The 41780-nt window shown below is 70.4% G+C and carries 31 protein-coding genes, 6 tRNA genes and 1 riboswitch; of the genes, 18 read left to right on the forward strand and 19 right to left on the reverse strand.

All coding sequences use genetic code 11. From position 1 onward, the window contains the following. Positions 1 to 448: 448 nt before the first annotated feature. A complete protein-coding gene (locus ACWD3I_RS05935; protein WP_365412369.1) occupies positions 449 to 2548 on the reverse strand; it encodes an asparagine synthase-related protein in 2100 nt (699 codons plus the stop codon). 683 nt (positions 2549 to 3231) lie between these two features. Between ACWD3I_RS05935 and ACWD3I_RS05940 the strand changes: the two genes are divergently transcribed. From ACWD3I_RS05940 to ACWD3I_RS05955, 4 genes are all read left to right on the forward strand, one after another. Further along, on the forward strand, positions 3232 to 4656 hold the full coding sequence (locus ACWD3I_RS05940; RefSeq protein ID WP_266890456.1) for an MFS transporter: 1425 nt from the start codon (positions 3232 to 3234) through the stop codon (positions 4654 to 4656). 53 nt (positions 4657 to 4709) lie between these two features. Further along, positions 4710 to 5951, forward strand: coding sequence for an L-2-hydroxyglutarate oxidase (lhgO, locus tag ACWD3I_RS05945; RefSeq protein ID WP_451084037.1), 1242 nt, complete (start codon positions 4710 to 4712; stop codon positions 5949 to 5951). 215 nt (positions 5952 to 6166) lie between these two features. Further along, positions 6167 to 6979, forward strand: a complete 813-nt coding sequence (gene trmB, locus ACWD3I_RS05950) for a tRNA (guanosine(46)-N7)-methyltransferase TrmB (RefSeq protein ID WP_365408997.1) — start codon at positions 6167 to 6169, stop codon at positions 6977 to 6979. A 111-nt stretch (positions 6980 to 7090) separates the two neighbouring features. Further along, positions 7091 to 8401: a PrsW family intramembrane metalloprotease gene (locus ACWD3I_RS05955; protein ID WP_365408994.1), complete on the forward strand. Its 1311-nt coding sequence runs from the start codon at positions 7091 to 7093 to the stop codon at positions 8399 to 8401. A gap of 36 nt (positions 8402 to 8437) precedes the next feature. Here the strand turns inward: ACWD3I_RS05955 and ACWD3I_RS05960 are convergent, their stop codons facing one another. The 6 genes from ACWD3I_RS05960 to ACWD3I_RS05985 form a co-directional block, all read right to left on the reverse strand. Next, complete coding sequence (locus ACWD3I_RS05960; protein ID WP_365408991.1) at positions 8438 to 9385, reverse strand: aldo/keto reductase; 948 nt, start codon at positions 9383 to 9385, stop codon at positions 8438 to 8440. 156 nt (positions 9386 to 9541) lie between these two features. Continuing rightward, positions 9542 to 10594: a M23 family metallopeptidase gene (locus ACWD3I_RS05965; protein ID WP_365408988.1), complete on the reverse strand. Its 1053-nt coding sequence runs from the start codon at positions 10592 to 10594 to the stop codon at positions 9542 to 9544. 11 nt (positions 10595 to 10605) lie between these two features. Further along, a riboswitch (cyclic di-AMP (ydaO/yuaA leader) is annotated at positions 10606 to 10763 on the reverse strand. A 244-nt stretch (positions 10764 to 11007) separates the two neighbouring features. Then, positions 11008 to 12093: a PP2C family protein-serine/threonine phosphatase gene (locus ACWD3I_RS05970; RefSeq protein WP_365408985.1), complete on the reverse strand. Its 1086-nt coding sequence runs from the start codon at positions 12091 to 12093 to the stop codon at positions 11008 to 11010. A gap of 107 nt (positions 12094 to 12200) precedes the next feature. Continuing rightward, positions 12201 to 12274: transfer RNA gene (locus ACWD3I_RS05975), tRNA-Met, on the reverse strand. Between the two features lie 75 nt (positions 12275 to 12349). After that, positions 12350 to 13573: an alginate lyase family protein gene (locus ACWD3I_RS05980; protein WP_451084038.1), complete on the reverse strand. Its 1224-nt coding sequence runs from the start codon at positions 13571 to 13573 to the stop codon at positions 12350 to 12352. Positions 13574 to 13685: 112 nt separating this feature from the next. Continuing rightward, positions 13686 to 14801: a dihydrofolate reductase family protein gene (locus ACWD3I_RS05985; protein ID WP_365408982.1), complete on the reverse strand. Its 1116-nt coding sequence runs from the start codon at positions 14799 to 14801 to the stop codon at positions 13686 to 13688. 84 nt (positions 14802 to 14885) lie between these two features. Between ACWD3I_RS05985 and ACWD3I_RS05990 the strand changes: the two genes are divergently transcribed. The 3 genes from ACWD3I_RS05990 to ACWD3I_RS06000 all read left to right on the forward strand — a co-directional run bounded on the left by ACWD3I_RS05990 (position 14886) and on the right by ACWD3I_RS06000 (position 18440). After that, complete coding sequence (locus tag ACWD3I_RS05990; RefSeq protein WP_365408979.1) at positions 14886 to 15398, forward strand: MarR family winged helix-turn-helix transcriptional regulator; 513 nt, start codon at positions 14886 to 14888, stop codon at positions 15396 to 15398. Positions 15399 to 15514: 116 nt separating this feature from the next. Continuing rightward, the gene (locus tag ACWD3I_RS05995; RefSeq protein ID WP_365408976.1) at positions 15515 to 16150 is read left to right on the forward strand and encodes a GTP cyclohydrolase II; all 636 of its coding nucleotides are present in this window, start codon (positions 15515 to 15517) and stop codon (positions 16148 to 16150) included. A gap of 76 nt (positions 16151 to 16226) precedes the next feature. Beyond that, positions 16227 to 18440: an MMPL family transporter gene (locus ACWD3I_RS06000; RefSeq protein ID WP_365408973.1), complete on the forward strand. Its 2214-nt coding sequence runs from the start codon at positions 16227 to 16229 to the stop codon at positions 18438 to 18440. Positions 18441 to 18499: 59 nt separating this feature from the next. Here ACWD3I_RS06000 and ACWD3I_RS06005 read toward each other — a convergent pair whose 3' ends face one another. Further along, entirely contained in the window at positions 18500 to 19153 is a 654-nt protein-coding gene (locus ACWD3I_RS06005; RefSeq protein WP_365408970.1) for a response regulator transcription factor, read from the reverse strand. Next, the gene (locus ACWD3I_RS06010) at positions 19141 to 20295 is read right to left on the reverse strand and encodes a sensor histidine kinase (RefSeq protein ID WP_365408967.1); all 1155 of its coding nucleotides are present in this window, start codon (positions 20293 to 20295) and stop codon (positions 19141 to 19143) included. The genes ACWD3I_RS06005 and ACWD3I_RS06010 overlap by 13 nt, the downstream gene beginning before the upstream one ends. Before the next feature lie 207 nt (positions 20296 to 20502). On the opposite strand from ACWD3I_RS06010, the gene ACWD3I_RS06015 reads away from it, so the two are divergent. After that, positions 20503 to 21129 (forward strand): restriction endonuclease, encoded by a 627-nt coding sequence (locus ACWD3I_RS06015; RefSeq protein WP_365408964.1) that lies wholly within the window; start codon positions 20503 to 20505, stop codon positions 21127 to 21129. Positions 21130 to 21196: 67 nt separating this feature from the next. Here ACWD3I_RS06015 and ACWD3I_RS06020 read toward each other — a convergent pair. The 4 genes from ACWD3I_RS06020 to ACWD3I_RS06035 form a co-directional block, all read right to left on the reverse strand. Continuing rightward, positions 21197 to 21269: transfer RNA gene (locus ACWD3I_RS06020), tRNA-Lys, on the reverse strand. A 109-nt stretch (positions 21270 to 21378) separates the two neighbouring features. Then, positions 21379 to 22932, reverse strand: a complete 1554-nt coding sequence (locus ACWD3I_RS06025; protein WP_365408961.1) for an amino acid permease — start codon at positions 22930 to 22932, stop codon at positions 21379 to 21381. A gap of 142 nt (positions 22933 to 23074) precedes the next feature. Beyond that, complete coding sequence (locus tag ACWD3I_RS06030; RefSeq protein ID WP_365408958.1) at positions 23075 to 25258, reverse strand: DEAD/DEAH box helicase; 2184 nt, start codon at positions 25256 to 25258, stop codon at positions 23075 to 23077. 263 nt (positions 25259 to 25521) lie between these two features. Beyond that, entirely contained in the window at positions 25522 to 26040 is a 519-nt protein-coding gene (locus tag ACWD3I_RS06035; protein WP_365408955.1) for a hypothetical protein, read from the reverse strand. A 127-nt stretch (positions 26041 to 26167) separates the two neighbouring features. Between ACWD3I_RS06035 and ACWD3I_RS06040 the strand changes: the two genes are divergently transcribed. The 8 genes from ACWD3I_RS06040 to ACWD3I_RS06075 all read left to right on the forward strand — a co-directional run bounded on the left by ACWD3I_RS06040 (position 26168) and on the right by ACWD3I_RS06075 (position 33314). After that, positions 26168 to 26518: a metallopeptidase family protein gene (locus ACWD3I_RS06040; RefSeq protein WP_365408952.1), complete on the forward strand. Its 351-nt coding sequence runs from the start codon at positions 26168 to 26170 to the stop codon at positions 26516 to 26518. 73 nt (positions 26519 to 26591) lie between these two features. Next, complete coding sequence (locus tag ACWD3I_RS06045; RefSeq protein ID WP_365408949.1) at positions 26592 to 28187, forward strand: metallophosphoesterase family protein; 1596 nt, start codon at positions 26592 to 26594, stop codon at positions 28185 to 28187. Positions 28188 to 28266: 79 nt separating this feature from the next. Continuing rightward, positions 28267 to 28339 (forward strand) — tRNA-Glu (locus ACWD3I_RS06050). 38 nt (positions 28340 to 28377) lie between these two features. Then, positions 28378 to 28452: transfer RNA gene (locus ACWD3I_RS06055), tRNA-Asp, on the forward strand. Between the two features lie 24 nt (positions 28453 to 28476). Beyond that, a tRNA-Phe gene (locus tag ACWD3I_RS06060) sits at positions 28477 to 28550 on the forward strand. A 310-nt stretch (positions 28551 to 28860) separates the two neighbouring features. Further along, positions 28861 to 32814, forward strand: coding sequence for an ATP-dependent RNA helicase HrpA (gene hrpA, locus ACWD3I_RS06065; RefSeq protein WP_365408946.1), 3954 nt, complete (start codon positions 28861 to 28863; stop codon positions 32812 to 32814). Positions 32815 to 32908: 94 nt separating this feature from the next. After that, positions 32909 to 32983, forward strand: a tRNA-Asp gene (locus ACWD3I_RS06070). 133 nt (positions 32984 to 33116) lie between these two features. After that, the gene (locus ACWD3I_RS06075; RefSeq protein WP_365408943.1) at positions 33117 to 33314 is read left to right on the forward strand and encodes a DUF6274 family protein; all 198 of its coding nucleotides are present in this window, start codon (positions 33117 to 33119) and stop codon (positions 33312 to 33314) included. A 482-nt stretch (positions 33315 to 33796) separates the two neighbouring features. On the opposite strand, the gene bldC is transcribed toward ACWD3I_RS06075, so the two are convergent. Continuing rightward, on the reverse strand, positions 33797 to 34003 hold the full coding sequence (gene bldC, locus ACWD3I_RS06080; RefSeq protein WP_003949541.1) for a developmental transcriptional regulator BldC: 207 nt from the start codon (positions 34001 to 34003) through the stop codon (positions 33797 to 33799). Between the two features lie 542 nt (positions 34004 to 34545). Then, positions 34546 to 35388 carry a hypothetical protein gene (locus ACWD3I_RS06085; protein ID WP_365408939.1) on the reverse strand — a complete coding sequence of 281 codons (843 nt, stop codon included), beginning with the start codon at positions 35386 to 35388 and terminating at the stop codon, positions 34546 to 34548. Positions 35389 to 35610: 222 nt separating this feature from the next. On the opposite strand from ACWD3I_RS06085, the gene ACWD3I_RS06090 reads away from it, so the two are divergent. Both ACWD3I_RS06090 and ACWD3I_RS06095 read left to right on the forward strand, forming a co-directional pair. Further along, positions 35611 to 36717: a Leu/Phe/Val dehydrogenase gene (locus ACWD3I_RS06090; RefSeq protein WP_365408936.1), complete on the forward strand. Its 1107-nt coding sequence runs from the start codon at positions 35611 to 35613 to the stop codon at positions 36715 to 36717. A gap of 308 nt (positions 36718 to 37025) precedes the next feature. After that, a complete protein-coding gene (locus ACWD3I_RS06095) occupies positions 37026 to 37283 on the forward strand; it encodes a DUF3073 domain-containing protein (protein ID WP_365408933.1) in 258 nt (85 codons plus the stop codon). Between the two features lie 87 nt (positions 37284 to 37370). Here the strand turns inward: ACWD3I_RS06095 and purM are convergent, their stop codons facing one another. The 4 genes from purM to ACWD3I_RS06115 form a co-directional block, all read right to left on the reverse strand. Continuing rightward, positions 37371 to 38438 carry a phosphoribosylformylglycinamidine cyclo-ligase gene (purM, locus tag ACWD3I_RS06100; protein WP_365408930.1) on the reverse strand — a complete coding sequence of 356 codons (1068 nt, stop codon included), beginning with the start codon at positions 38436 to 38438 and terminating at the stop codon, positions 37371 to 37373. Positions 38439 to 38497: 59 nt separating this feature from the next. After that, positions 38498 to 40027, reverse strand: a complete 1530-nt coding sequence (gene purF, locus ACWD3I_RS06105) for an amidophosphoribosyltransferase (RefSeq protein ID WP_266890411.1) — start codon at positions 40025 to 40027, stop codon at positions 38498 to 38500. Between the two features lie 160 nt (positions 40028 to 40187). After that, positions 40188 to 40640: an META domain-containing protein gene (locus tag ACWD3I_RS06110; protein ID WP_365408927.1), complete on the reverse strand. Its 453-nt coding sequence runs from the start codon at positions 40638 to 40640 to the stop codon at positions 40188 to 40190. 49 nt (positions 40641 to 40689) lie between these two features. Then, positions 40690 to 41487: a maleylpyruvate isomerase family mycothiol-dependent enzyme gene (locus ACWD3I_RS06115; RefSeq protein ID WP_365408924.1), complete on the reverse strand. Its 798-nt coding sequence runs from the start codon at positions 41485 to 41487 to the stop codon at positions 40690 to 40692. Positions 41488 to 41780 lie beyond the last annotated feature (293 nt).

Here is a 41780-nt window from a genome sequence, read left to right on the forward strand (position 1 = left end):
GCATCGTCTCCTGCCCCCTGTGGCGCCCTGACTCAGGCACATCGCCTGAGCCGACGTACATCTACGGAGGCGTCGGCCGGAAACCGTAGCGCGCGGACCCCCGCTGTCGGCCCCGAAAGGACCTCGTCCTCAAACGCCGGACGGGCTGAGTTGCACGGACCGGCGTCGAGAGGCGAAGCCCCCAGCGGGTGGGCGGGGGATCGGGACGGCGCGCCCTCGTCCTCGCACGCCGGACGGGCTGAAGGACACAGACCCGCACGGTGAGGCGAAGCCCCCAGCGGGTGGGCGGGGGTTCGGGACGGTGCGTTCTCGTCCTCGTACGCCGGACGGGCTGAAGGACACAGACCCGCACGGTGAGACGAAGCCCCCAGCGGGTGGGCGGGGGATCGGGACGGTGCGTTCTCGTCCTCGTACGCCGGACTGGTCGGCCGGCATCGAGCCGCTCGCCCTAGCCCCTCCGTGCCGTAGCCCCCGCGCCCAATGCCCCCCTCTGGGGTGTGATCCCCGCCGGTACCGCGCGTGCGCGTGCCGGGGTTCCTGTCCAGCAGGTGCCGCGGCGGGCCAGTAGGCGGCGGAGCCAGAGTTCCAGGGAGACCAGGTCTGCCAAGCCGTCCAGGGGGAGGGGTTCGCCCTCTGCCGCCGCGCGGAGCGCCTTGCGGACGACCCTTGCCTCCACCAGGCCCGCCTCGGCGAGCAGGGGCGTGCCGAACAGGGACATCAGGGAGTCCGCCGCCACGCGAAGGCCGGTGCGGGCGGCCACCGCCGCCGAGGCGTGGGACGGTGCGCCCCAGCCGGGCGGGAGGTCGGTGATGCCCGCGCCCTGGAGGACCGTGCGCAAGATCGCGGCGCGCGCGCCCGGTTGGACCCGCAACGCCTCCGGGAGGGCCCGGCAGGCTCGGACGACCTGGTTGTCGAGGAACGGGGCGTGCAGGCGTTGGAAGCGGATCTCGGCGGCCTGCTCCAGGATGCGCACATCGGCGGCGGTCCTCGCCAGTGCCGCACGCGCGCGGTAGTCGCCGGGACGTTGGCCCGGGCCGACCCCGGAGCGGCTCGTCGCACCCTGGAGGCGAACCGATACTTCAGCGAGCGCCTCCCCCGTCAGCCAGCGTGCCGCGGGGCCGGGTCTGGCCCAGGCGAGGGCGGCCAGTGACGCCCCGACGGCACCCCCCGGCTCGTCGAAGCGGCGGGCCATCAGCCGGTCGGCGAGGACCTCCAGGCCCGTCCGGTACGGCGTACGGGCGAGTCGGCGTGCCGCTCCGTACACGCGCGCGGGGACCATCACCGAGCCGTCCGCCTTCGCCAGCGCCGCCACCGGGCGGACCAGATGGCGTCGCTTGCGGTCCATCAGGAGGTCGGCCAGGCGGGCCGGGTGCGCGTCCAGGACCTGACGGGCGCCGTATCCCGTGAAGTGGTCCGCGCTGCCCGCCGCCAGGCGCGCGCGGTGGCGGGCCGCCGTCACCAGGGACGGGCTCGGCTCGTCGGTCAGCGGGCCGTCCAGGTCGGCGTACGGCAGTGTCTCCTCGCCGCCGGCCACCACCACGTGGTGCAGCCGCGGGTTGGCGGCCAGCGAGCCCGCCCGCTCCACCTCGGCCTCCCGGCCGCGCACCGCCAGGTCGTTGAAGGTGACCGCCAGCAGTCGCTCGCCCGCTCCCGTGCCGTGCCCCAGCACCGTCCCCGGCATGCCCGGCAGGCCGGCGGCCAGCAGCGCCAGCGTTCCCGACGCCGGCCCGCCCGACAGGTCCGCCCCGATTCCCGGGACCGGCATCCCGCGCGCGGCACGACGTTCGGCGGGGCCCATCCCCGGGACCGGGCCCGGGTCTATGTCGGCGCCGGGCACGTGCCGAGGCGCCGACAGACGCGCGCGTACCGCCTCCACCAGCGCGTCCCGCACCGCGTCCACCGCGCTGTCCGGGTCGGCCGAGGGTGCCGCCACCGCGAGGGAGGCGACCGCCTCGTACCCGGCGATCTCGCGCGCCCCGTTGCGCAGGATCAGCGCATGCCCCGGCGGAATGCGCCGTACGCCGTCGTACGGAGTGGAGTCGTGCAGCGCGGCCGGGACGTCGGGGGCCGCCAGGAGGGCCGCCAGATGTCCGAAGTCGAGGTTGGCCTCGATGAGGTCGGCCAGCGGAAGCGCCGCCGTCGCATAGGCGGTGCCGCCGGCCCAGGGGGTGTAGAACACCGGACGGGCGCCCGCGAGATCGCCGCAGACGGTGATCCGGCGGCCCACCTGGACGACGGCCGTGTAACTGCCGGACCAGGCCGTCAGATGCCGAAGGGCGCCTCCGCGCGCGGCGAAGAGACCGACCCGCAACTGTTCGTCCGTCGCCCCGCAGGTACCGAGGACGGCGATTCGATTCTGCGCGTCGGCCTTGACCACCCGCACCTCGTCGGGACGCCAGTCACCGACCGCCCACAGCGGATCAGGGTCGCCCCATAGCAAGTGGGAACCCACCGGATGCACGGTCTCGCCGTCGCCTCCGGTCGCCCCCGCGGAGCCGGTCACGGCTGCTCCCGCTGCGGTGCTGCTCCACCCCACCAACCACCGCATCGACGCCTCCACAGGCTGTGGACAACCAGTGCACCGTACGAACCGGTTCCCCATGCTGCCATGAAGGAGGCGCACCGGAGAGGCGGTGGCGCCGCTTGAGCTCCGTCGAATGCGCCCCTGTACACATACCCGTGAAGAAGCGAACGCCCGTACAGGGCAAGGCGACTGCGGCGCGAATGCGCCCCCGATACGCTCCCCCAAGACGCCCTTCGCGCCGTCAATTTCCATGGTAGGAGCGGTAATTGCCCTGGAGATGCGGGGTCTATTTTCAGCCAAGTTGGCGGAGCGGGGACAGGCTCGCGCACGCTCCGTACAGGCTCTGCGCACCGCATCGGTAACGCGCAGTCCGGGGAACGGAGTTCGCCCCCCGGACCGTTCCGCCACCCGCGGGGATGGAGGTGGCGGAATCCCCCAGCCCACTGGATCCAGTACAGCGGGCCGACCCACGCACGATCCATGGAACCGCTCCCCCGATGGCCGGAGAAGAGCGCACACACGGGCGCACGGCCACACAACGGGGGCACGCCGCGACGGTGCGTAGGGAGCCCGTACGTGCGTACGGACCACAATCCCGCCATCCGGAACAATGCCTCTTAACGCATGGGATGCGGCGAACTACGCTGGGTTTACGAATGCCGCGTGGTTATGCCAGCGCGGCAGCCGTCTGTGTCGAGGGGTGGCTCATGTCCAGGGAGCAACGCGGGCCGAACGAAAAACTCGGCGCCGTTCTCGCCCTCGCGGGAATCAGCAACGCAGGGCTCGCGCGACGCGTCAACGATCTTGGCTCTCAACGCGGGTTGACTCTTCGCTACGACAAGACCTCGGTGGCGCGCTGGGTGTCCAAGGGCATGGTGCCGCAGGGCGCCGCGCCGCACCTCATCGCCGCCGCGATCGGCCAGAAGCTCGGCCGCCCGGTACCGCTCCACGAGATCGGTCTGGCGGACGCGGATCCCGCGCCCGAAGTGGGCCTCGCCTTCCCCAGGGACGTCGGACAGGCCGTCCGCTCGGCGACGGAACTGTACCGGCTCGACCTCGCCGGCCGCCGCTCGGGCGCCGGTGGCATCTGGCAGTCGCTGGCCGGATCGTTCGCAGTAAGCGCATACGCAACGCCTGCCTCACGGTGGCTGATAACCCCGGCCGACAGTTCGGTCGCCCGCGAGATGAACTCCGCAGAGGCCTCGGGCGCACCGCTCAAAGTCGGCCACAGCGATGTGCAGAAGCTGCGGGAGGCCGCCGAGGACGCCAGGCGCTGGGACTCCAAGTACGGAGGCGGCGACTGGCGTTCGTCCATGGTGCCGGAGTGCTTACGGGTGGAGGCGGCACCGCTGCTGCTCGGCTCGTACTCCGACGAGGTGGGCCGGGCGTTGTTCGGCGCCTCCGCCGAACTGACCCGTCTCGCGGGCTGGATGGCCTTCGACACCGGTCAGCAGGAGGCCGCGCAGAGGTACTACATCCAGGCGCTGCGACTGGCCCGCGCGGCAGCCGACGTACCCCTCGGTGGGTATGTGCTGGCGTCGATGTCCCTGCAGGCGACCTACCGCGGGTTCGGCGACGAGGGCGTGGATCTCGCGCAGGCCGCGCTGGAGCGGAACCGGGGCCTGGCGACCGCCCGCACCATGAGCTTCTTCCGGCTCGTCGAGGCGCGTGCGCACGCGCGTGCGGGTGACGCGCAGGCGGCGGGGGCGGCGCTGAAGGCGGCGGAGGGGTGGCTGGAGCGGTCCCGGGACGGGGACCAGGATCCCTCGTGGCTGGGCTTCTACTCCTACGACCGGTTCGCCGCGGACGCCGCGGAGTGCTACCGCGATCTGAAGGCGCCTCGCCAGGTGCGGCGCTTCACCGAACAGGCCCTGTCGAAGCCGACGGAGGAGTTCGTCCGGTCGCACGGGCTGCGGCTGGTCGTCTCCGCGGTCGCGGAACTGGAGTCGGGCAATCTCGACGCGGCGTGCGAACAGGGGGTGCGGGCGGTGGAGGTCGCGGGGCGTATCTCGTCGGCTCGCACCACCGAGTACGTCAAGGACCTGCTCCATCGGCTGGAGCCGTACGGTGACGAGCCGCGCGTGGTGGAGCTGCGGGAGCGCGCACGGCCTTTGCTGATGGCTCCGGCCTAGGTAGGAGTGGGTCCGCCCGCATCCCCGCGTTTGAAGGCACTGTCAGTGGCGCAGTGCACTATCTAAAGCGGGAGGTGGTGCAGGTGCGGGCGGAGGTCGCTTACGACTGTGACGTGCTCGTCATCGGGGGCGGGATCGTCGGGTTGTCGACCGCGTATGCGATCACTCGGGCCGCGCCGGGGACGCGCGTGACCGTGCTGGAGAAGGAGCAGGGGCCGGCCCGGCATCAGACCGGGCGGAACAGCGGGGTCATCCACAGCGGGATCTACTACCGGCCGGGGTCGCTGAAGGCGCGGTACGCCGTCAGGGGCGCGGCCGAGATGGTGAAGTTCTGCGCGGAGTACGGGATCGCGCACGCCGTCACCGGCAAGCTGATCGTCGCCACCGAGCAGGCGGAGCTGCCCCGGCTGCACGCACTGGTCCAGCGGGGGCGGGAGAACGGGATTCCGGTGCGCGAGCTGGGGCCCGCGCAGATCACGGAGTACGAGCCGGAGGTGCGTGGCCTCGCGGCCATACACGTCGGGACGACCGGGATCTGCGACTTCGTGGGGGTCGCCCGGCAGCTGGCGGACGCCTCGGGGGCGGACATCCGGTACGGCGCCCGGGTCGTCCGCATCGACCGGCGGCCGGAGCTCGGGGTGGCCGTGCGGACGGCCGACGGGGACATCGTGCGGGCGCGGGCGCTGGTGAACTGCGCCGGGCTGCACTGCGACGAGGTGGCGCGGCTGACCGGGGACGATCCCGGGATGCGGATCGTGCCGTTCCGGGGTGAGTACTTCACGCTGGCGCGCCCCGAGCTGGTGAAGGGGCTGGTGTATCCGGTGCCCGATCCGGCGTTCCCGTTCCTCGGCGTGCATCTCACGCGCGGGATCGACGGCGGCGTCCACATCGGGCCCAACGCGGTGCCGGCGCTGGCCCGGGAGGGGTACGGGTGGGGGGTCGTACGTCCTCGGGAGCTGGCTGCGACGCTGGCCTGGCCGGGGTCGTGGCGGATAGCGCGGCGGCACTGGCGGTACGGGGCGGGTGAGCTGCGGCGGTCGGTGTCCAGGGCGGCGTTCGCGGATGCGGTGCGCAGGCTGCTGCCGGCGGTCGAGGACAGTGATCTGGTGCCGTCGGCCGCGGGGGTGCGGGCGCAGGCGGTGCTGCGGGACGGGACGCTTGTCGACGACTTCCTGATCAAGGAGGGGCCGCGGACCGTGCATGTGCTGAACGCGCCCTCTCCGGCTGCGACCGCCTCGCTGCCGATCGGGCGGGAGGTGGCGAGGAGGGCGTTGGCTGCGCTGGGGGCCGTGTGACGGTGCGGGGTGGTCGCGGTGCGGGGGTTCTCGCCCCCGCCGCCCCTACCCGTCCTATCCCCAGGGGCTCCGCCCCTTCGACCCCACTGGGGCTCCGCCCCAGACCCCGATCGACCCGAGAGGGCCTCGTCCTCAGACGCCGGACGGGCTGAGATTGCCTGGACCGGCGTCCCTCGGGATGTGCTCGCCCTCGTCCCCGTAAAATCGACCTCACTGTGTCTGACTCCCGCAACGCTCCCGACGCGTCCCAGTCCGCCCACACCCCCGGTGTGCCCGTCCGGCACACCCGGTCCAAGGGCGAGCCCCGCTTTCCCGACGGGCCCAAAGCCGATCCTGCCGGGTCGCACTTCGAGCGGCGGATCCGGAGTTTTCAGCCGCGGCGCAGTCGGGTGACGGCGGGGCAGGCCGACGCGTTGCAGCGGCTGTGGCCCAAGTGGGGGCTGGACATCGACGGGCAGCAGGTCTTCGACCTGGCCGAACTGTTCGGGAACGACAACCCCGTCGTGCTCGAGATCGGGTTCGGGATGGGCGAGGCCACCGTGCGGATGGCGGGTTCCGACCCCGGCACCAACATCCTCGCCGTCGACGTGCACACCCCCGGTCAGGGCAACCTGCTCAACCTCGCCGACCAGAGCGGGCTCTCCAACGTCCGCGTCGGCAACGGCGACGCCATCATCCTGCTGCGCGAGATGCTGGCCCCGGACTCGTTGGACGGGCTGCGCGTCTACTTCCCCGACCCCTGGCCCAAGAAGCGGCACCACAAGCGGCGGCTGATCCAGCCGGAGTTCCTCGGCCTCGCCGCGACCCGGCTGAAGCCGGGGGCCGTGGTGCACTGTGCCACCGACTGGGAGCCGTACGCCGAACAGATGCTCGAGGTGCTCACGGCGCACCCGGACTTCGAGAACACACAGGCCGACGGCGGTTTTGCGCCGCGTCCGGACTACCGTCCGCTGACCCGTTTCGAGGGCCAGGGACTGGAAAAGGGACATGTCGTGAACGACCTGTTGTTCCGCCGCGTACAGCGGTAAGGACAGCAGTAAGGGCGGGAGCAGGAACCGCACGACGACCACCCCCCACCGGCGCCCGAGACCACCTCGCCCACCTGCGGGCGGCGCCCCTGACTCGTTAGGGTCAATGCCGTGGCCACCTTTCCCCCGTACCCGACGCAGCCCACCGGTCCCCCCGGCGGCGGTGCGCTCCGGCACGCGCACTGGTGGCAGCGCAAGTGGGTCCGCTACGGCGCGCTCATCACCCTGCTGGCGCTCTCCGGGCTCGTCATCCTCGCCCTGGTGCGCGAACAGACCGGCACCGAGGGCTTCCTGGTCGGGCTCGGGCTCGCGATCCTGCCCGTGCCGCTGCTGATAGCCGCCTTCCGCTGGCTCGACCGGGTCGAGCCGGGCCCCTGGCGCAATCTGCTGTTCGCGTTCTCCTGGGGCGCCTGCGCGGCGGCGCTGATAGCGATCGTCGCCAACAGCTTCGCGACCAGATGGATAGCGACGGCGACCGCGGATCCGTCCAGCGCCGACACCCTCGGCGCGACCGTGATAGCGCCCGTCGTCGAGGAGACCGCCAAGGCCGCGGCCGTTCTGCTCGTCTTCCTCTTCCGCAGACGGGACTTCACCGGGATCGTCGACGGCGTGGTGATAGCCGGGGTCACCGCCACCGGTTTCGCCTTCACCGAGAACATCCTCTATCTCGGCACCGCCTTCGGCACCGACCAGCTCAGCGGCGACAGCGGCATCGCCTCCGTCACCGCGGCCACGTTCTTCGTCCGCGTCATCATGTCGCCGTTCGCGCACCCGCTGTTCACGGTCCTCACCGGCATCGGCTTCGGCATCGCGGCACTGTCGGCGGACCGCCATCACCTACGGCGCGTGCTGCTGCCGCTCTCCGGCCTGCTGCTCGCGATGGGTATGCACGCCGTCTGGAACGGCTCCTCGACCTTCGGCGAGTACGGCTTCTTCGCCGTGTACGCGGCCTTCATGGTCCCCGCGTTCGGCCTGCTGACCTGGCTCGTCATCTGGACCCGCCAGCGCGAACTGCGCACCGTGCGCGAGGAACTGCCCGCCTACGCCGTCGCCGGCTGGCTCACCCCCGCCGAACCCTTCGCCCTCGGCTCGATGCGGGCCCGCCGGATCGCCCGCCAGTACGCCCGCGCCCACGCCGGGAAGCGGGCGGCGCGGGCGGTGGCGCAGTACGAGGCGTACGCGACGTCCTTGGCGTTCCTCCGTCACCGGGGGCGCCGCGGCCGGGCCGGCGCCGACTTCGTCGTACGGGAGCGAGAACTGCTGCACGAGTTGTGGGTACGTCGGGAGGCGGCGCGCCCGGCCCTGGACCACGCGGCCCGGATGACGGCACCACCGATCCCGGTCATGATCCCGCCGACACACTGGCCCGTGCACGGGTACCCGGCGGTGCAGTATCCGAGCTACAACCCGTACCAAACGTAAGGCCCGAGACCGAAACGCACCGCCGGACCGCGAAGACTAGGCCGACGCCTCCGTCAGCCGCGTGACCTCGTCCTCCGTCAGCCGGACCTCCGCCACCTTCACCAGCGCCGGAAGCTGCTCCGCCGTCCGTGCGGACGCGATGGGTGCCGCCACGGTCGGCTGGGACGCCAGCCACGCCAGGGCCACGGTCGCCACCGGCACCCGGTGGGCCTCGGCGATGTCGTCGAGGGCGGCGAGGACCTTGCGGCCGCGCTCCGTCTCCAGGTGCTTGCCGGCGCCGGCGGCGGCGCGGGCGCCCTCCACCACCTCACCGTCGCGGTACTTGCCGGTGAGGAACCCGGAGGCCAGCGCGAAGTACGGGACGGCGGCCAGTCCGGTCCGTTCGGCCAGGTCCTGGAGCTCGCCCTCGTACGTCTCGCGCGAGACCAGGTTGTAGTGCGGCTGGAGCGCCACGTACCGGGCCAGTCCCTCGCGCTCGGAGAAGGCGAGGGACGCCTCCAGGCGCTCGGCGGAGATGTTGGACGCGGCGATGTGCCGCACCTTGCCCGCCTTCACCAGCTCGTCGAGCGCGCCGATGATCTCCTCGACCGGCACTTCCACCTTGTCGAAGTGGGTGTAGTAGAGGTCTATGTGGTCGGTGCCGAGGCGGCGCAGGGAGGCGTCCGCGGCCGCCTTGATGTTCGCGGCCGTCAGGCCCGGGAAGTCGGGGTGCTGGCTGACCTTCGTGGCGATCACGATGTCGTCGCGGTTGCCGCGCGCCTTGACCCACTTGCCGATGATGGTCTCGGACTCACCGCCGACGTTGCCGTCGATCCACGCGGAGTACGAGTCCGCCGTGTCGACGAAGTTGCCGCCCGCGGCCGCGTAGGCGTCGAGTACGGCGAAGGACTGCGTCTCGTCGGCGGTCCAGCCGAAGACGTTGCCGCCGAGGGAGAGCGGGAAGACCTCGAGGTCGGACGTGCCCAGCTTGCGAAGAGAAGTCATGTACGAGGTCAACGCCGATGCGGAGACCGCTCTTCCGGAACAGCCGCAAAGTTCCCGTAAACAAGCGGAGGCAGGCGTTCCAGAACTGGTGACACAAAAACCGGCGGCCCTGACGTCGGGGGGTGTGCGTCAGGGCCGCCGGTGGATCAAGAACCCTCAGGGGGTGAGCCCCTTGCTCCGCAGCCACGCCATCGGGTCGATCCCGGTGGACGCACCGCCCGAGTGGACCTCGAGGTGCAGATGCGCGCCCGTGACGTTGCCGGTCGCACCCACGCGCCCGATCACATCACCGGTGTTGACCTTCTGGCCGACGCTGACGCTGATCGACGACTGGTGGGCGAACCACAGCTCGGTGCCGTCGTCGAGGGTCAGGACGGTCTTGTAGCCGTACGAACCGTCCCAGCCGGCCTGCGTGATGGTGCCGCTGTGGATCGCCTTGATGAGCGTGCCCGTGGGAGCGGCGAAGTCGAGGCCCGTGTGGTACCCGGAGGACCACAGGGAGCCGGCCTGACCGAAGGTCGAGGTGATCGTGTACGAGGAGGTCGGCAGCGTGTACTGCTTCGCCAGCTCGGCGAGACGCTTTGCCTCGGCGGCCTTCTCGGCGTCCGCCTCCGCCTTCTTCTTCGCCTCGGCGGCGTCGTCCGCGGCCTTCTTCAGCGCGGCGGCCTCGGCCTTGGCGGCCTCGTCGGCGGCGGCGGTCTGGGTGGCGAGCTGCGTCTTGTTGTCGACCTGCGTCTGCTGGCTCTCGGCCTGCGCCATGATCCGGTTGCGCAGCGTCTCGCCGGCGTCGGAGACGGTGGTCTCGGCCTTGTCCGCGACGGCCGTGGTGGTGGCGGCCGTGGGGGCCGCGGCGAGGTCGCTGAGCGCGGTGGCCGAACCCTGCGGCGCCTCCTCCTCGCCCGACACGAACGGAAGGTCGGGCATCGAGATGGAGACCGGCGGCTTGCCGGTGTTGGCGCTGGCCATGCCGGCCCCGCCGACGGCGGCTATGACACCGACGCCCAGGACGGTGGAGCTGCGGGCGAATCCCCCGCTGCGCTGCTTGGCGACCCGGTGCTTGCCGCGTGCCGGTCGGATGGACTCCTCGGTGGGATTCCACTCCTCGCGCGGGCCCTCGTCGTGGTGGTAGCTGCCGTAGCCGAAGACATCGGTGGTGCTGCGCTGGCTCGGCACGTACGGGGCCTCGGGGGCAGGCCGGTTTGACGCCACGTGGGCGTGCTCCTTTCCTTCCTTCTCGCCTACCGGGTTAGCTGACGGGTTCGGAGCAGGAAGGTCTCCTACGCGCGTATACCGGCCGTGAGTTCACGGCGGCATTCGCGCGATTCACCCCAGGGTGGTGGTTCCCCGGCTCCCTTGCGGGATTAAGCGCGTGAGCACGGAGCCGTCTCTTGTGACGGCTGGGACGACCGCGCTGCGTTATCGAACGTTAATAGACCCGGACCATGGATTCCAAGCTGTTCCGCTTGATCATTAACCTTTTTCCGCTGGACGTACGGGTCCATGAGCGGTGAAAAACGGGCGAGTTGACCGCGCTCCAGTAAACTCACAGGTATTGACTGTATGTCAGTTGTTATGCGGAGGGCGCTCGCCCGATCACCCCACGTGATAAAGCCCCCCTGAGGTCACGGCCGTCGTACGGCGAGCAGCGCCATGTCGTCCGTCATGCCGCCCCCCGTGTGCCGGCGCACCTCCATGGCGAGCGCGGACAGCAGCGCCCCGGGGACTCGGAAGGCGCGTCCCGCGAGCCGCGCCGCCGGATCGTAGAACTCCCCGTACCGGTCCCGCGCCTCGGACAGCCCGTCGGTGTACAGCAACAGCGTGGCCCCGCCCGGGAAGGCCGCCTCCTCCGCGCGGTCGGGCCAGCTCCCCAGCTCGCCCATGCCCAGCGGCAACGCGGGCTCGGCGGCGGGCAGCGCCCGCACGGTGCCGTCGGGGCACAGCAGCAACGGCGGCGGATGGCCGCGGTTGAGGACCCGTACGACCCCGTCGCCGTGCGGCAGTTCGGCAAGAACGACGGTGGTGAACCCCTCGATGGCGTCGTGCCCCTCGCGCCGCCTGCCCTCGCGCGCCAGCGCCCGCTCCAGCCGCCGCGCGACCGCCTCCAGCGTCGGCTCCTGCTCGGCGGCCTCCCGGAACGCCCCGATGACGACGGCGACCGCGGCCACCGCCCCCATGCCCTTCCCGCGCACGTCCCCCACCACCAGCCGCACCCCGTACGGACTGTCCTGCACCGCGTACAGGTCCCCGCCGATGAAGGCGTCCTTCTGCGCCGCCTCGTACCGCACCGCGATGTCGAACCCGCCGATCCGGTCGTCGGGCTCGGGCAGCACCGCCCGCTGGGCGGCCTCGGCGATCTGGCGCTGGGAGGCGAGCCGCTGGTCGCCGCGGAGCACGACCCGGTTGAGGACGGCGGCCAGCACGGCGACCACCGCCACGGTGAGCGCCTCGGTGAGGGTGTCGGCGTCCAGCCGGAAGCCGAACCGCATATGGACGGCGAAGGCGGCGATCAGGGCCACCGCCCCGGTGACGACGATGCCGAGCAGCGGATAGAGGGGCGCGGCGACCAGGGGGGCGGCGGTGAAGAAGGGGATCGCGGTGAAGTCCCGAGGGGTCAGGACGTCGTAGAGGACGCCACCGACGATCAGCAGGGCGGGCAACGCCCGCAAGAGGGCGGAGATACGCCGCCCCGCCACCGCCTCCTGATCCACATGCCCAGGTTTCCCGGACCGGCACCGGGCGGCGAGCCGTGTGGCCCGACCGGGGGAAACACTCAGGGCCGGAGTCCAGTGACTGGACTCCGGCCCTGAGCCGTGAGTAGCGGGGACAGGATTTGAACCTGCGACCTCTGGGTTATGAGCCCAGCGAGCTACCGAGCTGCTCCACCCCGCGTCGGTGAAACCAGCATACGTCATCCGCGGGACGCTCAGCACCACGGTTTGTTCTCGGCGCCGCTGACCTGCGTTTTCAGCCGGCGGAGTTGCCCGCGTGGGTCAGGGTCTCCCAGGACACGAAGAGATTGTCGGTACCGGCGGGCCGGGTCTCCTCGGCGAGCTTGTGGGCGGCCGGGACGGAGACGTCGAGGCGGTTCTCCAGGTGGTTGAGGGCGACCTCCAGGTCCGGTCCCATGTTCCGGTCCACCTTCCCGCCGCACAGCCACGCGGGCGCGGGCTCGCCGGCCTGGTACCGGGCGTGGAAGGCGAGCGCCGACTTCAGCCGGTCCTTGACCTCGCCGTACAGGTCGACACCCTGGTGCCAGGCGGTCTCGGCGATGTGAGCGGTGGCGGCGATGGAGTAGCCGACGTGCTTGAAGTTGCGGCAGGTCTCCTGGGAGACGCCGTCCTGGTACGTCTTCTGCCCGAACCAGTACGTCGTCAGTTTCGTCGGCGTGTTCACCCCCGACCCGGCCGGGGTGAGCGGCACCCGCCCGTCCTTCTCCAGGTAGAAGTAGGCGGGGACGCGCTCCCGGAAGCGCTGGAGCGCATGGTCGAAGGCCTTGTGGTCGTCGAGGAAGACGGCCATGCCGATGGCCGCGTCGGTCATGACGAGGTCCCAGTTGCCGTTGTAGTCGGGGACCTTGCGGGTGACGGCGGGCAGATACGCGCTCCGCAGCATGTCCTGGAACCGCGCGACCCGGTCCTGCGGCCACCCCGCGCCCGCACTGTGCCGCACGATCTCCGCGGCCCGCGCCCAGGTCGCCCCGGCCCACCCGGTCTGGAGCCCCGCGTCCTCCTCGGTGTGCTTCCGCATCCTCGCCGACCAGGCGTCCATGATCTCCCGCGCCTTGACGGCATGCTGCTGCTTGCCGGTGACACGGAAGAGGAGCGCCTGTGTATAGGCGGCGATCGCGTCCTCACGCTCCTCGACGCACCCGTGCGCGGGCCGGTCGGCGTGCTCCCCACCGGGACAGTCCACGCTCGCGTACGGCTCGGCCCGGTACTTGTACGCCCCGTACTTGCTGTCCCTCATGTCGAGGTAGGCCTTCAGCCACGGCTGCTTCCCCGCGGTGACCTTCTCCCGTACGGCATTCAGCTGGGCGTCGCTCACCAGCACACCGGGGTGGGTGAACGCCGCGTCGGGGGGCAGTGCACGGGCCATGGTGCGGGTACCGGAGTCGGTGGTCCCACAGGCGGTGGCGAGAAGGGGGGCGAGCAGAAGCGCGACGGCGGCACGGAATCGGGCTGACCTCATGGTGGCAGCGTCGCCCTCCGGGGAGCGGCGCGCAGGAAATGTTGGGCTGATCGGTCCGTCACCCGGCGTCCGAGCGGGCCTCGTCCTCCGTCGCCGGACGGCTCGGTGATGCTCACCCCGGCAGATGAAGGTTCGGCCTCTTGGCCTGCTCCTCGAACTCCGGCAGCACCACGACGGACACCCCGGCCGCCGCCAGGAGCCCACTCCCGTCGGCTCCTTCCACGAACGTGTCGGGCTCCCGCCAGGCCGTCACCACCCGCCGCACCCCCGCCTCCAGAATCAGCCGGGCACAGGGCGCGGGGCGCGAGGCCCGCCGGGCGCACGGCTCCAGACTGCTGTAGACCGTCGCCGAGGCCAGCCTCGGATCCCCCGCCTCGATCTTCGCCAGCGCCGCCTCCTCCGCGTGGACCACGGAGTCGCCACCCTCCCTGGAGTGCCCGCGCGCGAGTTCCGTGCCGTCGGCGGCGACCACCACCGCGCCCACGCTGAACGCGGTCCGGGACGGCGGGCACAGGGCGGCCAGTTCGCAGGCGAGGCGGAGCCAGTGGCGGTCGGCGGCGGGGACGCCGGGTGCGGTGGGCTCGTAGCGCATGAGGACGACGTCCTCGATCTGCCGGGACTCGACCAGGCGCAGGCGCCCGCCCTGGTAGGCGCCGGGGCCGAAGAGGCGGGGGGCGGCCGCGTCGCCGACGAAGAGGGGGGCCAGGACCAGTTGGAGCTCGTCCGCCAGGCCCTGCTGGAGGAGCTGGGTGTGGATCTTGCCGCCGCCCTCGACCATGAGGCGTCGCACGCCCCGGGCCGACAGGTCCGTCAGGAGGCCGGGCCAGTCCAGGTCGGCGCCCAGGGAGACCACGTCGGCGGCCAGACCCGCCGTACGGGCCCGCTCCGCGCCCTTGTCCGTCGTATAGACGACCTTGTCGCCGCCCGTGTGCCAGAACTTCGCGTCGGGATCCAGGTCGCCCGAGCCGCTGACCGTGACCTTGAGGGGGTACTCCGGCTTGCCCGCCGCCACGCGGGCCGCGCGCCGCTGCGGGGAGTTGACCAGCAGGCGGGGGTTGTCGGCGCGGATCGTGCCGGCGCCGACGAGGATCGCGTCGACCGAGGCGCGGACCTCGTCCACGCGGTCGAAGTCGGCCGGGCTGGAGAGGAGCAGGCGGTCGGGGCCGGTGTCGTCGAGGTAGCCGTCGAGGGAGACGGCCGCGGAGAGGAGGACGTACGGGTGAGACATCGGTGCGGTCCCTCTCACTGTGGCGGGCTGAGCTGTGACGGCGGCGGGCTTGGTTCAAGTTTGAAACAAACCTACACTGGTGGCATGACGACTCGCTGGCTCACTCCGAAGGAGCAGCGCGCCTGGCGCGCGTACCTCGCCGCGTCGCACCTCCTCGAGGACGCGCTCGACCGGCAGCTCCAGCAGGACGCCGGCATGCCCCACCTCTATTACTCCATCCTCGCCAACCTCTCCGAGGCACCGGAGCGGCGGATGCGCATGACCGAGCTCGCCGAGGGGCTGAAGATCACGCGGCCCCGGCTGACGTATGCCGTGACCAGGCTGGAGAAGGACGGGCTGGTCGGGCGCGAGAGCTGTCGGTGGGACAAGCGCGGGAGCATCGCCGTACTGACCGAGGAGGGCATGGCGGAGGTGGAGCGGGCGGCGCCGGGACATGTCGAGGCGGTCCGCGCCGCCCTCTTCGACCGGCTCACTCCGGAGCAGGTGGAGCAGTTGGAGGAGATCTCCAGAGCGATCGCGGACGGGCTCCAGGAGGACACGGGTGACGAGGTGCCGTGGCGTCGGCGCTCGTCATCGTCGTGCTCCGGGGCCTCATGAGCCACCTCACAAACCCATTGCTTCAAATTTAAAGCATGGGGTAGGGTCTCCCCTCGTAGACCTGCTTCAAATCTGAAGCAGGTATGCCTACGGACCCTACGGACCGGAGTACCCGCATGACCGACTTCCCTGCCGCCACCCCGCGCTCCCGCGTCCGCGTCCCGCTGCGTTTCGGGGACGGCTACAGCGTCGACGCCGAACTCGTCACCTTCCACGGCCTGACCGACGGCCAGGAGCACGTGGCGGTCGTCCTCGGTGACCCAGGACCCACCCCCCTGGTCCGGCTCCACTCGGAGTGCCTCACCGGCGATGTCTTCGGCTCGGCCCGCTGCGACTGCGGCCCGCAGCTGCGCGAGGCGGTCGAGCGGATTGCCGAGCGCGGCGGCGTCCTGCTGTACCTGCGCCAGGAGGGCCGCGGCATCGGCCTCTACAACAAGCTCGACGCGTACGCCCTCCAGGACCAGGGCCTGGACACCTACGCCGCCAACACCGCGCTGGGCCTCCCCGAGGACGACCGCGACTACACGGCGGCCGCGCAGATGCTGAAGGCCCTGGGGATCGACTCGCTGGACCTCCTCTCCAACAACCCCGACAAGGCGGGCCAGTTGCGCGACCTCGGCATCGACGTCCACGACCGGGTGCCGACCGGCGTCTTCACCACCGCCCACAACGTCCGTTACCTGCGCGCGAAGGTCCTCCAGACCCAGCACACACTGCCGCTGGGCGAGTTGACGGAGCTCAACGTCGGCTGAGGGTGTAGCCCGCTCCACCCCGGTCCGGGTGAGCGCTCCCTCGTGACGGGGAGCGGCCGACGGAATCGTCTTCCGCATGGCTACTCTCCTTTTTCACCTGGGCCGCGCGTCCTTCCGTTTCCGGTGGTTCGTCGTCCTGTTGTGGGTGGCGGTGCTGGGCGCCGTCGGCTTCGCCTCGACGAAGGCGCCCACCCCCGCCGACGAGGGCTTCACGATGCCCGGCATCGAGTCCCAGAAGGCGTTCGACCTGATGGAGGAGCGTTTCCCGGGGGCCGCGGCCGACGGGGCGAGCGCCCGGATCGTGTTCATCGCGCCGAGCGGTGAGAAGGTCACCGCCGCCGACAACAAGGCCGCCGTCGAGAGACTCGTGCACTCCGCCGCCGACGGCTCCCAGGTCGCCTCCGCCGTCGACCCGTTCCAGGCGCAGGCCGTCAGCGAGGACGGCACGACGGCCTACGCGACCGTCTCCTTCAGCGCCACGGCCGACGACCTGACCGACGCCTCCAAGAGCCACCTCGAAACCGCCCTCGACCAGGCCCGGGACGCCGGTCTGACCGTCGAGGTCGGCGGTGACGCCCTGGCCACCAAGCCCTCGGCGGGCGGTGCGGCCGAGGCGATCGGCATCGCGATCGCGGCCGTGGTCCTGCTCATCACCTTCGGCTCGCTGGCCGCCGCCGGGCTCCCGCTGCTGACCGCGATCATCGGCGTCGGCATCAGCATGACCGGCATCCTCGCCCTGTCCGAGACCTTGGGCCTGTCCGCGAACACCGGCACCCTGGCCACCATGCTCGGCCTGGCCTGCGGCATCGACTACGCCCTGTTCGTCGTGTCCCGCTACCGCGAGGAGCGCGCCAAGGGCCGCGAGCCGCGCGAGGCGGCCGGACTCGCCGCCGGTACGGCCGGTTCCGCGGTGGTCTTCGCGGGGCTCACCGTCGTCATCGCGCTCGCCGGACTCTGGGTCGTCGGCATTCCGATGCTCACCAAGATGGGGCTGGCCGCGGCCGGCGCGGTCCTCGTCGGCGTGCTGATCTGCCTGACCCTGGTCCCGGCACTGCTGGGCTTCTGGCCGAACGCCGTGCTCTCGCGCGGCGCCCGCCGCAACTCCCGGCGACACCGCCGCAAGCAGCTGAGGACCGAGAACGGCGGCTCCCGCTGGGCGAAGCTCGTCGTACGCCACCCCCTGCCCGTCCTCCTCCTCGGCGTGGTCGGCCTGGGCGCCATGGCCACCCCCGTCCTGGACCTCCAGCTGGGCATGCCGGGCGACGAGGCGAAGGCCACCTCCACCACCGAGCGCCGCGCCTACGACGCCCTGGCCGAGGGCTTCGGGCCCGGCTTCAACGGTCCGCTGTCGATCGTGGTGGACGCGAAGGGCGCCGACGACCCGAAGGCGGCCGTGGCCACCGTCTCGAAGGAGATAGCCGCCACGGACGGAGTCGTCTCCGTCTCCCCCGCCCGGTTCAACCAGGCCGGCGACACCGCGATCTTCTCCGCGACCCCCTCCACCGCCCCGACCGACACGAAGACCCAGGACCTCGTCAAGACGATCCGCGACGAACGGCCGGGCATCGAGTCGAAGGCGGGCGTCGGCTACGAGGTGACCGGCCGGACCGCGCTGAACATCGACATCGCCGAGAAGGTCCAGGCGTCCCTGCTGCCGTATCTGGCGGTCGTGGTGGGCCTCGCGATCGTGCTCCTGCTGCTGGTCTTCCGCTCCCTGCTCGTCCCGCTCAAGGCCGCCTTCGGCTTCCTGCTCTCCGTGCTCGCCGCCCTCGGCGCGGTCGTCGCGGTCTTCCAGCAGGGCCACGGCGCCGAACTGCTGGGCGTGGAGTCCACCGGCCCGATCATGAGCATGATGCCGATCTTCCTGGTGGGCATCGTCTTCGGACTGGCGATGGACTACGAGGTCTTCCTCGTCTCCCGGATGCGCGAGGCGTACGTCCACGGCGACGCCCCGAAGCAGGCGATCGTCTCCGGGTTCCGGCACAGCGCCCGGGTGGTGGTGGCCGCCGCGCTGATCATGATCGCCGTCTTCTCCGGGTTCATCGGGGCCGGCGAGTCCATGATCAAGATGATCGGCTTCGGGCTGGCGATCGCGGTCCTCTTCGACGCGTTCGTGGTCCGCATGGCGATCGTCCCGGCGATCCTCGCCCTGCTGGGCCACAAGGCCTGGTCCCTGCCGCGTTGGCTGGACCTCATGCTCCCGAACATCGACGTCGAGGGCGAGAAGCTGAACCGCAAGCTGCCCGCACCGACGGCCGAGCGGACACCGGAGCTCGTGGCGACGCGCTGATTCTCGTACGACGATGCCGGGCCCTTCGCGTCGGAAGGGCCCGGCATCGTCGTATCGCGCTATGCCTGAGGTGTGTGCGCCAGATACGCCAGCACGGCCAGCACCCGGCGGTGGCCGCTGTCGCTCGGCGGCAGGCCCAGCTTCAGGAAGACATTGCCGACGTGCTTGTGGACGGCGCGTTCGGTGACGACCAGGGTCTTGGCGATGGTCGCGTTGTCGTGGCCCTCCGCCATGAGTTTGAGGGTCTCGCGCTCGCGGGGGGTCAGGGAGTCCAGCGGGGTGTTCTTGCGGCGGGTCAGCAGCTCGGTGACGACCTCGGGGTCCAGGGCCGTACCGCCGCCCGCGACCCGCTCCAGCGCGTCGAGGAACTCGTCGACCCGGCCCACCCGGTCCTTGAGCAGATAGCCGACCCCGCTGGTGCCGCCGCCCAGCAGCTCGGCGGCGTACGACTCCTCGACGTACTGCGAGAGCACCAGCACCGGCTGCCCGGGGAACTCCTTGCGGGCCTCCAGCGCGGCCCGCAGCCCCTCGTCGCGGAAACCGGGCGGCATCCGCACATCCAGGACGGCCACGTCCGGTCGCTGTTCCCGCACGGCCGGCATGACCTCGGGCCCGGTGCCGACGACGGCCACCACCTCGTGCCCGGCCGAGGTCAGCAACAGGACGAGGCCCTCCCGCAGCAGGGCGTTGTCCTCGGCGATCACCACACGCACGGCAGCTCCACTTCGATCACGGTCGGCCCCCCGACGGGGCTCGACACGTCCACGGTCCCGTCGAGCGCGGCGACCCGGCGCCGCATGCCGAGCAGCCCGGAACCGGAGGACTCGTCGGCACCGCCACCGCCCTCCACGTCACTGACCCGCACCCGCAGTCCGCGCTTCGTGCGCACGAGCCTGACGTCGGCCCGGGGAGAACCACTGTATTTGGCGGCGTTGGTGAGGGATTCGGCGACCACGAAGTAGGCGGCGGCCTCGACGGCGGCGGGCGCCCGTACGCTCTCGTCCATCGCGCCGTCGTCGATGGTGACCTGGAGCCCGCTGCCGGCGGCCAGCGCGCGCACGGCGCCCACGAGCCCCCGGTCGGTCAGGATCGGCGGGTGGATGCCGCGCACGACGTTGCGCAGCTCCGTCAGCGCCTGCTCGGCCTGGTCCTGGGCCTCGTCCAGCAGCTTGCGGGCGGTGTCGGGGTCACGGTCGTAGGCCCGCTTGGCGAGCCCGATGCGCATGGACAGCGCGACGAGGTTGGCCTGGGCGCCGTCGTGCAAGTCCCGCTCGATACGGCGGAGTTCGGCGCCGTGCGCGGCGATGGCGTCGGCACGGGTGGCGGCCAGCTCCTCGACCCTGCGGGTCAACTGCGCCTTCGGGGACGGCTTGAGCAGAGCCGTCGACCAGTCGGCCTCCAGGTCCGCGACCTTCACGATGAGCGGCAGTACGACCGGCTCCCGGCGCAGCAGCCCGCTCCACACACCGTCGACGACGAGCCCGACGGGCCACAGCGGCAGCGCGACGAAGAGCAGGGCGCCGTAGAGGTAGTACGCCACCATCCACCGGAAGTCGGTCAGCGTGCCGGGGTCCTTGACGGCCGTACGGAACCGCTCCCGGACGGTCCCGGTCAGCGGCTGGTACGCCTCGGGGATCCGCACGCCCGTCCACGAGGCCGTCAGCTGCCGCTTGGCTCCGGCGATCCGCCGTATGAGCAGCACCGTCTCGGGCAGCAGCCAGGCGCCGACCACCGCGAGCGTGCCGATGGCGGTGATCAGCAGCACGGTGACGAAGATCCACACACCGAACGCCATCGCGGCGGCCAGCAGGAGGTGGCCGGTGGCCCTCGCGGCGCGCCGCACGGTCTTCCACATGGGGGCAGGCTAGATGACCAAGGTGTCGGGAGACGGTGGAGCGGGCTCCACTCCTCGGGTGTAGCCCGCTCCACCCTCCCCGGACGGCGGGCAGGCGCACGCCCCGGGCGTGCGAAAACACCAGAACGGACTGTTCACCGACATAAGGGCCACCCTCCGCGTCTCCCGGTGGTAGATCTCTCCACCTGGCACACCTCGGGGGGATCCATGCGCGCGCCCACACGCGACCTCGTCCGGCCGTCCGAACCGATCGGAGTCGCCGGCTGCCTCTACGCGGCCGCCGCCCTCGTCCTGCTCCCGGCGGCACTCCTCGCCTGGGCCGACGGCAACGGCGCGGGCGCCTTCTTCATCCTCCTGCTCCTCGTGGGCGGCGGCCTCGCACTCGGCAGGCGCCGGGCCCGGCAGGCCGCGGAGCTCCATCGCGTCCGCACGCTGCGGTCCACGGAGGTGGCGCGCTACCACGCCATGGGCCCAAGGGAGTTCGAGCACGCCGTCGCGTTCCTCTGCGAACGCGACGGCTGTCTCGGGGTCCGGGTCGTGGGAGGCGCCGGCGACCTGGGCGCCGACGTCGTCGCCGACGCGCCGGACGGGCGCCGCGTCGTCATCCAGTGCAAGCGCTACGGCCCGACCACCAAGGTGGGCAGCCCGGACCTCCAGCGGTTCGGCGGCACTTGCTACAGCGTCCACAGCGCCCAGGTCGCCGCCGTAGTCACGACGTCCGTGTTCACGAAGCCCGCGGCCCAGTACGCGTCCGGCACCGGGATCCGCCTCTTCGACGAGTCCGCCCTCGCCGCCTGGGCCACCCGCACCGGCCCGCCGCCATGGGGCCCGTAGCGGCCGACAGGCCTCCGGGGACGCCGAAACCCCCACCTCAGAACAGTCTGACGCGGGGGCTTCCGGGTAGGCCCTGTGGGACTCGAACCCACAACCAATGGATTAAAAGTCCACTGCTCTGCCAATTGAGCTAAGGGCCCAGGCGATGTTGCCTCCCCGAGCATAGCCGGACGCGGCCGAGTCTCCGATCGGGTATCGGTGACACGGCCGCGCCGGAAGAGACGGGGCGAGCGGAAGCCGACCCAAAGATCACGGATCAACCGGTTCCGGCGCCCCCTTGCGTGCCGCCTCGCGGGCCCGTGTCCGCTCGTGCTCGGGGTTCAGGAACCAGTGCCGGGCCGAGGCCAGCCACCAGGCCGCCGCGAAGCCCAGGACCGCCAGGACGGCGATCGGCGCGTAGTTGAAGGTCTCCCAGGTGACCGGGGAGACCTGCGGCAGCATGAACAGGACCGTGATCACGCCGACCCACACCACCGACACCACACCGATCGCCCGGGACCAACGGCCCAGATGCCACGGCCCGCGCTCGAAGGCCTCGCCCTTGCGCAGCCGCAGCAGCGTCGGGATGACGTACGCGATGTACAGGCCGATCACCGCCACCGACGTCACCGCCGCGTAGGCCGTGTAGTTGATCAGGTACGGCAGTCCCAGGACCAGCGCCCCCGAAGCCGCCAGCCACACGGCCGCGACCGGCGTCCGGGTGCGCGGGCTGACCGTGTGCCAGACCCGCGAGAACGGCAGCGCGCCGTCACGCGAAAAGGCGTAGATCATGCGGCTGTTGGCCGTCACCGAGGCCATCCCGCAGAACAGCTGTGCCCCGATCACGACGAGCAGCAGCAGCTTGCCGGCGGTCGCGCCCAGGGCGTCCAGCAGGATCTGCGCCGGGGGCGCGCCCGTCGAGGAGTTCAGCGCGCCGTCGTAGGACTGGATCGCGAAGGTGAAGCCGAGCAGCAGCACGAAGCCGGCGATCCACGACGTCCAGATCGACTGCACGATCCCCTTCGGGCCGGCCGTCGACGCGTCGTGGGTCTCCTCGGTCATATGGGCGGAGGCGTCGTAGCCGGTGAACGTGTACTGGGCCATCAGCAGGCCCAGCGCGACGACGTAGACCCCGCTCCCCCAGCCCGTGTTGTTGACGAACTCCGTGAACACGAAGGACGCGGACTGGTGGTGGTCCGGTACGAAGGTCAGCGCGCCGACGATCACCGCCACGCCCACCACGTGCCACCACACGCTGACGCTGTTGAGGATCGCGACGATCCGTACGCCGAAGGTGTTCAGCAGACCGTGCAGCGCGAGGATGCCCGCGAACAGCAGGATCGTCCGGCCCGGTGTCACCTCGAAGTCGAACTGCAGGTTCAGGTACGCGCCGAGGAAGGACGCGGCGCCGAAGTCGATGCCGGCGGTCACCGCGACCTGGCCGAGCACGTTGAACCAGCCCGTGAACCACGCCCAGGCGGCCGCGGTCCGGCTGGGGGCGAGCTTGTGCGCCCAGAAGTACAGGCCTGCCGAGGTCGGGTACGCCGAACAGATCTCGGCCATCGACAACCCGACGAACAGCGTCATCAGCCCGACCGCGACCCAGCCCCAGATCATCACCGAGGGGCCGCCCGTGTTCATCCCGAACAGGTACAGCGTCAGACAGCCCGACAGCACCGAGATGATCGTGAAGGAGACCGCGTAGTTGGAGAACGCCGACATGCGGCGGGCCAGAACCTGCGTGTAGCCGAGCTGGGCGAGGCGTTCCTCGTCGGAGAGTCCGGAGGCTCCCGACTGCCCACTCGCTATGTCGTCATCTGTCATGCCCCCAGCAATTCCCTCACTGGGGGCGTGACACACGTCACAACTTGGCTAGAAAGAGCCGCTTCGGAAAAGGGCTCCCCCAACGACAGAGCGCCGCGGCCCCCGGAACGGGGACCGCGGCGCTCGGCCTGCTTACTTACCGTCAGCCGTTGCGCTTCCAGCGCGGCTTGTCGTCGCGGCGCCCGAAGGAGCCGGTGCCGGTGCCGGTACCCGTGCCGCGGTGGTCGTCACGACGGCCCTGCGGGCGGTCGTGGCCGCCGGCGCGGAAGCCGGGGCGGTCGCTGCTGGCCTGACGGTCGCGGTTGAACGGACGGTCGCTGCCACGGTGGCCGGACGGACGGTCGTCGCGACGGAAGCCGCCACGGTCGTTGTCACGGTTGAAGCCACCCGACGGACGGTCGTCGCGGCGGTCGAAGGAACGGCCACCACGGTCACCACCATCGCGACGGTCATCGCGGCGGAAACCACCCGAGGGGCGCTCGTCGCGGCGGTCGAAGGAACGGCCACCACGGTCACCACCATCGCGACGGTCGTCACGGCGGAAACCACCCGACGGACGGTCCGACGGACGGTCGTCACGGCGGAAGCCGCCACGGTCGTTGTCACGGTTGAAGCCACCCGACGGGCGGTCGAACGAACGGCCGCCACGGTCACCGTCACGACGGTCGTCCCGGCGGAAACCACCCGACGGACGGTCGTCGCGGCGGAAGCCGCCACGGTCACCGTCACGACGGTCATCGCGGCGGAAACCACCCGACGGACGGTCGTCACGACGGTCGCGGCGCTCGTAGTTGCCCCGCTCGTCGCGCTGCTGACGCGGACGCTCGTACGAAGAGGAGGACTCCTCGCGCACCGGCGCCTCGGCGGCGGGCTGCTCGGCCGCCGCGGCCTCCACGACGGCGGCGGCCTCGGCCACCGCGGTCTCCGGGTCGTCGCCCCGCTCGCGCGCGGCACGGGCGACCAAGCGGTCGGCCTCCTCGCGGAGCTCGGTCGCGCGCCGGGTGGCCCGCTCCAGGTCCTTCGTGAGCTGCGTGACCTCACGCTCGGCCTGCTGCGCGGCGTCGCCCGCAGACTGCGCCTGGACCTCGGTCATCGAACGGGCGCCGGTGATGTCGGCGACCTCGGGCTCGAAGGCCGTACCGGAGTTGATGATGTGACGGCCGGCGTCGACGCCCGCGTCCTCCATCAGCCGGAAGATCTGGCGGCGCTGGTGCGGCAGGGAGAGGGAGACGACCGTGCCCGTGCGGCCGGCGCGAGCCGTACGGCCCGCACGGTGCAGGTAGTCCTTGTGGTCACCGGCCGGGTCCACGTTCAGGACCAGGTCGATGCCGTCGACGTGGATACCGCGGGCGGCGACGTCGGTCGCGACGAGCGCGTTGACGTAACCGTCCTTGAAGTCGGCGAGGACGCGGGTACGGGCACCCTGCGTCATGCCGCCGTGCAGCGCGTCGGCCTTCACACCGGCGTCCTGGAGCTGCTCGGCGATGCGGTCGGCGCCCAGCTGGGTGCGGACGAAGATGATCGTGCGGCCCTTGCGGGAGGCGATGGCCGCGGTGACCGGCGCCTTGTCCTTGGGCTTCACGATGAGGATGTGGTGGGACATCGTCGTGACGTTGCCCTGGGCGCTGTCGACCTCGTGCGTGACCGGGTTGGTCAGGTAGCGCTTGACCAGCGTGGAGATCTCGTTCTCCATCGTGGCCGAGAACAGCATGCGCTGGCCGCCGCCCGGGATCTGGTCGAGCAGCTCGGTGACCTCGGGCAGGAAGCCCAGGTCGGACATCTGGTCGGCCTCGTCGAGGACGGCGACCTCGACGTTCGCCAGGGAGCAGGCGCCGCGGTTGATGATGTCGCGCAGCCGGCCCGGGGTGGCGACGAGGACGTCGACACCGCGCTCCAGGGCGTACATCTGGTTGCTCATCGACGTGCCGCCGCAGACGACCTTCATCTTGAGGCCGAGGACGTCGCCGTAGGGCTGGAGGGCGTCCGCGACCTGCATCGCGAGCTCACGGGTCGGCGTGAGGATGATGCCGCGGGGCTTCTTCTTGTCGGTGTGGCCGCCGGACAGCTTGGTCAGCAGCGGCAGACCGAAGGAGAGGGTCTTGCCGGAGCCGGTGCGGCCACGGCCCAGGATGTCCTTGCCGGCCAGGGCGTCCGGGATGGTCGCGGCCTGGATCGGGAAGGGGGAGGTCACGCCGTTCTGGGCGAGCTTGCGCACAACGCCCTCCGGGAGACCGAGAGTGGCGAAGGTGACCTCGGGGGTCTCCTCGACGATCTCGTTCTCGCCGTTCTCGGGCATGACGGCGTGATCAGAACTGGAAATGGACATGCGTATGCGAAACCTTCCGGAGTCTCGTCGGCACGCGCCCGTCAACTCCGTGATTCGCAATACGACCGCCTCTATGCGGTCAGCCACGGCAAGGGAGAGAACGCGCCACACGGCGCGCTCTGCGTTGGCGCCGGGCAAATGGGATCAAACGATCTACCACCATACGCACCCACCACCCCCGAAGGCAAACCGGGTCCCATTGACGTACGTCACACCCGGCTCCCACGGGTCTTCCCGCCCGGAGAACCGCCCGCCCCGCCGCCCTACGCCGGTGTCCCCGCCGCGGGTGCCGGCTCGCGTTGGGCCAGTTGCGGCTCGGCCTCCTGGTGGGCGGAGGAGGACGGCTCGGCGACCGTGGGGGTCGGGGAGGGCGGGTCCGGGGTCGGAGTCGGCGTCGGGGTCGGCTCGGGCGTCTTCGTCGGGGCGGGCTGGGTCTTCGTCGGGGTCGGCTGCGGTTTGTCCGGCTTGCCGGGCTTGACGTCCGCCGAGGGCGACGCGCTCTCCCCGGCCGACTCCGACGCGGAGGGCGACGCCGACTCCCCCGCCTTCCCCTTGCCCTTCTTCTTCCCGTGCTTGCCGTCGGCCCCGGCGGCCCCGTACCCACCGCCCCCGCCCGGCACCGCCGGTCCGCCGTCCGGCGCGTCCCCGCCCCGCTGCCCGGCGGAGTGCGACGGCTTGGCTCCTTTGCCGCCGTCGTCGTCGCCCACACTCATACAGCCGGCGGCAGCGGCGACCGCCATCACCGTGGCGGCCAGACGGACGGGTACGTACAAGGGGCGCACGGGCAGCCACCTCCGAGGGCGGTTGAGAGAGTCAACCCGTTCAACTCCCGCCGCCCACAAGAGGACACGCGCGAGACCCACCCGCACCCGCCTCCGCTCCAGGCACCCCGTCCCCGACAATGGCCCTGTGCTGGAGATGACGCGCGAAGCCTTCGAAGAACTCGTGAGCCAGGCCCTGGACCAGATCCCGCCCGAGCTGACCCGGGTCATGGACAACGTCGCCGTGTTCGTCGAGGACGAACCTCCCGCCGACGACCCCGAACTGCTGGGCCTCTACGAGGGCACCCCGCTCACCGACCGCGGCGAGTGGTACGCCGGCGTGCTGCCCGACCGCATCTCGATCTACATGGGTCCGACCCTGCGGTTCTGCGAGACCCAGGACGACGTGGTGCACGAGGTCGCCGTGACCGTGATCCACGAGATCGCCCACCACTTCGGCATCGACGACGAGCGGCTCCACGAACTGGGCTGGGGCTGACCGAGGACTCCGCCCCAGCCGCTCACCACAGCGGAGCCGCATATCCACCCCCGCACTTGGGCATACGGGACCAATGGCCCGCGTCCCCGCCGCAGTCCTGAACGTCCTGGTCCGCCTACGCCGCTCACCGCGCACCCTCGCCCGGCACTACCGCACCCGCCGCCCCCTGCCGACACTCGAACTCGTCCACCAGCCGCACCCGTGGGGCCGGGCCGTCGGGCTGGTGGCCGTCGTGCTGCTCGGGGCGTGGCTGGGCCTGCTGATCGTCGGCAATGTCCGCACCCCCGTGGGCCCCATGAACACGACGATGACCCTGCGCCCGTCCTTCACCGGCGGCACGAAGATCAACGTCTCCCCGCTGGGCGCCCTCCAGCTGGACAGCCACCACGCCCCCGTCCGTCTGGACGTCAACGTCGACCAGCTCGACCCGGTCCGCTCCCAGGCCCTGGTCGACCACCCCGAACGCCTCTCCGGGCTCCAGGACGAGGTCACCGAGGACGTCGAGCACGGCACCCTCGACCTGGCCGTACGGTCCTGCGTCGCCGTCGTCGTGGGTGCCACCGCCCTCGGCCTCGCCGTCTACCGGCGCCCCCGCCGCGCCCTCGCCGCCGGCGGCCTCGCCCTCGGCCTGCTCGCCGCGTCCGGCGGGACGGCGTACGCCACCTGGAACCCCGACTCCGTCCTGGAGCCGAAGTTCTCCGGACTGCTCTCCTCGGCCCCGTCCCTGGTCGGCAACGCGCGCAACATCGTCACCGAATTCGACGTCTACCAGCAGGAGTTGGCGCGCCTCGTCACCAACGTGACGAAGCTGTACGACGTCACCTCCACGCTCCCCGCCTTCCAGCCGGACCCCACCACCATCCGGGTCCTGCACGTCTCGGACATCCATCTGAACCCGGCCAGCTGGAAGATCGTCGCCTCGCTGGTGGAGCAGTACCAGGTGAACGTCATCGTCGACTCCGGCGACACCATGGACCACGGCACGGCCGCCGAGAACGGCTTCCTGGACCCCATCGAGGACCTCGGGGCGCCGTACGTGTGGGTGCGCGGCAACCACGACTCCGGTGTCACCCAGCGCTACATGGAGGGTCTGAAGAACGTGCACGTCCTCGACGACGGGCGCGCCCAGAGCGTCGCCGGCCTGCGCTTCGCCGGCATCGGCGACCCGCAGTTCACCCCCGACCGCAGCGAGGGTCCCGGCGCCGAGGAGACCCAGGAGGCCGCGGGCGCCCGTCTCGCCGCCGCGCTGCGCGACTGGACGACCGCCGGAAAGCCCGTGGACGTCGCCGTCGTGCACGAGCCGTCGGCCGCGCGGGAGGTCGACGGCTCGGTGCCGCTGGTGCTCTCCGGTCATCTGCACCACCAGGAGATGGAGGTCCTGCGCAACGGCACCCGGCTGCGCGTCGAGGGCTCCACCGGCGGCAGCGGGCTGCGTGCGGTGGAGGGGAAGTACCCGGACCCGATCGAGGCCTCGATCCTCTACTTCGACCGCGACTCCCGGCGCCTGCAGGCCTGGGACGAGATCAGACTCGGCGGGCTCGGCCTGACGACGGCCGAGGTCAGCCGTCACCTGCCGGAGGAGAACCTGCCGGGCGCGACTCCCACCCCGAGCCCCACCCCCAGCCCCGCCCCGACGCCGTCCCCCACCCCGTCCGACAGCGCTCCGTAAACCGTTTTGGCGATACCTCCCGGCATCCCATATGCTTCTCACGTCCCCGACGCGCTGAGAAGCGCAAGGCGGGCCGATAGCCCTCATCGTCTAGCGGCCTAGGACGCCGCCCTTTCAAGGCGGTAGCACGGGTTCGAATCCCGTTGGGGGCACGCAACACCGTGTGCGACACTGTTCGCACACAAAGCCAGGTCCTGTGGAGCAGTTTGGAGTGCTCGCCACCCTGTCAAGGTGGAGGCCGCGGGTTCAAATCCCGTCAGGACCGCTGAGGTTTCCTCGGAAACCTCGTGGCTGGGTAGCTCAGTTGGTACGAGCGATCGCCTGAAAAGCGATAGGTCGCCGGTTCGACCCCGGCCCCAGCCACTCAGTACGAAACCCCCTCCAGGGCAACCGGAGGGGGTTTCGTCGTTCACAGAGAGCGCCCCTTCGTCCAGCGCACCACGACCGCCGAGGTCACCGCGACGATCACCGTGAAGGGCGTGCTCCAGGAGCCTTCAAGGCCCAGCAGGACGGCACCTGGGTGCCCGTCTTCCGGTACCCCGGCAGCAAGCACTTCGTGGGCAGCGGCACGGAGGACCACGTCGACGTGCGGTGACGCACACGGGAGTGCGAGAGGGGGCGTGCCCAAAAGGGTTCGCCCCTTCTTTGTGCGGGATGAGATCCTGGATCGCGTATGTCTACGCATCCTGCCCCCGGTGCCCCGGCCCTCGGCACAATCGCCCCTCGCCTGACCGAGCTCTCCCTGCGCGACGCGCAGCGACTCGGGCGCAGGCTCGAAGGCGCGCGCAAGATCCGCAAGCCCGAGGCACGGTCCGCCGTGCTCGCCGAGATCGAGGGCGAGGTCGTCAGGGCCGAGGAGCGGATGGCCAAGCGGCGCGGACGTGTGCCCGCCGTCAGCTATCCCGAGCAGCTGCCCGTCAGCCAGAAGAAGGCCGAGATCGCGGACGCCATCCGTGATCACCAGGTCGTGATCGTCGCGGGTGAGACCGGGTCGGGCAAGACGACCCAGATCCCGAAGATCTGTCTGGAGCTGGGCCGTGGCGTCCGCGGCATGATCGGGCACACGCAGCCCCGTCGTATCGCCGCGCGGACCGTGGCCGAGCGGGTCGCCGAGGAGCTGGACACTCCGCTCGGTGAGGCCGTCGGCTGGAAGGTGCGGTTCACCGACCAGGTGAACCAGGACGGCACCTTCGTCAAGCTGATGACGGACGGCATCCTGCTCGCCGAGATCCAGACCGACCGCGAGCTGCTCGCCTACGACACGATCATCATCGACGAGGCCCACGAGCGGTCCCTCAACATCGACTTCCTGCTGGGCTATCTCGCGCAGCTGCTGCCGAAGCGGCCGGATCTGAAGGTCGTCATCACCTCGGCGACCATCGATCCCGAGCGGTTCTCCCGGCACTTCGGTGAGGCGCCGATCGTCGAGGTCAGCGGCCGGACGTATCCCGTCGAGGTCCGCTACCGCCCCCTCCTCGAAGAGGACTCCGAAGACTCCGACCGCGACCAGATCACCGCGATCTGCGATGCCGTCGAGGAGCTCCAGGGCGAGGGCAAGGGCGACATCCTGGTCTTCCTCTCCGGTGAGCGGGAGATCCGGGACACCGCGGACGCGCTCAACAGGAAGAACTACCGGTTCACCGAGGTCCTGCCCCTGTACGCCCGGCTCTCGCACGCCGAGCAGCATCGTGTGTTCCAGCCGCACACCGGGCGCAGGATCGTTCTGGCAACGAACGTCGCCGAGACCTCGCTGACCGTCCCGGGCATCAAGTACGTCATCGACCCCGGCTTCGCCCGGATCAGCCGCTACAGCCACCGCACCAAGGTCCAGCGGCTCCCCATCGAGGCGATCTCGCAGGCCAGCGCCAACCAGCGCAAGGGCCGCTGCGGTCGTACGTCCGACGGCATCTGCATCCGGCTCTACACCGAAGAGGACTTCGAGGGCCGCCCCGAGTTCACGGACGCGGAGATCCTCCGTACGAACCTGGCCTCCGTCATCCTCCAGATGACCGCGGCCGGCCTCGGCGACATCGAGAAGTTCCCCTTCATCGACCCGCCGGACCACCGCAACATCCGCGACGGCGTGCAGCTGCTGCAGGAGCTCAACGCCCTTGATCCGGCACAGAAGGACGCGCGCAAGCGGCTCACCGAGACCGGCCGCAAGCTCGCCCAGCTGCCCGTCGACCCGCGCCTGGCCCGCATGGTCCTGGAGGCCGACAAGAACGGCTGTGTCCGCGAGGTCATGGTCATAGCCGCCGCCCTGTCCATCCAGGACCCGCGCGAGCGCCCGGCCGACAAACAGACCCAGGCCGACCAGCAGCACGCCCGCTTCAAGGACGAGACCAGCGACTTCCTCGCCTATCTCAACCTGTGGCGGTACGTGCGCGAGCAGCAGAAGGAGCGCGGCTCCTCGTCCTTCCGCCGGATGTGCAAGCAGGAGTACCTGAACTTCCTGCGCATCCGTGAGTGGCAGGACATCTACACACAGCTGCGCACGGTCGCCAAGCAGATGGGCATCCATCTGAACGAGGAGGACGCGGCCGACCAGAGCGTCCATGTCTCCCTCCTCGCCGGTCTGCTCTCGCACGTCGGCATGAAGGACGTGAAGGACGGCAACAAGAACGAGTACCTGGGCGCCCGCAGCGCCAAGTTCGCGATCTTCCCCGGCTCGGCGCTCTTCAAGAAGCAGCCGCGGTTCGTGATGTCGGCCGAGCTGGTCGAGACGTCCCGGCTCTGGGCCCGCGTCAACGCGAAGATCGAGCCGGAGTGGGTCGAGCCGCTCGCCGGGCACCTCCTGAAGCGGACGTACTCCGAGCCGCACTGGGAGAAGGACCAGGCGGCCGTGATGGCGTACGAGAAGGTCACGCTGTACGGCGTACCGATCGTCGCCCAGCGGAAGGTGAACTACGGCCGGATCGACCCGGAGGCGTCCCGCGAGCTTTTCATTCGCAACGCGCTCGTCGAGGGCGACTGGCGAACGCACCACAAGTTCTTCGCCGACAACCGCAAACTCCTCAGCGAGGTCGAGGAGTTGGAGCACCGGGCGCGGCGCCGGGACATCGTGGTCGATGACGAGACGCTCTTCGACTTCTACGAGCAGCGGGTGCCCGAACACGTCGTCTCCGGCGCCCACTTCGACTCCTGGTGGAAGCACAAGCGCCATGAGCAGCCGGACTTCCTGGACTTCGAGCGGGAGATGCTCATCCGGGAGTCGGCGGAGGCGGTCACCAAGGACGACTATCCGGACTCGTGGCGGCAGGGGCAACTGAAGTTCCGTGTGACGTACCAGTTCGAGCCGGGTGCGGACGCGGACGGTGTGACGGTCCACATCCCGCTCCAGGTGCTCAACCAGGTCACGGACGAGGGCTTCGACTGGCAGATCCCGGGGCTGCGCGAAGAGGTGGTGACGGAGCTGATCCGTTCCCTCCCCAAGCCGATCCGCCGCAACTACGTACCGGCGCCGAACTTCGCGCAGCGCTTCCTTGCCGCGGCGGTCCCCCTCCAGGAGCCGCTGACCCTCACCATGGCCCGTGAGCTCAAGCGGATGGTCGGGGTGCCCTTCGACGCCGAGGACTTCGACTGGTCGAAGGTCCCGGACCATCTCCGCATCACCTTCCGGATCGTCGACGAGCGGCGCCGCAATCTCGCCGAGGACAAGAACCTGGAGGCGCTGAAGCTCCAGCTGAAGCCGAAGGCGCGCCAGGCCCTCTCGCAGGCGGCCGCGGCGACGGCGGAACGCCAGGGCGGCGAGTCCCTGGAGCGCAAGGGCCTGACCGACTGGACCATCGGCTCCCTCACCCGCGTCTTCGAGACCCGCCGCGCCGGCCAGCCGGTGAAGGCGTACCCGGCGCTGGTGGACGACGGCGACACGGTCTCCGTACGCCTCTTCGACACGGAGGCGGAGCAGGCGGAGGCGATGTGGAAGGGCACGCGGCGGCTGATCCTGCGCAACATCCCGGTGAACCCGGCGAAGTTCGCGTCGGAGAAGCTGACGAACCCGCAGAAGCTGGCGCTCTCGGCGAACCCGCACGGCTCCATCCAGGGCCTGTTCGACGACTGCGCGATGGCGGCGGCGGACCGGCTGATCGCCGACTTCGGGGGGCCGGCGTGGGACGAGGAGTCGTACCGGAAGCTCTACGACAAGGTGCGTGCCGAGATCGTCGACACGACGGTCCGTACGGTGGGCCAGGTGCAGCAGGTCCTTGCCGCCTGGCAGGCCTGTGAGCGCCGTCTGAAGGCCGTACGCAGCCCCGCGCTGCTGGCGAACCTCCAGGACGTACGCAAGCAGCTGGACGCCCTCGTGAAGCCGGGCTTCGTGACGGAGACGGGGCTGCGTCGTCTGGCGGACCTGATGCGCTACCTGGTCGCCGCGGACCGGCGCCTCCAGCAGATGCCGACGAGTGTCCAGCGGGACACCACGCGCATGGAGAAGGTCCACGAGATGCAGGACGAGTACGCCTGGCTCCTGGAGCAGATGCCCCAGGGCCGCCCGGTCCCCTCCTCCGTGCTGGACATCCGCTGGATGATCGAGGAGCTCCGGGTCAGCTACTTCGCCCACGCGCTGGGCACGGCGTACCCCGTCTCGGACAAGCGGATCGTGAAGGCGATCGACGCCGCCGTCCCGTAACCACCCCCGCACGCTGGGTGAGTTCGCGCACGGGGCTCACCCTCCTGTACAGTCCTTCTCGCAGCGCAACGCAGCAATAAGCGCCGCAAAACCTGGTCCTGTGGAGCAGCTTGGAGTGCTCGCCACCCTGTCAAGGTGGAGGCCGCGGGTTCAAATCCCGTCAGGACCGCAACAGAGAGCCCGGATCTTCGGATCCGGGCTCTTTTGCGTTCCATGCCGTCTGCGCCGTCTTGACGGCGTCACATTCGCTCGGTACTCCAGAAGCCAGGGCTAGTTCCCCGTGCAGCCTCTGGAGGTGGCGTATGGCGGCTTCGGCCAGGCACGAGACGCGGGCGTTGCTCCGTGCGCATCTGTCATCGGCCGCTACCTCCTATCGCCGCCATCTGACGCGGCACTGCCCGATCTGCCATCAGCTGCTGCGGCTCGCCATGGACTCCGCCCCGCGGGCCGACGAGGCCGACGGAGAGGTCGCCGAGGACGAAAGCCCCTCGCCCGCGTGACCACCGGCGGCCCCAACGACCGTACGGACGTGGGGCGGTGGAACGCGTGCCTCCTCTAGCGCACATGCGCCAGAGGCAACAAGGACCCTGGCATGTGACGGGTGTCACCGCATGAGTTTCTGAAACCGCGGTACTTACACCTCACCTACAACTGGTCAATTTAATATGTGCAATTGCACCAGCCCGTAGGGCCGACCAGTCGGTACGTCGGAAGCCGTCCACAGGAGATCCGACACCCCTCCCCAGACTCCGACAAGCCCGCTCACAGCGCCGCGTGCCGGCCCACATCCCACACGTGAAGCGCACAAAAAAGATCGCGCTGGACTCGGCGGAGTCCAGCGCGATCGACGACGCACCCTGTGATGTTCTGGGATGAGCTTGGGCGTGGGTTCTGTTGGGGCAGTACCCGCGTCGCTTGGAGCTTGGTCGCGGACGCCTCGGCACGTTGGGGGACCTGCCGGTTTGTCCGCTATTCAGTTGGTTCAGGCCTCGCTGCGCTGCTGGGGGATGCCCGCGAGCAGTGCGCGGACCTCCGCCTCGCGGTAGCGGCGGTGCCCGCCGAGCGTACGAATGGACGTGAGCTTCCCAGCCTTCGCCCACCGCGTGACCGTCTTCGGGTCGACGCGGAACATCGTGGCGACCTCAGCCGGGGTCAGCAGCGGCTCGGCATCAGGGGTGCGAGCGGTCATGAGCGGCCTCCTCGGGAGAACCGAACCTTCTCGGTTCTTTCCTCTAAATTCTGCACCTTGACCCGCGTTGCCCGAAATGGCGGACGCGAGTCGAGTCGGTTATAGGACGAACGGCTTGTCCTCGGCACTACAACTACACCATCTGTCCAGCCGCGTCGGCCAAACCGATGGAATTGCCCCCCAGGTGTTCATCGGCGACAGAGACCGATGGACCATGCCATAGCGGACAGTCACGCCACTGTGACGATCAGTCACAGAGCGATCAGGAGTCACCAGACCCCCCAAAGCGGAACCTCCCCCGGGCCCCTTGTCCTATTTTGGCATGAGGAGGGGGAAGAGATGCAAGAGCCGGGTACGTGCGGTCCGTCACGCTTGACACACAGTGAGGCGTACGCCCGGATCGGGACCTACGTCCCTTGTTGGCGGAGCATCAGGGGAAACTTGGTGACACCTTGACCGAGGACGAAACCCCAAAACGGGCGTCAGGTCAAACGCCAGTTCGTGACCAAAGTGACCCAGGGCACACTCAGTTCACGGAACACCTAGTTCGCGGACCGCCGGTCCCGGACCGAACGCCACCGCTCCACGAGCCGCGCGTACGCCTCCCCCGCGGCCGCCCCGTCGCCGAGCCGCAAGGCCTCGATGCCCGCGGCCACGTCGGCCGCAGAGTGGTCGTCCTCGAGCTCGCCGGGCGGCAGGGTGTGCACCAGACCGCCGTAGTCCAGTTCGACGTGCGAGCGCGGGTGGAACTCCTCCAGCCAACGCCCCACGTCCACCAGGCCGTCGGTCAGCGGTCCCTCGTCGACGGTGTCCTTCAGGGTCCGCAGGGCCCGCGCCACCCGCCGCCGGGCCTGCACCATCGGCGTCCGGTAGCGCAGCGTCGGCGGGATCTCGCCCGAACCCTTGTCGAAGGACCGCTCCTCGTCGGCCACCAGCACGAACCAGTGCAGCGGCACCTGCCAGGTCGAGGTGCGGATCCAGGGCCGGGCGTCGGGGTTGCGGACCAGCCAGCGCTCGTAGTCCTGGGCCGCCTGGCGCCGTACGACCTCCGGCAGCACAGCGTCCAGGACCGGCTTCGGCAGCTCCTCCGGCAGCTCCTGGAGCGCCTGCCAGCCGCGCAGCCGGGTCCGCCAGGGACAGACGCAGACCACCCCGTCCACGTCCAGCACGAACGCGTCGGCGCTCTCGTGCACCGGCACCGGGATCGGCGGGGTGGGCAGCAAGTCGGCCAGGGAGCGGCGCAGTTCGTCCTGGTACGAGGGGCGGTCGGGGCGGCGGGCGTAGCGCATCCAGTGGCCGCGTTCCGGCTCCGGGAAGGCGGCCAGCGGCTCGTACACGCGGAGATAGGTCGCGTACGGGACGACCACCGAGGACACCTTGGGCACGCCTGCTCCCTCCCCCGCCCACTGCCAGGAAAACCTGCGGAACCCGCTCACAAACGGGCGGGAAATCTATGCAAATCGTCGCACGGGGGTACTCCGCCGGTAGGTGATCCTGAGCACGGCGCCGTGGGCAGCGGCACCCAGGCTCTAATCTCATGCTCACAGCGCCCGCCACCCTTACGGGAGCTGGTCCCAACCGCCGCTCTTTACCCAGGAGTCACCACAGTGACCGACGTATCAGCCGGCGTCCTGCACACCCTGTTCCACTCGGACCAGGGCGGTCATGAGCAAGTCGTGCTCTGCCAGGACCGTGCCAGCGGCCTCAAGGCCGTCATCGCCATCCACTCCACCGCGCTGGGCCCCGCGCTCGGCGGCACGCGCTTCTACCCGTACGCGACCGAGGAGGAGGCCGTCGCCGACGCCCTGAACCTCGCGCGCGGGATGTCGTACAAGAACGCCATGGCCGGCCTGGACCACGGCGGTGGCAAAGCCGTGATCATCGGCGACCCGGACTCGATCGAGCCCCCTCAGAAGACCGCGCTGCTGCTCGCCTACGGCCGGTTCGTGGCCTCGCTCGGTGGCCGCTACGTCACCGCCTGCGACGTCGGTACGTATGTGGCCGACATGGACGTCGTGGCGCGCGAGTGCCGCTGGACGACCGGACGTTCCCCCGAGAACGGCGGCGCCGGCGACTCCTCCGTGCTGACGTCCTTCGGCGTCTACCAGGGCATGCGCGCCTCCGCCCGGCATCTGTGGGGCAGCCCCTCGCTGGCCGGGCGGAAGGTCGGCATCGCGGGCGTCGGCAAGGTCGGCCACCACCTGGTGGAGCACCTGCGGGCCGAGGGCGCCGAGGTCGTCGTCACGGACGTCCGCGAGGAGGCCGTGGGGCGGATCCTCGCCGCGCATCCGACGGGTGTGACGGCCGTCGCCGACACCGCGACCCTGATCCGCGCCGAGGGGCTCGACATCTACGCCCCCTGCGCGCTCGGCGGCGCCCTCAACGACGACACCGTCCCCGCGCTGACCGCCAAGGTGGTCTGCGGCGCCGCCAACAACCAGCTCGCCCACCCGGGCGTGGAGAAGGACCTCGCCGACCGCGGGATCCTCTACGCGCCGGACTACGTGGTGAACGCCGGCGGGGTCATCCAGGTCGCCGACGAGCTGCACGGCTTCGACTTCGAGCGGTGCAAGGCGAAGGCGGCGAGGATCTACGACACCACGCTCGCCATATTCGCACGTGCGAAGGCGGATGGAATCCCGCCGGCCGCCGCGGCCGACCGGATCGCCGAACAGCGGATGCACGAGGCGGCGGTGGCCCGCAGGGCGCGCTGATCGTCGTACTGGACACGCCGTTGCAGCGGCACGGCCGGTACCCGCCGACGGGCACTTAGAGAGAACTCTCACGTTCGTCGGCGGGTCGGCCGTCGAGAAGTGGTTAAAATCGCGGTTGACCAGCAGGGAAAGGGCACCCTGAGGGTTGTGGGTCCAGGCGCGTAGTGCGGGCGACGTACCGTACGGGCGTGGGCTCAGGTACCGTGGAAGCCCTACGGACCGGTCTCTCTGCGGAGAGCCCGTTCCAGATCATGAACGCGTGTCAAGACTCTGGGGCCACCGAGCCCCGTATCCGAGGGGGTCGAGCCATGGGGCGCGGCCGGGCAAAGGCCAAGCAGACGAAGGTCGCCCGCCAGCTGAAGTACAGCAGCGGCGGGACTGACCTGTCGCGTCTGGCCAATGAGCTGGGCGCTTCGACTTCGAACCAGCCGCCGAATGGCGAGCCGTTCGAGGACGACGAAGACGAAGAAGACGACCCGTACTCCCAGTACGCGGATCTCTATAACGACGACGATGAGGACGAGGACGACGAGTCCGGTCCCACGTCTCAACGCCGCGGCGCTTGACGCTCCAGCTGTGCTTCACCCGGTCCGATGTGGTCCACACCACCGGACCGGGTTTTGCGCTGCCGTCAGGCCGTCTTACGCGGCGCTCTAGATCGAGTACGTGCCGACCAGTTCCGCACCCGTGGTGTGGTCACCGCGGTCCGTGATCTCGCCCGCGACCCAGGCCTCGACCCCGCGGTCGGCCAGTGTCCTCAGGGCCACGTCGGCCGACTCCTCGGGGACGACGGCGATCATGCCGACGCCCATGTTGAGGGTCTTCTCCAGCTCCAGGCGCTCGACCTGACCCGTCCTGCCGACGAGGTCGAAGATCGGGGCCGGGGTCCAGGTGGAGCGGTCCACGATCGCGTGCAGCTCGTCCGGGATCACGCGGGCCAGGTTGGCCGCGAGACCGCCTCCCGTGACGTGGCTGTACGCGTGGACGTCCGTGGTGCGGGTGAGCGCCAGGCAGTCCAGCGAGTAGATCTTGGTGGGCTCCAGGAGCTCCTCGCCGAGGGTGCGGCCGAGCTCGTCGATCCGGGCGTCCAGGGACAGACCCGCCTCGTTCAGCAGGACATGGCGGACGAGCGAGTACCCGTTCGAGTGAAGACCGGACGCCGCCATGGCGATGACCGCGTCACCCGTACGGATACGATCCGGGCCCAGCAGCCGGTCGGCCTCCACGACGCCCGTACCGGCGCCGGCGACGTCGAAGTCGTCCGGACCCAGCAGACCGGGGTGCTCGGCCGTCTCGCCGCCCACCAGGGCGCAGCCGGCGAGGACACAGCCCTCGGCGATGCCCTTGACGATCGCGGCGACCCGCTCGGGGTGGACCTTGCCGACGCAGATGTAGTCGGTCATGAACAGCGGCTCGGCACCGCACACCACGATGTCGTCCATGACCATCGCGACCAGGTCATGGCCGATCGTGTCGTAGACACCCAGCTGACGCGCGATGTCGACCTTCGTGCCGACGCCGTCGGTCGCGGAGGCGAGGAGGGGACGCTCGTAGTTCTTGAGGGCGGAGGCGTCGAAGAGGCCGGCGAAACCGCCGAGGCCACCGAGGACCTCGGGGCGCTGGGTCTTCTTCACCCACTCCTTCATGAGTTCTACGGCGCGGTCGCCCGCTTCGATGTCGACGCCCGCGGCTGCGTAGCTGGCACCAGTTGTCTCAGACATGACGGTGAGAACTTTCGTGTCGTACTGCAGACGTATTCAAAAAAAGGCACAGCACGGGCTTACGGACGACGGATCGCGTCGGCCGCCGCCGTGGCTGCCGGGCCGGCGGCCAGCTCGGTCTCCAGGAGCTGCTTGCCGAGCAGCTCGGGGTCCGGGAGCTCCATCGGGTACTCGCCGTCGAAGCAGGCGCGGCAGAGGTTCGGCTTGGCGATGGTGGTCGCCTCGATCATGCCGTCGAGGGAGATGTACGCCAGGGAGTCGGCGCCCAGCGAGGTGCCGATCTCGTCGATGGTCATGCCGTTGGCGATGAGCTCGGCACGGGTCGCGAAATCTATGCCGAAGAAGCAGGGCCACTTCACGGGCGGCGAGGAGATCCGGATGTGGACCTCGGCCGCCCCGGCCTCGCGGAGCATCCGCACCAGCGCCCGCTGGGTGTTGCCGCGCACGATCGAGTCGTCGACGACGACCAGGCGCTTGCCCTTGATGACTTCCTTCAGCGGGTTCAGCTTCAGACGGATACCGAGCTGCCGGATCGTCTGGGAGGGCTGGATGAACGTACGCCCGACATAGGCGTTCTTCACCAGACCCGCACCGAACGGAATTCCGGACGCTTCCGCGTAACCGATCGCCGCCGGGGTGCCGGACTCCGGAGTCGCTATCACCAGGTCGGCCTCGACCGGGGCTTCCTTCGCCAGCTTGCGGCCCATCTCCACACGGGAGAGGTAGACGTTGCGGCCGGCGATGTCGGTGTCGGGGCGGGCCAGATAGACGTACTCGAAGACACAGCCCTTGGGCTTCGCTTCCGCGAATCGGGAGCTGCGCAGACCGTTCTCGTCGATGGCGATGAACTCGCCCGGCTCGATCTCACGGACGAAGCTCGCGCCGCAGATGTCGAGGGCGGCGCCCTCGGAGGCGACGACCCAGCCGCGCTCCAGGCGGCCGAGAACCAGCGGGCGGATGCCCTGCGGGTCGCGGGCGGCGTAGAGGGTGTGCTCGTTCATGAAGACGAGGGAGAAGGCGCCGCGGACCTGCGGGAGGACCTTCGGGGAGGCTTCCTCGATGGTCAGCGGCTTGCCGTCGTCGTCGACCTGGGCCGCGAGGAGCGCGGTGAGCAGGTCGGTGTCGTTGGTGGCGGCCACCCGGGTCGAGCGGCCGTTGGTGTCCTTGGGGAGGTCGGCGACCATCTCGGCGAGCTGCGCCGTGTTGACCAGGTTGCCGTTGTGGCCGAGCGCGATCGAGCCGTGCGCGGTGGCACGGAACGTCGGCTGGGCGTTCTCCCAGACGGAGGCGCCGGTGGTCGAGTAGCGGGCGTGACCGACCGCGATATGACCCTGGAGCGAACCGAGAGAGGTCTCGTCGAAGACCTGGGAAACGAGCCCCATGTCCTTGAAGACGAGGATCTGGGAGCCGTTGCTGACCGCGATACCCGCGGATTCCTGGCCCCGATGCTGGAGGGCGTAGAGCCCGAAGTAAGTGAGCTTGGCGACCTCTTCACCCGGGGCCCAGACTCCGAAGACGCCGCAAGCGTCCTGGGGGCCTTTCTCGCCGGGGAGCAGATCATGATTGAGTCGACCGTCACCACGTGGCACGTTCCCGAGTGTAGGCGAGGTCGACCACTGGTCCGAATTGGGGATACGTGCCTTTGTTGAGTCACCGGGCGGCGACCGCTTTGGCGGTTTTTTCGTTTTGGCTGGTCAGCGCGGTGGATCGACGGCCCTCCGGATATATGAGTGAGGTGTCGCACACCTCTCAGCCGGTGGACTCGGCGGACTCGGTCAGTCGCACTGTGTCTCCGCTCGCGGTGGTGAGCGTGAGGTGGTCGTCGGTGACGGCGGTCTTCAGGGCACCGCCGACGATGGTGTCGGCGAGGGTCTGCTCGAAGGTCATGACCGGTTTCTCGCAGGCCATCCTGGTGGTCGTGGCGTGGCTGAGCCGGATGGTGCCGTCCTCGGCGGTGGTGACCTTGGCGTTGAAGTGGTTGCAGCCGTAGTTGCCCGCGGCCTTGCCGTCCTTCATCTCCACGTTCGCCCCGTCGGGTGCCTTGTGGGTCTTGCCGTCCACGGTGACGCTGTCGACGCTCCAGTGGACTCCGGTGACGGGTTTCTCGGCGCCGACCGAACCGCTGCCCGCCTTGTCGGTGCCGCAGGCCGCGGCGAGCGGGAGCACGGTCAGGACCACGAGGATCAGTCGCTGTTTGTCCATGCCGATGGGACGGGAGGGGCGGGAGACCGGTTCCTTGTCGGCGGCCGGTTCACCCCATCAGGGGCAGCAATCCGCCAAGATCCGCCCGCTCACCACTGGCGCTGACCTTCGCGTCCTCGATCGCCTCCTGCCACGCCACCCGTCCGGTCGCGAGCCGGATCCAGGTCAGCGGGTCGGTCTCGACGACGTTGGGCGGGGTACCGCGGGTGTGCCGGAGCCCCTCGACGCACTGCACGACGGCGTAGGGCGGGATCCGCACCTCGGTCGAGCCGCCGGGGGCCTTCGCGGCGAGGGCGTCGGCCAGGAGGCGGGTGCAGGCGGCCAGGGCCTGGCGGTCGTACGGGATGTCGAGGCCCGGCACGGCGGCGTTCAGGTCGTCGGTGTGGACGACGAGTTCGACGGTGCGGGTGACCAGGTAGTCGGCGAGGGTCATGGCGCCGGTGCGGCTGCCGATGAGGCGGTCGCCGGGGGTCTGCGCGAGCTTGCGCGCGAAGCGTTCCTCGGTGTCGGCGTACAGGGCGGCGAGGTCGGGGTGGGCGGCGGCGAGGTCGCGGGTGCCGTCGTCGATGTCCTCCGCCCGGGGGGCGGTGGTGGAGGGCCACTCCAGGAGGGACAGTGCGGGCTTCTCCGGCTCGTCGCGGTCGAGGGCACGGCTGATCGTGTCGACGGCCATCGTGATGTGCGCGGCCAGGTCGCGGACGGTCCAGTCACCGAGGCGGGTGGGGCCCGCGAGTTGCTCCTCGCTCAGCGTGCCGACGGCCTGCCGCACGTGCCCGAACTGGGTGAGCACCGCGGTGCGGATCTTCGCGGGGTCGTAGGTGCGGGCGCGCTTCTTGGCCGGTGGCATGTGATCAAGCCTAGGTGGGGCGGTGGTTTGAGGTGGGGCGCATCGAAGATCTCGCGGTTGCGGGCGGACGGGTGGGCGGGCGGGTGCGGGCGTCGTTCGGGTGCGCCCTCGGATTCCTCGCCCCCGCCGCCCCTACCCGTCCCGTCCTCCAGGGGCTGCCGCCCCTTCGACCCCGCCCCAGGGGGCTCCGCCCCCTGGACCCCATCGGCCCGAAGGGCCTCGTCCTCAAACGCCGGACGGGCTGAAGCACAGGGGTGGGTGGGGGATCGGGACGGCGAACCCTCACCCCCGGA

This window comes from Streptomyces sp. NPDC002817 (assembly GCF_053592055.1).

Bases quoted from the DNA above. Each gene is read 5' to 3' on its own strand.
- ACWD3I_RS05935 (WP_365412369.1), bottom strand. From the start codon at position 2,548: ATGCGGTGGTTGGTGGGGTGGAGCAGCACCGCAGCGGGAGCAGCCGTG.
- ACWD3I_RS05940 (WP_266890456.1), top strand. From the start codon at position 3,232: ATGTCCAGGGAGCAACGCGGGCCGAACGAAAAACTCGGCGCCGTTCTC.
- ACWD3I_RS05960 (WP_365408991.1), bottom strand. From the start codon at position 9,385: ATGACTTCTCTTCGCAAGCTGGGCACGTCCGACCTCGAGGTCTTCCCG.
- ACWD3I_RS05980 (WP_451084038.1), bottom strand. From the start codon at position 13,573: ATGAGGTCAGCCCGATTCCGTGCCGCCGTCGCGCTTCTGCTCGCCCCC.
- ACWD3I_RS05985 (WP_365408982.1), bottom strand. From the start codon at position 14,801: ATGTCTCACCCGTACGTCCTCCTCTCCGCGGCCGTCTCCCTCGACGGC.
- ACWD3I_RS05990 (WP_365408979.1), top strand. From the start codon at position 14,886: ATGACGACTCGCTGGCTCACTCCGAAGGAGCAGCGCGCCTGGCGCGCG.
- ACWD3I_RS05995 (WP_365408976.1), top strand. From the start codon at position 15,515: ATGACCGACTTCCCTGCCGCCACCCCGCGCTCCCGCGTCCGCGTCCCG.
- ACWD3I_RS06000 (WP_365408973.1), top strand. From the start codon at position 16,227: ATGGCTACTCTCCTTTTTCACCTGGGCCGCGCGTCCTTCCGTTTCCGG.
- ACWD3I_RS06010 (WP_365408967.1), bottom strand. From the start codon at position 20,295: ATGTGGAAGACCGTGCGGCGCGCCGCGAGGGCCACCGGCCACCTCCTG.
- ACWD3I_RS06015 (WP_365408964.1), top strand. From the start codon at position 20,503: ATGCGCGCGCCCACACGCGACCTCGTCCGGCCGTCCGAACCGATCGGA.
- ACWD3I_RS06025 (WP_365408961.1), bottom strand. From the start codon at position 22,932: ATGACAGATGACGACATAGCGAGTGGGCAGTCGGGAGCCTCCGGACTC.
- ACWD3I_RS06030 (WP_365408958.1), bottom strand. From the start codon at position 25,258: ATGTCCATTTCCAGTTCTGATCACGCCGTCATGCCCGAGAACGGCGAG.
- ACWD3I_RS06045 (WP_365408949.1), top strand. From the start codon at position 26,592: ATGGCCCGCGTCCCCGCCGCAGTCCTGAACGTCCTGGTCCGCCTACGC.
- hrpA (WP_365408946.1), top strand. From the start codon at position 28,861: ATGTCTACGCATCCTGCCCCCGGTGCCCCGGCCCTCGGCACAATCGCC.
- ACWD3I_RS06075 (WP_365408943.1), top strand. From the start codon at position 33,117: ATGGCGGCTTCGGCCAGGCACGAGACGCGGGCGTTGCTCCGTGCGCAT.
- bldC (WP_003949541.1), bottom strand. From the start codon at position 34,003: ATGACCGCTCGCACCCCTGATGCCGAGCCGCTGCTGACCCCGGCTGAG.
- ACWD3I_RS06095 (WP_365408933.1), top strand. From the start codon at position 37,026: ATGGGGCGCGGCCGGGCAAAGGCCAAGCAGACGAAGGTCGCCCGCCAG.
- purM (WP_365408930.1), bottom strand. From the start codon at position 38,438: ATGTCTGAGACAACTGGTGCCAGCTACGCAGCCGCGGGCGTCGACATC.
- ACWD3I_RS06110 (WP_365408927.1), bottom strand. From the start codon at position 40,640: ATGGACAAACAGCGACTGATCCTCGTGGTCCTGACCGTGCTCCCGCTC.
- ACWD3I_RS06115 (WP_365408924.1), bottom strand. From the start codon at position 41,487: ATGCCACCGGCCAAGAAGCGCGCCCGCACCTACGACCCCGCGAAGATC.